The 55,730-nt window shown below is 68.1% G+C and carries 53 protein-coding genes (1 of these 53 running past the window's edge); 23 read left to right on the forward strand and 30 right to left on the reverse strand.

Annotation, left to right across the window (positions count from 1 at the left end; all coding sequences use genetic code 11):
- Positions 1–113 precede the first annotated feature (113 nt).
- The 3 genes from U5809_RS28675 to U5809_RS28685 all read right to left on the reverse strand — a co-directional run bounded on the left by U5809_RS28675 (position 114) and on the right by U5809_RS28685 (position 2,775).
- A complete protein-coding gene (locus U5809_RS28675) occupies positions 114–1,451 on the reverse strand; it encodes a glutamine synthetase family protein (protein WP_166962644.1) in 1,338 nt (445 codons plus the stop codon).
- 30 nt (positions 1,452–1,481) lie between these two features.
- Positions 1,482–2,267: a gamma-glutamyl-gamma-aminobutyrate hydrolase family protein gene (locus U5809_RS28680; RefSeq protein ID WP_282506125.1), complete on the reverse strand. Its 786-nt coding sequence runs from the start codon at positions 2,265–2,267 to the stop codon at positions 1,482–1,484.
- A 283-nt stretch (positions 2,268–2,550) separates the two neighbouring features.
- Positions 2,551–2,775 (reverse strand): hypothetical protein, encoded by a 225-nt coding sequence (locus tag U5809_RS28685; protein WP_415877967.1) that lies wholly within the window; start codon positions 2,773–2,775, stop codon positions 2,551–2,553.
- 413 nt (positions 2,776–3,188) lie between these two features.
- Between U5809_RS28685 and U5809_RS28690 the strand changes: the two genes are divergently transcribed.
- A complete protein-coding gene (locus tag U5809_RS28690; RefSeq protein WP_176049483.1) occupies positions 3,189–3,740 on the forward strand; it encodes a cupin domain-containing protein in 552 nt (183 codons plus the stop codon).
- An 88-nt stretch (positions 3,741–3,828) separates the two neighbouring features.
- On the forward strand, positions 3,829–5,319 hold the full coding sequence (locus U5809_RS28695) for an aldehyde dehydrogenase (RefSeq protein ID WP_322088995.1): 1,491 nt from the start codon (positions 3,829–3,831) through the stop codon (positions 5,317–5,319).
- A 60-nt stretch (positions 5,320–5,379) separates the two neighbouring features.
- Here the strand turns inward: U5809_RS28695 and U5809_RS28700 are convergent, their stop codons facing one another.
- Positions 5,380–5,580 carry a heavy-metal-associated domain-containing protein gene (locus U5809_RS28700; RefSeq protein ID WP_021162112.1) on the reverse strand — a complete coding sequence of 67 codons (201 nt, stop codon included), beginning with the start codon at positions 5,578–5,580 and terminating at the stop codon, positions 5,380–5,382.
- A 329-nt stretch (positions 5,581–5,909) separates the two neighbouring features.
- Here U5809_RS28700 and U5809_RS28705 point away from each other — a divergent pair, with 329 nt between their 5' ends.
- Together U5809_RS28705 and U5809_RS28710 are read left to right on the forward strand one after the other, a co-directional pair.
- Positions 5,910–6,242, forward strand: a complete 333-nt coding sequence (locus U5809_RS28705) for a cupredoxin domain-containing protein (protein WP_282506123.1) — start codon at positions 5,910–5,912, stop codon at positions 6,240–6,242.
- A 12-nt stretch (positions 6,243–6,254) separates the two neighbouring features.
- Positions 6,255–7,091 carry an FTR1 family iron permease gene (locus U5809_RS28710; protein WP_322088996.1) on the forward strand — a complete coding sequence of 279 codons (837 nt, stop codon included), beginning with the start codon at positions 6,255–6,257 and terminating at the stop codon, positions 7,089–7,091.
- A gap of 92 nt (positions 7,092–7,183) precedes the next feature.
- Here U5809_RS28710 and U5809_RS28715 read toward each other — a convergent pair whose 3' ends face one another.
- From U5809_RS28715 to U5809_RS28745, 7 genes are all read right to left on the reverse strand, one after another.
- Positions 7,184–7,402 carry a hypothetical protein gene (locus tag U5809_RS28715; protein ID WP_176049487.1) on the reverse strand — a complete coding sequence of 73 codons (219 nt, stop codon included), beginning with the start codon at positions 7,400–7,402 and terminating at the stop codon, positions 7,184–7,186.
- A complete protein-coding gene (locus U5809_RS28720; RefSeq protein ID WP_322088997.1) occupies positions 7,402–7,899 on the reverse strand; it encodes a hypothetical protein in 498 nt (165 codons plus the stop codon). Before U5809_RS28720 ends, U5809_RS28715 begins: the two co-directional genes overlap by 1 nt.
- Before the next feature lie 72 nt (positions 7,900–7,971).
- Positions 7,972–9,789, reverse strand: a complete 1,818-nt coding sequence (gene glmS / locus U5809_RS28725; protein ID WP_322088998.1) for a glutamine--fructose-6-phosphate transaminase (isomerizing) — start codon at positions 9,787–9,789, stop codon at positions 7,972–7,974.
- Positions 9,790–9,843: 54 nt separating this feature from the next.
- A complete protein-coding gene (gene glmU / locus U5809_RS28730) occupies positions 9,844–11,205 on the reverse strand; it encodes a bifunctional UDP-N-acetylglucosamine diphosphorylase/glucosamine-1-phosphate N-acetyltransferase GlmU (protein WP_322088999.1) in 1,362 nt (453 codons plus the stop codon).
- Positions 11,206–11,339: 134 nt separating this feature from the next.
- Complete coding sequence (ttcA, locus tag U5809_RS28735) at positions 11,340–12,332, reverse strand: tRNA 2-thiocytidine(32) synthetase TtcA (protein ID WP_322089000.1); 993 nt, start codon at positions 12,330–12,332, stop codon at positions 11,340–11,342.
- Positions 12,329–12,733 (reverse strand): dihydroneopterin aldolase, encoded by a 405-nt coding sequence (locus U5809_RS28740; protein ID WP_176049492.1) that lies wholly within the window; start codon positions 12,731–12,733, stop codon positions 12,329–12,331. The genes ttcA and U5809_RS28740 overlap by 4 nt, the downstream gene beginning before the upstream one ends.
- Positions 12,734–12,811: 78 nt before the next feature.
- Positions 12,812–13,555, reverse strand: coding sequence for an SDR family oxidoreductase (locus U5809_RS28745; RefSeq protein ID WP_322089001.1), 744 nt, complete (start codon positions 13,553–13,555; stop codon positions 12,812–12,814).
- Positions 13,556–13,568: 13 nt separating this feature from the next.
- On the opposite strand from U5809_RS28745, the gene U5809_RS28750 reads away from it, so the two are divergent.
- Positions 13,569–14,762: a class I SAM-dependent methyltransferase gene (locus U5809_RS28750; protein ID WP_322089002.1), complete on the forward strand. Its 1,194-nt coding sequence runs from the start codon at positions 13,569–13,571 to the stop codon at positions 14,760–14,762.
- Between the two features lie 12 nt (positions 14,763–14,774).
- Positions 14,775–14,969 carry a DUF2905 domain-containing protein gene (locus U5809_RS28755; protein ID WP_006477606.1) on the forward strand — a complete coding sequence of 65 codons (195 nt, stop codon included), beginning with the start codon at positions 14,775–14,777 and terminating at the stop codon, positions 14,967–14,969.
- Positions 14,970–14,991: 22 nt separating this feature from the next.
- Here the strand turns inward: U5809_RS28755 and U5809_RS28760 are convergent, their stop codons facing one another.
- The 6 genes from U5809_RS28760 to U5809_RS28785 form a co-directional block, all read right to left on the reverse strand.
- A complete protein-coding gene (locus U5809_RS28760; protein ID WP_011353424.1) occupies positions 14,992–15,213 on the reverse strand; it encodes a hypothetical protein in 222 nt (73 codons plus the stop codon).
- Positions 15,214–15,313: 100 nt separating this feature from the next.
- Positions 15,314–16,222, reverse strand: a complete 909-nt coding sequence (locus U5809_RS28765) for a carbohydrate kinase family protein (protein ID WP_282506114.1) — start codon at positions 16,220–16,222, stop codon at positions 15,314–15,316.
- Positions 16,219–17,499: an AGE family epimerase/isomerase gene (locus tag U5809_RS28770; protein WP_322089003.1), complete on the reverse strand. Its 1,281-nt coding sequence runs from the start codon at positions 17,497–17,499 to the stop codon at positions 16,219–16,221. Before U5809_RS28770 ends, U5809_RS28765 begins: the two co-directional genes overlap by 4 nt.
- Positions 17,496–18,515, reverse strand: coding sequence for a LacI family DNA-binding transcriptional regulator (locus tag U5809_RS28775; RefSeq protein ID WP_176049497.1), 1,020 nt, complete (start codon positions 18,513–18,515; stop codon positions 17,496–17,498). The genes U5809_RS28770 and U5809_RS28775 overlap by 4 nt, the downstream gene beginning before the upstream one ends.
- A gap of 373 nt (positions 18,516–18,888) precedes the next feature.
- Entirely contained in the window at positions 18,889–20,727 is a 1,839-nt protein-coding gene (locus U5809_RS28780; RefSeq protein WP_322089004.1) for a phosphodiesterase, read from the reverse strand.
- Between the two features lie 408 nt (positions 20,728–21,135).
- On the reverse strand, positions 21,136–22,167 hold the full coding sequence (locus U5809_RS28785) for a bile acid:sodium symporter family protein (RefSeq protein WP_322089005.1): 1,032 nt from the start codon (positions 22,165–22,167) through the stop codon (positions 21,136–21,138).
- 346 nt (positions 22,168–22,513) lie between these two features.
- On the opposite strand from U5809_RS28785, the gene U5809_RS28790 reads away from it, so the two are divergent.
- The 3 genes from U5809_RS28790 to U5809_RS28800 all read left to right on the forward strand — a co-directional run bounded on the left by U5809_RS28790 (position 22,514) and on the right by U5809_RS28800 (position 25,567).
- Positions 22,514–22,999, forward strand: coding sequence for a peptide-binding protein (locus U5809_RS28790; RefSeq protein WP_176049500.1), 486 nt, complete (start codon positions 22,514–22,516; stop codon positions 22,997–22,999).
- Positions 23,000–23,344: 345 nt separating this feature from the next.
- The gene (locus U5809_RS28795; protein ID WP_322089006.1) at positions 23,345–24,421 is read left to right on the forward strand and encodes a porin; all 1,077 of its coding nucleotides are present in this window, start codon (positions 23,345–23,347) and stop codon (positions 24,419–24,421) included.
- Between the two features lie 183 nt (positions 24,422–24,604).
- A complete protein-coding gene (locus U5809_RS28800) occupies positions 24,605–25,567 on the forward strand; it encodes a LysR family transcriptional regulator (protein WP_176049502.1) in 963 nt (320 codons plus the stop codon).
- A 115-nt stretch (positions 25,568–25,682) separates the two neighbouring features.
- Here the strand turns inward: U5809_RS28800 and U5809_RS28805 are convergent, their stop codons facing one another.
- Entirely contained in the window at positions 25,683–26,642 is a 960-nt protein-coding gene (locus U5809_RS28805) for an NAD(P)H-dependent flavin oxidoreductase (protein ID WP_176049503.1), read from the reverse strand.
- 290 nt (positions 26,643–26,932) lie between these two features.
- Here U5809_RS28805 and U5809_RS28810 point away from each other — a divergent pair, with 290 nt between their 5' ends.
- On the forward strand, positions 26,933–27,829 hold the full coding sequence (locus U5809_RS28810; RefSeq protein ID WP_322089007.1) for an alpha/beta hydrolase: 897 nt from the start codon (positions 26,933–26,935) through the stop codon (positions 27,827–27,829).
- 41 nt (positions 27,830–27,870) lie between these two features.
- On the opposite strand, the gene U5809_RS28815 is transcribed toward U5809_RS28810, so the two are convergent.
- A complete protein-coding gene (locus U5809_RS28815) occupies positions 27,871–28,362 on the reverse strand; it encodes an Lrp/AsnC family transcriptional regulator (protein WP_176049505.1) in 492 nt (163 codons plus the stop codon).
- Positions 28,363–28,474: 112 nt separating this feature from the next.
- Between U5809_RS28815 and U5809_RS28820 the strand changes: the two genes are divergently transcribed.
- A complete protein-coding gene (locus tag U5809_RS28820) occupies positions 28,475–29,377 on the forward strand; it encodes a DMT family transporter (protein ID WP_176049506.1) in 903 nt (300 codons plus the stop codon).
- Between the two features lie 243 nt (positions 29,378–29,620).
- On the opposite strand, the gene U5809_RS28825 is transcribed toward U5809_RS28820, so the two are convergent.
- Genes U5809_RS28825 through U5809_RS28840 form a run of 4 tightly spaced genes read right to left on the reverse strand, consistent with a single transcriptional unit; the run spans position 29,621 to position 32,263 of the window.
- A complete protein-coding gene (locus U5809_RS28825; protein ID WP_322089008.1) occupies positions 29,621–29,827 on the reverse strand; it encodes a DUF1289 domain-containing protein in 207 nt (68 codons plus the stop codon).
- Positions 29,824–30,330 (reverse strand): YbaK/EbsC family protein, encoded by a 507-nt coding sequence (locus U5809_RS28830; RefSeq protein WP_322089009.1) that lies wholly within the window; start codon positions 30,328–30,330, stop codon positions 29,824–29,826. The genes U5809_RS28825 and U5809_RS28830 overlap by 4 nt, the downstream gene beginning before the upstream one ends.
- Before the next feature lie 26 nt (positions 30,331–30,356).
- Positions 30,357–31,289, reverse strand: coding sequence for a hydroxymethylglutaryl-CoA lyase (locus tag U5809_RS28835; protein ID WP_282506104.1), 933 nt, complete (start codon positions 31,287–31,289; stop codon positions 30,357–30,359).
- A gap of 32 nt (positions 31,290–31,321) precedes the next feature.
- Complete coding sequence (locus U5809_RS28840; RefSeq protein WP_322089010.1) at positions 31,322–32,263, reverse strand: glyoxylate/hydroxypyruvate reductase A; 942 nt, start codon at positions 32,261–32,263, stop codon at positions 31,322–31,324.
- 369 nt (positions 32,264–32,632) lie between these two features.
- Between U5809_RS28840 and U5809_RS28845 the strand changes: the two genes are divergently transcribed.
- The gene (locus U5809_RS28845) at positions 32,633–33,256 is read left to right on the forward strand and encodes an alpha/beta hydrolase (protein WP_322089011.1); all 624 of its coding nucleotides are present in this window, start codon (positions 32,633–32,635) and stop codon (positions 33,254–33,256) included.
- 18 nt (positions 33,257–33,274) lie between these two features.
- Here U5809_RS28845 and U5809_RS28850 read toward each other — a convergent pair whose 3' ends face one another.
- The 3 genes from U5809_RS28850 to U5809_RS28860 all read right to left on the reverse strand — a co-directional run bounded on the left by U5809_RS28850 (position 33,275) and on the right by U5809_RS28860 (position 36,912).
- Positions 33,275–35,395, reverse strand: a complete 2,121-nt coding sequence (locus U5809_RS28850) for a phosphocholine-specific phospholipase C (protein WP_322089012.1) — start codon at positions 35,393–35,395, stop codon at positions 33,275–33,277.
- Positions 35,396–35,440: 45 nt separating this feature from the next.
- Positions 35,441–35,725 (reverse strand): hypothetical protein, encoded by a 285-nt coding sequence (locus tag U5809_RS28855; RefSeq protein ID WP_322089013.1) that lies wholly within the window; start codon positions 35,723–35,725, stop codon positions 35,441–35,443.
- 266 nt (positions 35,726–35,991) lie between these two features.
- Positions 35,992–36,912, reverse strand: coding sequence for a LysR substrate-binding domain-containing protein (locus U5809_RS28860; RefSeq protein WP_322089014.1), 921 nt, complete (start codon positions 36,910–36,912; stop codon positions 35,992–35,994).
- Positions 36,913–37,023: 111 nt separating this feature from the next.
- Between U5809_RS28860 and U5809_RS28865 the strand changes: the two genes are divergently transcribed.
- Positions 37,024–37,662 carry a glutathione S-transferase family protein gene (locus tag U5809_RS28865; protein WP_322089015.1) on the forward strand — a complete coding sequence of 213 codons (639 nt, stop codon included), beginning with the start codon at positions 37,024–37,026 and terminating at the stop codon, positions 37,660–37,662.
- Between the two features lie 55 nt (positions 37,663–37,717).
- Here U5809_RS28865 and U5809_RS28870 read toward each other — a convergent pair whose 3' ends face one another.
- Complete coding sequence (locus U5809_RS28870) at positions 37,718–38,989, reverse strand: MFS transporter (protein ID WP_322089016.1); 1,272 nt, start codon at positions 38,987–38,989, stop codon at positions 37,718–37,720.
- Between the two features lie 106 nt (positions 38,990–39,095).
- Here U5809_RS28870 and U5809_RS28875 point away from each other — a divergent pair, with 106 nt between their 5' ends.
- The 3 genes from U5809_RS28875 to U5809_RS28885 all read left to right on the forward strand — a co-directional run bounded on the left by U5809_RS28875 (position 39,096) and on the right by U5809_RS28885 (position 40,850).
- Positions 39,096–40,145 carry a LysR substrate-binding domain-containing protein gene (locus U5809_RS28875; RefSeq protein WP_322089017.1) on the forward strand — a complete coding sequence of 350 codons (1,050 nt, stop codon included), beginning with the start codon at positions 39,096–39,098 and terminating at the stop codon, positions 40,143–40,145.
- A 115-nt stretch (positions 40,146–40,260) separates the two neighbouring features.
- Positions 40,261–40,470 carry a hypothetical protein gene (locus U5809_RS28880; RefSeq protein WP_322089018.1) on the forward strand — a complete coding sequence of 70 codons (210 nt, stop codon included), beginning with the start codon at positions 40,261–40,263 and terminating at the stop codon, positions 40,468–40,470.
- Complete coding sequence (locus tag U5809_RS28885; protein ID WP_322089019.1) at positions 40,470–40,850, forward strand: type II toxin-antitoxin system VapC family toxin; 381 nt, start codon at positions 40,470–40,472, stop codon at positions 40,848–40,850. Before U5809_RS28880 ends, U5809_RS28885 begins: the two co-directional genes overlap by 1 nt.
- A gap of 56 nt (positions 40,851–40,906) precedes the next feature.
- Here the strand turns inward: U5809_RS28885 and dapA are convergent, their stop codons facing one another.
- On the reverse strand, positions 40,907–41,800 hold the full coding sequence (gene dapA / locus U5809_RS28890) for a 4-hydroxy-tetrahydrodipicolinate synthase (protein WP_322089020.1): 894 nt from the start codon (positions 41,798–41,800) through the stop codon (positions 40,907–40,909).
- A 451-nt stretch (positions 41,801–42,251) separates the two neighbouring features.
- Here dapA and U5809_RS28895 point away from each other — a divergent pair, with 451 nt between their 5' ends.
- Both U5809_RS28895 and U5809_RS28900 read left to right on the forward strand, forming a co-directional pair.
- Positions 42,252–43,271 (forward strand): sulfate ABC transporter substrate-binding protein, encoded by a 1,020-nt coding sequence (locus U5809_RS28895; protein WP_322089021.1) that lies wholly within the window; start codon positions 42,252–42,254, stop codon positions 43,269–43,271.
- A gap of 169 nt (positions 43,272–43,440) precedes the next feature.
- Positions 43,441–44,409, forward strand: a complete 969-nt coding sequence (locus tag U5809_RS28900; protein ID WP_322089022.1) for an ion channel — start codon at positions 43,441–43,443, stop codon at positions 44,407–44,409.
- Between the two features lie 23 nt (positions 44,410–44,432).
- Here the strand turns inward: U5809_RS28900 and U5809_RS28905 are convergent, their stop codons facing one another.
- Positions 44,433–45,047, reverse strand: coding sequence for a glutathione S-transferase family protein (locus tag U5809_RS28905; protein WP_322089023.1), 615 nt, complete (start codon positions 45,045–45,047; stop codon positions 44,433–44,435).
- Between the two features lie 377 nt (positions 45,048–45,424).
- Between U5809_RS28905 and U5809_RS28910 the strand changes: the two genes are divergently transcribed.
- Both U5809_RS28910 and U5809_RS28915 read left to right on the forward strand, forming a co-directional pair.
- Positions 45,425–45,982: a DapH/DapD/GlmU-related protein gene (locus U5809_RS28910; protein WP_322089024.1), complete on the forward strand. Its 558-nt coding sequence runs from the start codon at positions 45,425–45,427 to the stop codon at positions 45,980–45,982.
- A gap of 1,609 nt (positions 45,983–47,591) precedes the next feature.
- A complete protein-coding gene (locus U5809_RS28915; protein ID WP_322089025.1) occupies positions 47,592–51,164 on the forward strand; it encodes an indolepyruvate ferredoxin oxidoreductase family protein in 3,573 nt (1,190 codons plus the stop codon).
- 92 nt (positions 51,165–51,256) lie between these two features.
- Here U5809_RS28915 and U5809_RS28920 read toward each other — a convergent pair whose 3' ends face one another.
- On the reverse strand, positions 51,257–52,924 hold the full coding sequence (locus U5809_RS28920; protein ID WP_322089026.1) for a Na+/H+ antiporter: 1,668 nt from the start codon (positions 52,922–52,924) through the stop codon (positions 51,257–51,259).
- Positions 52,925–53,220: 296 nt separating this feature from the next.
- Between U5809_RS28920 and U5809_RS28925 the strand changes: the two genes are divergently transcribed.
- The 3 genes from U5809_RS28925 to U5809_RS28935 all read left to right on the forward strand — a co-directional run.
- Positions 53,221–54,507, forward strand: coding sequence for an EAL domain-containing protein (locus U5809_RS28925; protein WP_282506088.1), 1,287 nt, complete (start codon positions 53,221–53,223; stop codon positions 54,505–54,507).
- 131 nt (positions 54,508–54,638) lie between these two features.
- Entirely contained in the window at positions 54,639–55,364 is a 726-nt protein-coding gene (locus U5809_RS28930; RefSeq protein WP_176049527.1) for a copper homeostasis protein CutC, read from the forward strand.
- A gap of 74 nt (positions 55,365–55,438) precedes the next feature.
- A protein-coding gene (locus U5809_RS28935) for a suppressor of fused domain protein (protein ID WP_322089027.1) crosses the window boundary here: on the forward strand, positions 55,439–55,730 show its 5' portion. It continues 797 nt past the right edge of the window; the window shows 292 of its 1,089 coding nt (coding positions 1–292); it begins with the start codon at positions 55,439–55,441; its stop codon lies beyond the right edge, outside the window.

Genomic DNA, 55,730 nt, shown 5'->3' on the forward strand with positions numbered 1-55,730 from the left:
TGCGTGCCTGTGCTGCGCGCGGCGCGGCGGCCGGCGCGGCCGGCTGGATCCAGGCAGATTCGTTGCGGTAAGTCATGTTTCCTCCGTGATTCCGTATTCGGTTGTGCGCGCGCTTAAACGTGCAGCAGCAGATGGCGGCGTTCCCACGAGCTGATCACGCGGAAGAACGCTTCGTATTCGGTTTCCTTCAACGCGAAATACGCCTTCAGGAACTTGTGGCCGAGGATCTCGCCGAGCGGTTCGCACGCGGCCATCAGCGTCAGCCCTTCCTCGAGGTTGCGCGGCAACTGGTACGGCAGGTCGTAGCCGTCGCTGACGAGCGGCTCGGTCGGCTCCAGGCGCTGCGTCATACCGAGGTAGCCGGCCGCGAGCGTCGCGGCAAGCGCGAGGTACGGGTTGCAGTCGACGCCCGGGATGCGGTTCTCGATGCGGCGTGCCGACGGGCCCGAGTGCGGGATGCGGAAGCCGACCGTGCGGTTGTCGTAGCCCCACTGCACGTTGATCGGCGCCGCCATGAAGCGCGACAGCCGGCGGTACGAGTTGATGTACGGCGCGAAGATCGGCATCAGCGCCGGCGTGTACTTCTGCAGCCCCGCGAGGTAGTTGTAGAACATCGACGTCGCGCCGCCGGTTTCCTGCGACGTGAACAGGTTCTGGCCCGTCTCCTCGTCGACGATGCTCTGGTGCACGTGCATCGCCGAACCCGGTTCGTCTTCCATCGGCTTGGCCATGAACGTCGCGTACATGTTGTGACGCAGCGCGGCCTCGCGCACCGTGCGCTTGAACAGGAACACCTGGTCGGCCAGCGACAGCGCGTCGCCGTGCATGAAGTTGATCTCCATCTGCGCGGCGCCGACTTCGTGGATCAGCGTGTCGATGTCGAGGTTCTGTGCTTCGCAGTACTCGTAGATGTCCTCGAACAGCGGGTCGAACTCGTTGACGGCCTCGATCGAATACGACTGGCGGCCCGTTTCGGGGCGGCCCGTGCGGCCGACCGGCGGACGCAGCGGCAGGTCCGGGTCCTTGTTCATGTCGACGAGGTAGAACTCGAGTTCCGGCGCGACGACCGGCTTCCAGCCCTTCGCCTTGTACAGGTCGAGCACGCGGCGCAGCACGTAGCGCGGCGAGATCTCGACCGGCGAGCCGTCGAAGTGCACGCAGTCGTGAATCACCTGGGCGGTCGGGTCGATGGCCCACGGGATCAGGCGGATCGTCGATTCGTCGGGCACGCACACCATGTCGGGGTCGGTCACGCCGGTGAGCGAGCCGTCTTCCGGATATTCGCCGGTGACGGTCTGCACCATCACGGCTTGCGGCAGGCGCATCGATTCGCCGGAGGTGAATTTGTTGCGCGGCGTGATCTTGCCGCGCGCGATGCCGGCCATGTCGGGAATGATCGCCTCGACTTCGGTGATCCGGTGTTGTTTCAGAAAGCTTTCGATGTCTTGCATGTCTGTTCTCGTTGGTTTGGGTCGGCGCGCTCAGGCGAGCGCGGCGGCGGCCATGGCGCGCGTGCGGGCAGTGCGGCGGGCGCGGCAGGCCTCGCCGAAGGCGCGGAAGATCGCGCTCGACAGCGGGTCCTGCGCATGGCGCCATTCGGGGTGCCACTGCACGGCGAGTGCGAAAGCCGGTGCGTCGACGACGCTCACGGCCTCGATCAGGCCGTCCGGTGCGACGGCTTCGACGGCGAGGCCGGAGCCGAGCTGCGCGATGCCCTGTTTGTGCAGCGAGTTCACGAGCACTTCGTCGCGGCCGCCGGCGAGTGCGTGCAGCTTGCCGCCGGGCGTCAGGCGCACGACGTGCGCGGGGCCGTATTGCGTGTCCATCGGCGCATCGTCGTCCTCGCGGTGATCGGCGAGGCCCGGCACTTCATGCACGCGCTGGTGCAGCGTGCCGCCGCAGACGACGTTCAGCTCCTGGAAGCCGCGGCAGACGGCGAGCACGGGCACGCCCGCGGCGATCGCCGCGCGCAGCAGCGGCAACGTCGTCGCATCGCGTGCCGGGTCGTGCTTCGTGCCGGGCGCGCTCGGTTCGCCGCCATACAGGTGCGGCTCGACGTTCGAGTAGCTGCCGGTAAACAGCAGCCCGTCGACCGTGGCGAGCACGTCGTCGACCGACTGGCGCTCGCCGAGCGCGGGCAGCACCATCGCGAACGCGTGCGCGCCGTCGACGATCGCGGCGACGTATTTGTCGCCGATCGTGTGCGACGCGTGTGCGCCGATTTGCGTGAGGTCGGCGGTGAGGCCGACGAGGGGTTTCCTTTCCATGACGTCAATCAGTTATCCGGAGGGTTGTTGCGTGCCTCTCGCCGGACGGCGCGAAACGCAGGCGTGCAACAGCCCCGCAGCCTGGCGCAAAGCGCAAGGCCGCTGGTGAATGGGCGCAACGGGATGGCGTGGCGATCCGCGCTGCGCGCGACGATCAGGCCGTCGTTCGTTTCATTGCGACACGCGACGCGGCAACGAATGCGCGAACGCGTTCCGTCACCGCACGGACCATGCGGTTGGCGAATCGGCAGACGAAACGAACGACGTTAAGAAAGGAGAGGCGCTACGGCAGCAGCGACGCCACTTCGTCGGTATCGACGGCGACGAATGCGCGTGCGGAAACGGCGTTGTGGCGCCGAACGGAACGACGGGACAGGATGGTGTAGATCGACAGATGCTGCAGGCGAGGACTATGCCAGCCGCAACTGCCATCGGAAGGGGATGCCGCGCAGCGCGAACTTCGCGCCACGCTTCGATCCCACCTCACCAGAGGGCCACGGACTCTCACGATTACACTCGACTGGGTTGTTGAAAGTATTGAACACCCGATCTTCTCGACGCGCTGGGCGTTTAAAATAATCAAGGCGCCGGTTATGCGTCATTTACATTGATGGGCATCAATTTTTGCGTTGCAGTAACGCTTTTTGCTGCCTGTGAAAACTAAATGACGCTGACCTGAGAGCCAGCATATACGAGCCAAAAACGGCGTCAAATGTTTTTTAACGGTCCTGCATCAGGGGTTTCCCGAGCAGTGCGAACAAAAGATTCGCAAACGGAATAGTCGGCGAGGTGTTCATTATTTCGAACGCCTTTCAGGGTTTTCCCCGCTGATCTGCGGCATAAAGTGATTAGAATATTCAACGGCTGTCCACTGCGTCGTTTCACTTTGTCACCGCACTTATCGTGTCCGAAACCGAATCGATGTCCACCGAAGTCGCCGAGCGCCTGCGCTTCGTGCGCAACAAGCATGGCCTGTCGCAGCGCGAACTCGCGAAGCGGGCCGGCGTGACCAACGGCACGATCTCGCTGATCGAGCAGGGCCGCGTGAGCCCGTCGGTCGGCTCGCTGAAGAAGCTGCTCGAATGCATACCGATGAGTCTTGCGGAGTTCTTCACGTTCGAGCTCGTCGAGTCACGCTCGGTCGTCTCGCGTCGTGACGAGATGCCGAACCTCGGCAACGACACGCTCGCGTTTCATCTGGTGGGCGCGAGCGTGAAGGACCGCAACATGTGCATCCTGCGCGAGGTCTATCAGCCACACGCCGACACGGGGCCCGAGATGCTCGTGCACGCGGGGCACGAGGGCGGTGTCGTCGTGTCGGGCCGGCTCGAGCTGACCGTCGACGGCGCGACGTGGCTGCTCGACCCCGGAGACGGCTACTACTTCGAAAGCCGTTTGCCGCACCGTTTTCGCAATCCCAGCGCGGAACTGATCTGCGAGGTCGTCTCGGCCAATTCGCCGGCGACCTTCTGACCGCGCGTCACCCCATTCGCTGACGGCCGGCCGCGCGCCAGGCACGCGGCGTGCCGCATCGCGAATGTCACAACATTGAGGCATCCTGATGAACAAGTTGACTTTGGCTGACTGGCAGGACAAGGCGGCGTCGCTCAAGATCGATGGGCGCGCATTCATCGACGGCGCGTCGCGCGACGCGCATGGCGGCAAGACGTTCGACTGCGTGAGCCCGATCGACGGCCGCGTACTGGCGAAGGTCGCCGAGTGCGGCGAAGCCGACGTGAACGCAGCCGTCGCGGCTGCACGCCGCGCGTTCGACGCGGGCGTATGGGCCGGCCTGAACCCGCGCGCGCGCAAGGCCGTGCTGCTGCGCTGGGCCGCGCTGATGCGCGAGCATCTCGACGAACTGTCGTTGCTCGAGACGCTCGATGCGGGCAAGCCGATCGGCGACACGACGACGGTCGACGTGCCGGGCGCCGCGTACTGCGTCGAATGGTTCGCGGAAGCGATCGACAAGGTCGGCGGCGAGGTCGCGCCGGCCGATCATCATCTGGTCGGGCTCGTCACGCGCGAGCCGGTCGGCGTGGTCGCGGCCGTCGTGCCGTGGAACTTCCCGATCCTGATGGCCGCGTGGAAATTCGGCCCGGCGCTCGCGGCCGGCAACAGCGTCGTGCTGAAGCCGTCGGAGAAATCGCCGCTGACCGCGATCCGCGTCGCGCAGCTCGCGTTCGAAGCCGGCATCCCGGCCGGCGTGTTCAACGTCGTACCAGGCGCGGGCGAACCGGGCAAGCTGCTCGCGCTGCATCGCGACGTGGACTGCATCGCGTTCACGGGCTCGACGGCCGTCGGCAAACTGATCATGCAGTACGCCGCGCAGTCGAACCTGAAGCGCGCGTGGCTCGAACTCGGCGGCAAGTCGCCGAACATCGTGCTGCCCGATTGCCCCGATCTCGACCGTGCCGCGCAAACGGCGGCCGGCGCGATCTTCTACAACATGGGCGAGATGTGCACGGCCGGTTCGCGGCTGCTCGTGCATCGCGACATCAAGGACGCATTCATCGAGAAGCTCGTGGCGGCCGCGCGTGCGTACGTGCCGGGCAATCCGCTCGATCCGTCGGTGTCGATGGGCGCGATCGTCGACGGCGTCCAGCTCGAGCGCGTGCTCGGTTATATCGAGGCGGGGCGCAGGGAAGGCAGGCTCGTCACGGGCGGTGCGCGCGTGAAGGAGGAGACGGGCGGCTTCTACGTCGAGCCGACGGTGTTCGAGGTGAAACCCGATGCGAAGATCGCGCGCGAGGAGATCTTCGGGCCCGTGCTGTCGGTGATCGTGTTCGACGATGTCGACGAAGCGGTGCGGATCGCGAACGACACCGAATACGGGTTGGCCGCGGCCGTGTGGACGTCGAACCTGACGACCGCGCACGACGTGTCGCGCCGGTTGCGCGCGGGTACCGTGTGGGTGAACTGCTACGACGAGGGGGGCGACATGAACTTCCCGTTCGGCGGCTACAAGCAGTCGGGCAACGGCCGCGACAAGTCGCTGCACGCGCTCGAGAAATACACCGAGCTGAAGTCGACGCTGATCCGGCTGCGCTGACGCGCGGCCATGCACGGGCGCATCGCCGTTCGGCGGTGCGCCTGCCATCCCGGGCGCGCGTCAGGCGGTGCGCAGCGCGGGGTGGAAGCCGGCGGCTTCGATGATCGACTGCACGCGTTCGGCGCCTTGCGCCGATTCGACCTTGACGATCTTCGCCGCGACGTCGATGTCGAGCTTCGCGGCGGGATCGGCAGCCGTCACCGCGCGCGTGATTGCATTGGCGCAGCCGCCGCAGGTCATGTCCTGGACTTCGAATTCCATCGTGTTCTCCTGAGTTGACGATTGACGAACACCGTCAGCATGAAGTTTGCCATGGTGGGAAGGTCAAGCGTTGTGTGCAGGATACCGCGCGGCCGATGACGCGTCCGGCCGTGGTCGGACGAATCGGTGCGCCGTCGCGCATGCGGTCGGTGTTTGGCCCGATTGACCGTTGCCGTGCGGCGTCGCGCATCGGGAAAAGCCTTTCGGGACAACGTGCCGCGAAACGATGTGAAAGACTATTTCCATGGTGGCAACACGGGCATTCGATGTGGAAATGCGAATCGCTCTTACTATCGATTCCCCTCAAGATCCGTTCTCCGTTTCCGACCATGAATCGTTTTGCTTTCGGCTTCGCGCTGGCCCTGCTGGGCGCATCGGCAACGTCCGCATTCGCTGCCGACGACGTCGTCAACCTGACCCTGAAGGACCACAAGTTTTCGCCCGATGGCGTGACGATTCCCGCCGGCAAGAAGGTGAAATTCGTCGTGAAGAACCTCGACGCGACGCCCGCGGAATTCGAGAGCGACGACTTCAAGGCGGAGAAGGTCATTCCCGCCGGCAAGTCGGTCGAGATCCTGATCGGGCCGCTGAAGGCCGGGACCTACGAGTTCCACGACGAGTATCACGAAGCGCAGTCGAAGACGCACCTGACCGTCAAGTAAGCGGATACCGACATGCTGTCGACTGCCCTGATCGTTTTTCGTGAAGTGCTCGAGGCCGCGCTGGTGGTCTCGATCGTGATGGCCGCCACGAAGGGCGTGCCGCGACGCGGCTGGTGGGTGAGCGGCGGGCTGCTCGGCGGCGTGATCGGCGCCGGCCTGATCGCGGCGTTCGCCGACGTGATCTCGCAGTGGGCGTCCGGCATGGGGCAGGAAGTCTTCAACGCGGGCGTGATGTTCGTCGCGACGCTGATGCTCGCGTGGCACTGCATCTGGATGAGCCGGCACGGCCGCGAGATGGCGCTGCACATGGGCGAAGTCGGCCGGGCCGTTGCGGCCGGCAGCCGGCCGCTGACGGGCCTCGCCATCGTGGTCGGTGTCGCGGTGCTGCGCGAAGGCTCCGAGGCCGTGCTGTTCCTCTACGGGATCGCGGCCGGCGATCCGGGACAGACGCCGCAGATGATCGCCGGCGGGCTGCTTGGCGTGCTCGGCGGCGCCGGGCTCGGCTACGCGATGTATGCGGGCCTGCTGCAGATTCCGCTGAAGCGCCTGTTCTCCGTCACCAACGCGCTGATCGTGCTGCTCGCGGCAGGCATGGCGAGCCAGTGCGTCGGCTTCCTGCTGGCCGCGGGGCTCGTGCCGTCGTGGGGCGATGCGATCTGGGACACGTCGTGGCTGCTCAAGGAATCGAGCATCGTCGGCAAGGCACTGCATACGCTGATCGGCTATACCGCGCGTCCGGCGGGCATCCAGATCGCCGCGTATGTCGGGACGCTGGTGGCGATCGTCGGGCTGACGCGGCTCGTCGGCCGGCCGCAGGAGACGGTGAGGCCGCCACGGGCCACCGCCTGAATATCCGGGTTCGAATGCAAGAAGGGGCGTCGATGACGCCCCTTCTTGCATGTGCGATTCGCGATCGGTATGTGCGCGCTGGCGCGGCGGGATCAGCGGTGGTTATCGATCCAGGCGCGCGCCCATTCGAGCCCCGCATTGCGCGCGTCGTCTTCCGTATCGAATACGCCGAGCACACCGGACGCTTCGACGAGCCGGTTGTTCTGCGTGATCGTGCCGCTCGCCGCGAAGCGATCGGGCTGCATGATCTCGTCCTGCTGCAGGATCGCATGGCCCCAGATCTGGTAGCCGTGGTAGGTCTGCGCTTCCATTATCGAGTCACCTCCGCGGAACGGCCGTGCGTGCCGACCTGCAGCACGTTGCCGTCCGGCGTGTATTGACGCGGGATGTTGGAGAAGTTTAGCGCGTGCGTCTCGTCGGCGCCGGCAGGGTGCATCACCGTGAGGCGGCCCGGCGCAGGCTGCGCGACGGGGCGCGGTGCGGCCGGCGTTTCAGTCGCGGTTGCGGCCGGGTGATGCGAACCGGCTTTCACGGCTTGCGCGACACGGCGCTTGTGCGGCTTCGCGGCGGTTTTCGGCGTGACGCTCGCGTGTTTCTCCGCGCTCTTGCCGGTACGCGCATCGGCGCCCGTGCGCGCGGCCGGCATACGGGCGTCCGGCGTACGGGCATCCGGCGTACGGGCATCCGGCGTACGTGCCGCCGGATGTCGCGCCTCGGGCGGGTTCCAGACCTCGACGTAATGCTCGGCGGCCCAGCCCGTCGACGCGAACGTCAGCGCCAGCAAACCGCATCCAATCAGTCTTACCATTGTCTCTCCGTCTGTCTCAGCGGCGCGCCTGGCAGGCCGCGCCTGGCCGGCCGCGCCGATCGGCGGCCAGCCTTATTCCACCGTCACCGATTTCGCGAGGTTCCGCGGCTTGTCGACGTCGGTGCCGCGCGCGCATGCGGTGTGATACGCGAGCAGTTGCAGCGGCACGACGTGGAGGATCGGCGACAGTTGCCCGTAGTGCTCCGGCATCCGGATCACGTGAAGGCCGTCGTCGTTGACGATCTGCGTATCGGCATCGGCGAACACGTACAGCTCGCCGCCGCGCGCACGCACTTCCTGCATGTTCGACTTCAGCTTCTCGAGCAGCGTGTCGTTCGGCGCGACCGTGACGACCGGCATCGCTTCCGTGACGAGCGCGAGCGGCCCGTGCTTCAGTTCGCCGGCCGGATAGGCCTCGGCGTGGATGTACGAGATTTCCTTCAGCTTCAGCGCGCCTTCCAGCGCGATCGGGTAGTGCAGCCCGCGGCCGAGGAACAGCGCGTTTTCCTTGCGCGCGAATTCTTCCGACCACGCGATGATCTGCGGCTCGAGCGCAAGCACGCTGTTCAACGCGGCCGGCAGGTGGCGCAGCTGCTTCAGGAATTCGGCTTCCTGCGCGGCGTCGACGTGCCCGCGCAGCTTGCCGAGCGTCGCGGCCAGCACGAACAGCGCGACGAGCTGGGTCGTGAACGCCTTCGTCGACGCGACGCCGATCTCGGTGCCCGCATGCGTCAGGAACTGCATTTCGGTCAGGCGCACCATCGCGCTCGTCGCGACGTTGCAGACCGCGAGCGTATGCGCGTGGCCGAGCGACTGCGCATGCTTGAGCGCCGCGAGCGTATCGGCCGTCTCGCCCGACTGCGAGATCACGAGCACGAGCTGGCGCGGGTTCGGCACCGATTCGCGGTAGCGGTACTCGCTCGCGATCTCGACCTGGGTCGGGATCTTCGCGATCGATTCGAGCCAGTACTTCGCCGTGAGGCCCGAGTAGTAGCTCGTGCCGCACGCGAGGATCAGCAGGCTGTCGATCTCCGCGAACGCGGCGGGCGCGGCGTCGCCGAACAGCGTCGCGTCGAAGGCTTCCGTCTGCGGCACGGTATCGCTGATCGCGCGCGGCTGTTCGAAGATTTCCTTCTGCATGAAGTGGCGATACGGGCCGAGCTCGACCGCGCCGCCGTATGCGCTGACGACGCGGATCTCGCGCTGCACGGTGGCGCCGTGGCGATCGACGATCTTCACGCCGTCGAGCGACAGTTCGCACATGTCGCCTTCCTCGAGGAACGTGAAGCGGTCGGTGCTGCCCGCGAGCGCGAGCGCGTCGGACGCGAGGAAGTTCTCGCCGTCGCCATGACCGACGACGAGCGGCGAACCCTGGCGCGCGCCGACGACGGTGTGCGGCTGGTCCTTGTGCGTGACCGCGATCGCATACGCGCCATGCAACTGCTGCACGGCTTCGCGCACGGCGTCGAACAGGTTGCCGCGATACAGGCTGTGCACGAGGTGGGCAATCACCTCGGTGTCGGTCTGCGACACGAATTCGTAGCCCTTCGCGCGCAGCGCTTCGCGCAGCGTCTCGAAGTTCTCGATGATGCCGTTATGGACGAGCGCGAGCGCGTTCGACGAGAAGATCGGGTGCGCGTTATGCGTGACGGGCGCGCCGTGCGTGGCCCAGCGCGTGTGCGCGATGCCCGTCGTGCCTTCGAGGTGCGACTCGCGCACCTGCGTGTCGAGATCGGCGACGCGCGCGACGCTGCGCGCGCGCTTCGGTGCGCCCGGCTCGAGCACGGCGACGCCGCACGAGTCGTAGCCACGGTATTCGAGGCGCCGCAATCCTTCGATCAGCACCGGAACGATATTACGCTGCGCAACTGCGCCGACAATGCCGCACATGAATGGTCAATCCTGTAAGTCGACGCGGGCGCCGCCGGGGCGCCCGCAAAAGGTTCAGCTCTTCTTCTTGACCGGGCGAACGTAGCCGCTCTTTGCGGTCTGGGTCTTCTCGTTCAAGGCGAGCATGCCGTCGGCGACGTCCTTCCAGACCGTCGTGCCGGCGGCGATCGTCACGCCGCGGCCGACGCGTACGGGCGCGACGAGCTGCGTGTCGGAGCCGACGAACACGTCGTCCTCGATCACGGTGCGGAACTTGTTCGCGCCGTCGTAGTTGCAGGTGATCGTGCCGGCGCCGATGTTCACGCGCGCGCCGATGTCGGCGTCGCCGATGTACGTGAGGTGGTTCGCCTTCGAGCCGTGGCCGATCACCGCGTTCTTCACCTCGACGAAGTTGCCGACGTGCGCTTCGTCCGCGAGCTGCGCGCCGGGGCGCAGCCGCGCGTACGGGCCGATCACGGTGTGCGCGCCGAGCTCGGCGCCGTCGATGTGCGTGAACGCGTCGATGCGCGTGCCCGCGCCGACCGACGCGTTGCGGATCACGCAGTTCGCGCCGATCGTCACGTTGTCGGCGAGCGTCACGTTGCCTTCGAACACGCAGTTCACGTCGATCGACACGTCGCGGCCGCAGCGCAGCGTGCCGCGCACGTCGAGGCGCGCCGGATCGGCGAGCGTGACGCCGTCGACGAGCAGCGCGTCGGCGATATTGCGCTGGTGGATGCGCTCGAGTTCGGCGAGCTGCGCCTTGCTGTTCACGCCGAGCGTTTCCCATTCCTCGTCGGGCTGCGCGGTGACGACCTCGAAACCGGCCTCGATCGCGAGTTCGACGACGTCGGTCAGGTAGTACTCGCCCTGCGCGTTCTCGTTCTTCAGCGCGCCGAGCCACATCGACAGCTGGGCCGTCGGCGTGACGATGATGCCCGTGTTGATCTCGGCGATCTTCAGCTCGTCCGGCGATGCATCCTTTTGCTCGACGATGCGCGTGACGAAGCCCGATGCATCGCGCACGATGCGACCGTAGCCGGTCGGATCGTCGAGCGTGACGGTCAGAATCCCGTAGCGGCCCTCGCGCGCGGCATCGACGAGACGCTGCAGCGTCGACGCGCGGGTGAGCGGCACGTCGCCGTACAGCACGAGCGTCGGTTGCGCGGGATCGAGGAGCGGCAGCGCCTGGCGCACCGCGTGGCCGGTGCCGAGCTGCTCGGCCTGTACCGCGAACTGGACATCGGGCGCGGCGACGGCGGCCTCGACCTGCTCGGCGCCGTGACCGACGACGACGACCAGCCGGGACGGCTGCAGCGTGCGCGCGGTGTCGATGACGTGGGAGAGGAGCGGCCTGCCGGCCAGGGGGTGAAGCACTTTCGGCAGCGCGGAACGCATGCGCTTGCCGGTGCCTGCCGCCAAAATCACGATATTCATGGCGCCAGCTTGTCAGAGGAGTTCGAAGCCGTCCATTTTAGCATGCGGCCCCCGTCGTTCCGGGCCTGCTGCGGCGCGGCAGCAACGCCGGAACGGGCGGCTGGCGCGCCGTTCCGGCGGGGTTCGGGCCCTGCTTACAGGTCGTCGAACTGGACGATCGAGATCGGTTGGGCGCCGCCCGGCGCGGCGGTGTCGTCGCCCGATGCGCACGGTTCCTCGTCGAACGCGATGTCGCCTTGCGGATCGGCTTCGCCCGTCGCGCGCAGCGACTGGAACGGGTACAGCGTGGTGTCCATCAGGTGCGACGGAACGACCTTCGCGAGCGCGTTGAACATGTTCTCGACGCGGCCCGGGAAGCGCTTGTCCCAGTCGCGGATCAGCGCCTTCATTTCCGCACGCTTCAGGTTCGGCTGGCTGCCGCACAGGTTGCACGGGATGATCGGGAATTCGCGCAGCTCCGCGTATTTCTCGAGGTCGGTTTCCTTTACGTACGCGAGCGGGCGGATCACGATGTTCTTGCCGTCGTCCGACTGCAGCTTCGGCGGCATGCCCTTCAGCTTGCCGCCGTAGAACATGTTGAGCAGCAGCGTCTGCACGATGTCGTCGCGGTGGTGGCCGAGCGCGATCTTGGTCGCGCCGAGCTCGCCAGCCACGCGGTACAGGATCCCGCGGCGCAGCCGCGAGCACAGCGAGCAGGTCGTCTTGCCTTCGGGCACGAGCCGCTTGACGATGCTGTAGGTGTCCTGGTTCTCGATGTGGAACGGCACGCCGACCTGCTTCAGGTACTCGGGCAGCACGTGCTCGGGGAAGCCCGGCTGCTTCTGGTCGAGGTTCACCGCGACGATGTCGAAATCGATCGGCGCGCGCTCGCGCAGGCGCAGCAGCACGTCGAGCATCGCGTAGCTGTCCTTGCCGCCCGACAGGCACACCATCACCTTGTCGCCCTGCTCGATCATGTTGTAGTCGCCGATCGCCTGGCCGACCTGGCGCACGATCCGCTTGTACAGCTTGTTGTTCTCGTACGCTTCCTTCTGCTCGCGGCGCGTCAGCGCCTGGCGGCCGGCCGGGGCGGCGTCGTCGAGGGTGGCGGCATCGGCCGCCGTGTCATTCATGTGGGGGGCGTTCATGCGCGCTCCTCGTCCTTGATGCGAAAGACTTCGACGCCGACGGCGTCGCAGTCCGGATAGGCGTCCGGTTTCTCGGTACAGACGCGTACCGCGCGCACGGCAGCGTGCGCCAGCAGGTGCGCGGCGATCGCGTCGCACAGCGTTTCCTGCAGATGGATGTGGCCGCGCGCCACGCACTGCGCGACGCTCTGCTTCATCAGGTCGTAGTCGACGACTTCATGCAGCCGGTCGTCGACGGGGGTGGACAGCGCGAGCGGCACGAACAGGTCGACGTTGATGACGACGCGCTGCTCGCCGCGCTTCTCGTGTTCGAAGGCCCCGATGTTGATGTGCACCTCGTAGTCGCGCAGGTAGAGCCTGCGGCAATCCGCGAGGCGGGGGTGCAGGAGAGCGGAAAACATGGTCGTCCCAGTCAAATTGGCGTGCGCGCACGCAAAGCGGCGCGGGCGGCGGCAGTCAGGCCGCGCGATCCGCGCAGTTCATTCATTCGGGCCGGCGGCGGGCGGCACGAGGTGCTCGCCGCCGTCGACGGTCAGCGTCGCGCCCGTGACGCCGGGCGCGCTCGCGAGATAGCAGGCGGCCGCCGCGATGTCGTCCGCGTGCGGCGCGTGGCCGCGCACGAGCGCCGCGACCCGCACCTTGGGCGCAAGCGCCACCGCCAGCGCGGACGTCGCGCGGTTCAGCGCGGCCTGCATCAGCGCGTGAGACAGCTGCGCCGGTGCCGGGTGAAACAGGGCCTGATCCAGCACGTGGATCGCGCACGCGCGCAGCGCTTCACGCTCGCGCGCGGCGTCGGGTGTTGCATCGGCGAGCGCGCGGGCCAGTGCGAGCGGCGCCGTCACGTTGCGCGCGAGTGCGCCGGCGAGCGACGCGGCGTCCACCGTCTGCGCGTCGTCGTTGCCTGCGCTGGCGCTGACGAACACCGCGCACGCGGGCCGGCCCAGCGCTTCGCCGCACGCGGCGACGAGCGCGGCCGCGTCGGCTTCAAGGGCCAGATCGGCGTCGAGCACGGCCGCGCGGCGGCCGAGCGCCGCGACTTCGGCGACGAGCGCATCGGCGGCCGCGCGCGGCGCGCCTTGGCTGCGCTGCAGCGCGACGTCCCAGCCGCGACGAGCGAAACCGGTCGCGAGCGCACGGCCGATCGACGCGGCGTCGGCCGCGCTGCCCAGGGCGCCCGTGACGAGCACCACGCGCGGGGTCGACGTATCGGCTGAAACGGTCATTTACAATGCCGGGATGAACCCGAAAGCTCACGAACCCGCTAGTTTACCTGCTCCCGGCCCTGACGCGCTCGCGCAGTCCGAAACCCTTGCCGCGCAACTGCGCGACGAGATCGCGGCGGCCGGCGGCTGGCTGCCGTTCGACCGCTTCATGGAGCGCGCGCTGTATGCGCCGGGCCTCGGCTATTACAGCGGCGGCGCACGCAAGTTCGGGCGCCGCGCCGACGACGGCAGCGACTTCGTCACCGCGCCCGAGCTGTCGCCGTTGTTCGCGCAGACGCTCGCGCAACCGGTCGCGGAAGCGCTCGCGGCGAGCGATACGCGCCGCGTGATGGAATTCGGCGCCGGCACGGGCAAGCTCGCGGCCGGGCTGCTCGCCGCGCTCGACGCGCAGGGCGTCGAACTCGACGAATACCTGATCGTCGACCTGTCCGGCGAGCTGCGCGAACGGCAGCGCGACACGATCGAGGCCGCCGCGCCGGCGCTGGCCGCGAAGGTGCGCTGGCTCGACGCGCTGCCCGAACGGTTCGACGGCGTCGTGGTCGGCAACGAGGTGCTCGATGCGATGCCCGTGCGGCTGTTCGCGAAGGCGGGCGGCGCATGGCAAGAGCGTGGTGTCGCGCTCGACGCGCGCCAGGCGTTCGTGTTCGAGGACCGACCCGCCGCGCCGGCCGGCCTGCCGCCGGTGCTCGCGGGTCTCGACGATGCGCACGACGGTTACGTGACCGAGACGCACGAGGCCGCGCTGGCGTTCACGCGCACCGTCTGCACGATGCTCGGGCGCGGCGCGGTGCTGCTGGTCGACTACGGCTTTCCGGCGCACGAGTACTACCATCCGCAGCGCGATCGCGGCACGCTGATGTGCCACTACCGCCACCATGCTCACGACGACCCGTTCCTGTACCCGGGGCTGCAGGACATCACCGCGCACGTCGAATTCACCGGCATCTACGACGCGGCTGTCGCGACCGGCGCCGACCTGCTCGGCTACACGTCGCAGGCGCGCTTCCTGCTGAACGCGGGCATCACCGACGCGCTGGCCGCGATCGATCCGTCCGACATCCACGCGTTCCTGCCGGCCGCGAACGCGGTGCAGAAGCTGATCTCGGAAGCCGAGATGGGCGAACTGTTCAAGGTGATCGCGTTCTCGCGCGGCATCGACGGCACGCTCGACGCGTTTGCGCGCGGCGACCGCTCGCACGTACTCTGACGGGAGCCCCGCATGCTGCGCTGGCTGTTGACGACGTTCATCGCGGTGATGATCCTGACGCGCTGCTGGCCGTGGCTCGGCAAGCTCGGCATCGGGCGGATGCCGGGCGACGTCACGCTGACGCTCGGCGGGCGGCGCTACCCGTTCCCGTTCATGTCGACGCTGGTGCTGACGATGCTGCTATCGATGGTGGCGCGGCTGCTCTGAGCCGCGCCGAAAGGGGGGCGCGTTACAGCTCGATCTCGCCGAGGATCCGGTGCGCGAGCGCCTTCGCCTCGTCGAACGCCTCTTCCTCGCTGGGGCTCGTCGAGTGGACGTCGTAACGCGTGTTCTCGGTGTCGTCCCCGTCGTCGCGCGCGAGGATCACGTAACCCTGGAACTGCCCGTTGCCCGCATGCTGGGTATGCGCCTTGGCCGTGTAGATGCCTTTCGTGAACGTGTTCGTGTCCATCGTGCTCTCCCGCAAAAGGACACTTCATCGTAGCACTGCGGCGCAACATGTACAGCGTCGCTTATCGGTGACCGAACAGTGTCCGGCCATCGTCTTTCCCTCAGCGTTCGATCAGCGCGACGACCTCGTCGAGCGTCGGCGCATGCGCGCCCGTATGCCGGCACGCGGCGGCGCCGGCCGCCAGCGCGAACACGAGATGCTCGCGCCACGTGCGCTGCGGCGCGGCCATCAGGCTGAACAGCATGCCGCCGATCGACGCATCGCCCGCGCCGACGGTGTCGGCCACCTCGACGCGCGGCGGGCTGGCCTCGTGCACGTCGCCGTCCGCGTAGAGCGTCGCGGCCTGCGCGCCGCGCGTGACGAGCACGGCCGCGCGCGGGTTCAGCGCACGCACCGCCGCGATCGCGTCGGGACCGTCGCCGCCGAACAGGTGCCGCAGGTCTTCGTCGGACACCTTGATCAGGTCGGCGAGCGCCGCCATTTTCTCCAGCGTCGGCCGGTACGCGGCCGTCATCAGGTTCCGCACGTTCGGATCGAAGCTGATCTTCACGCCGCGCGCGTGCAGGTCGGCCGCGAGCGCGGCCAGCGTGCCCGCGAGCGGCTCGCGCACGAGGCTGATGCAGCCGAAATGCGCCCATTTCACGTGGCCGGTCCAGCCGGCCGGCAGCCGCGCGGGATCGAACGCGAGATCGGCGCTCGCTTCGCCGATGAAGAAGTATGCGGGCGGGCGCGTCTCGTGGACGATCGCGAGCAGCGGCGGCCGTGCGACGCGCTGCAGGAAACGCAGGTCGAGCCCGGCTGCTTCGCTCGTGCGCCACAGTTCGTCGGAGAAGCAGTCTTCGCCGATCGAACCCGCGAGCGCGCTCGGCACGCCGAGCCGCGCGACCGCGCGCGCGACGTTCCAGCCGGCGCCGCCCGGCACCGAGGTCCATTGCGCATCGCCCGCGCGCACCATGTCGGTCAGAATGTCGCCCGCCGACACGAAAGCCGGAAACGTGCCGCCGCTCATTGCGTCGGCTCGCTACGTGCGGTGCGCGCGAGGGTCGCGAGCACGTCGTAGCACGCGCCCATCGTGTGATAGTCGGTCTTGCCGGCCGGGCTCTTCTCGTCGCTGTACTTGCGGTTGTCGCAGGTGAGTATCCGGTACCACGCGCCGTAGCGGTGATCGACGAAATGCGCCCAGCTGTAGCGCCAGATCTCGTCGTACCAGTCCCAGAAGCGCTCGCTGCCGGTGCGCGCGCCGAGCATCGCGGCCGCCGCGAAGGTTTCCGCCTGCACCCAGAAGTACTTGTTGTGGTCGCAGATCGTGAAGTCGGGGCCGAAGCCGTAGTACAGGCCGCCGTGATCGGCGTCCCATGCATGCGTGAGCGCCGCGTCGAACAGCTCGGCCGCGCGCGGCACGAGCCAGTCGAGCGGGCGGTGCCGCTCGAGGATCAGCAGCAGCTTCGCCCATTCGGTCTGGTGCCCGGGCTGGAAGCCCCACGGGCGAAAGATGTTCGAGCTGTCTTCCTTGTTGTAGTCCCAGTCGACCGACCAGTCCGCATGGTAGTGCTCCCACACGAGCCCGCCCGACAGCGCGGCCTGGCGCTGCGTGACGTGGGACGCGAGCTTTTCCGCGCGATCGAGGTACGTCAGGTGGCCGGTCGCCTCGTAGGCGGCGAGCAGCGCCTCGGTCATGTGCATGTTCGCGTTCTGGCCGCGGTACGACGACACGATCCAGTTCGGCGTCGCGTCGTCCGCATACAGGCCTGCGGCCGCATCCCAGAAGCGGTGCTCGGCCAGCTCGTAGGTCGCCGCGATCAGCGGACGTGCCTCGTCGATGCCGGCCATCGTCGCGTGCGAGGCCGCGAGCAGCACGAACGCGAGCCCGTAGCAGTGGCGCGTGCCGTCAAGCGTCTCGCGCTTCGCACCGTCGCGCCAGTCGAGTTCCCAGTCGTAACCCTGCAGTTCGGCGTCCCAGTGCGCGTCGCGCAGGAAGCGCAGCCCGTGGCGCGCGTATTCCAGGTGACGCGGATCGCCGAAATGCCGGTATGCCATCGCGTAGTTGAAGACGAACCGGCAGCTGCTGACGAGGTGGCGCGACGTGCGGTTGTAGATGCTGCCGTCGTCGCGGAAGTAATGGTAGAAGCCGCCGGTCGGATCGAACGCGTTGGTTGCGTAGAAGCGCAGCGTGTCCTCGATGTGCGACAGCAGGAACGACGGATCGCGGAAGCTCGCGACGAACGGTGCGGCTTGCGTGTGGGCGGCCGGCGCGGCCGTGCAGGGTTGGACCGGGGGCATGTTCATGATTCGTTGGCCATTGCGGTATCGAGTGCCGGGGAGGCGGCGGGCTGGCTGCTGGCCCGCACGATCAGCTCGACGGGCAGGGATATCTCGGTGCGCTCGGGCGAGTCGGCGAGCAGCAACTCGACGCCGCGGCGGCCGAGCGCTTCCTTGTCGACCGCGAGCGTCGTGAGCGGCGGGCTCGCGTGCGCGGCGGCCGGGATGTTGTCGAAGCCGACGATCGCGATGTCGTCCGGAATCCGCAGGCCGCGCGCGGTGCACACGCGCTGCGCGGCGAGCGCAGCCGCGTCGTTGTACGCGAACACGGCTTCGGGGCGCGGGCCCGGTGCGTCGAGCAGTTGCTCCATCGCACGCGCGGCGCCCGTGTCGGGGTCGAGCCCCGCGTCGATCGTCACTTCGTAGGCGGGATCGAACAGTCGCCCGGCTTCGAAGAACGCGCGCCGGTAGCCGATCGCGCGCTGCGCGATGCTGTAGTGCGCGGGCGAGCCGCCGATGAACGCGATCCGCGTGCGGCCGGTGGCGAGCAGGTGGCGCATCGCGAGCGCGGCGCCCGTCGCGTTGTCGATGTTGACCGAACGCAGCCCGGGCGCCCACAGGTCGATCAGCACGAGCGGCCGGCCGGTCGCGGCCAGCGCCTCGATCGTCTCCGGCTCGATGAAGCCGGCGACCGCGATCGCGTCGGGTGCGTGTGGGCGCATCTGGCGCAGCACGTCGTCGTTCGGGCCGACCGTCAGCAGCGTCGGCACGATGCCGCGCTCGCGGCACGCGTCCTCGACGCCGTGCAGCACGTGCGAAAAGAACGGGCTGGCCGGAAAGCGGTTGTGCTGGCGGTGCAGCAGGAAGGTGAGCCGGCGGATGCGCGGCCGCAACTGGGCGGGATCGTAGCCGAGCTGCTGCGCGATCTCGACGATGCGCGCACGCGTGGCTTCGGACAGGCCCGGCTGGTTTTTCAACGCACGGGAGACGGTGCCGATCGAGACCTCGGCCGCCCGCGCCACATCGCGAATGGTCGTACCCATCGTTGGTTCGGGGTCCGGTTTGTTTAGGGTGAAAGCGATTGTATAGTAAAACACATCGCGGAATTCGGGCCGGATAGCCGGGGAATACCCGCGAATAACGGGTTTTTAAGCGCTAATCTGCGAAAACACCGTTACTAAAAATACTAAACAAAACACGAAAAAGGCAAGGTGAGTGTGCGGGTGCCGGGCGGCGCGCCGCGGGCGGAAGGTGGGCGGAACGCGAGTGTGCTTCGCGTGTCCGGGCGGTGTGCGCGGCGGCCTGCGCGGGCAGGCCGGAAGCCGGTGCACAACGATCCCCCTGTCCGGCCGGTGAGCCTCGGCCGCCATTGCACGGCGCGCTGCAGTGTCCCCGCGAACGCCGGCCGGGTGCCGTTCAGCCCACTGCGGCGGCGGGCGGTTCGCCGCGATGGCGCAGCGCGGCGCGGCCGGCGTCGAGATCGACGACCGCCAGCCCGTCCGGCTGCTGTTTCGCGCGCCGTTTCGCGAGCGCCGCGACCGACGCGATCTCGTCGCTGCCGTAGCGTTGGGTGCCGTGCGCGCCGGCCGGCACGCCGACCGCGCCGATCGCCATCGTCACGAAGCCGAAGAACGCCGGGTTGCCGTGGCGGTCCTCGCCGTGCAGCCCGCCCGCTTGCCGGTCGGCCTGCGTGTAGAAGAGCTGCGCGCCGTCGTTGAAGCGCGCGATCGCGTCGGCGGCGCGTTCACGCCAGTCGTCGCGCTGGAACAGCACGAGGAAATCGTCGCCGCCGACGTGGCCGAGAAAGTCGCGTTGCGGATCGCACACGCCGGCCAGCACCGTCGCGGCGAACTTCAGCACCTCGTCGCCCTGCCAGTAGCCGTACTGGTCGTTGAACGGCTTGAACTGGTTCAGGTCGACGTAGCACGCATGAAAGCCTGCGTCGCGCTGCAGCAGGCGGTCGATGTGCGCGGTGATCGGGATGTTGCCGGGCAGGAACGTCAACGGATTCGCGTAGCGCGCGGCCTCGATGCGCATCTCGGTCACCGTGCGCACCAGGCTTTCTCCGGTGCCGAGCCCGACGTAGCGGCCGTGTTCGGTGATCACGAAGCCATCCGCGAGATAGCGCTGGTCGTGGCTCGCGAGCAGCATCGCGAGCTGCTCGAACGTCGTCGCGTTGTCGATCATCAGCGGCGCGTCGTTCGCGAACTGCAGGCACGGCTTCTTTCCGAACACCTCGCGGTGATACGGCAGCGCGAAGCGGTCCATGAAGCCGCGGCGATTCACGAGCGCGACGGGCCGGCCGCGTTCGACGAGCGCGACCGCGTGCAGGTCGGGCATCCGGTTGAACAGGTCGAGCACGTCGTTGCTGGTCGCGTCGCGCGACAGGGCCGGCGCGGGAACCAGCATCTTCCCGGCGATCGTGCCGGCCGGCCGCACCGAGCGCGTCGCGCCGGGAAAAACCGCGATGTGCGGTGCGCGGATCGCATCGCGCGCGGCTGGCGCGACGACGCGCGACGGCTGCGCGTTCGGCCGGCCGAGCAGGAAGCCCTGCACGCAGCAGATGCCCATGTCGCGCACGACGATCAGGTCGCATTCGTTCTCGATGCCTTCCGCGATCAGTTGCGCGCCGCTGGCCTGCGCGAAGTGCTGCATCGCCTTCACGGCCTCGAACTTGAGCGGGTCGCGCGCGATGTCGTGGATGAAGAAGCGGTCGATCTTCACGACGTCCGGATGCAGGCGCAGCCACAGGTTCATGCTCGCGTTCGCGGTGCCGTAGTCGTCGAGCGCGAACTGGATGCCGGCGTCGCGCAGCGAGGCGACTGCCGGGCCGATGTGCGCGACATCGGGAATCGTGTTCTGCTCGGTGAGCTCGATCACGATGCGCTCGGCGCCGACCCGCGCGCGGCCGAGGAACTGGCGTGCGCGCTCGCGTTCGCTGGCGAGCTTGAGGATCGTTCCGGCGCTGAAATTGAGGAACAGCTTGCCGTCGCAGCCGAGCGCCGCGAACGCATCGAGGCAGGTGAGCGCGGCAGCCTGCTCGAGTGCGATGGTCTCGCCTTCGCGCGCGGCCTGCGCGAACAGCGCGGCGGGCGGCTCGAGGTCCGTGCCGCGCGGGCCGCGGATCAGCCCTTCGTAACCGACGACCGTCCCCGACCCGAGGTCGACGATCGGCTGGAAGACGGCCGCGAGCGCGCGATCCGCGATCAGGCGCGTGGTGCGGGCGGCAGCGGAGTCGGGGTGGGGCGCGGGCATGGGCGAGGGCAGCCGAATCGACGGGACGCCCGGCTTAACGGCACCGCTCGCGGGGAATTGAATGAAGATTTCGTGACGCGATGGGCGCTGATGGTGCATCGCGCCCGAGGGGCGTGTCGGTGCGCGGTTGGACGAGTGGTACGACGGTATGGCGGGAAGGCGGTATGGCGGGAAGGCGGGAAGGCGGGAAGGCGGGAAGGCGGGAAGGCGGGAAGGCGGGAAGGCGGGAAGGCGGGAAGGCGGGAAGGCGGGAAGGCGGGAAGGCGGGAAGGCGGAAGGCGGGAAGGCGGAAGGCGGGAAGGCGGAAGGCGGAAGGCGGGAAGGCGGAAGGCGGAAGGCGGAAGGCGGAAGGCGGAGGGCGGAACGCCGGGACGGCGCCACCCGATGGCCGTCCCGCCGCCCCGATCGTCAGCGCTTGCCCGCGCTCAGCGCGCCTGGCGCGGACGTCGCGTCGCCCTCGTCGTGCTCGCCGCTCATGTCGCGCGCCCCCCAGCGCTGCGCGAGCGCCGCGCACGCCATCAGCTGGATCTGGTGGAACAGCATCAGCGGCAGCACGACCGCGCCGACCGCGTTCGCCGAGAAGATCACCTTCGCCATCGGGACGCCGGCCGCGAGGCTCTTCTTCGATCCGCAGAAGATGATCGTGATCTGGTCGGCGCGGTTGAAGCCGAGCCGCTTGCTGACGAATGCGGTCAGCAGCAGCGCGATCACGAGCAGCACGACGTTGACGACGAGCAGGCCGCCGAGCGCGCGCGGCGGGATCTGGTGCCACAGGCCCTCGTTGACGGCTTCGCTGAATGCGACGTAGACGACCAGCAGGATCGAGCCCTGGTCGACGAAGCGCAGCACGCCGCGATTGCGGTCGATCCAGCCGCCGATCACGGGCCGCAGCAACTGGCCGGCGATGAACGGCACGAGCAATTGCATGACGATGCTGCCGACCGTGCTCCACGGCGACGCCGCGCCGGCCGACTGCGACGTGATCATCAGCCCGACGAGTGCCGGCGTGACGAAGATCCCGAGCAGGCTCGACGCGGAGGCCGCGCACACGGCGGCCGGCACGTTGCCCTTCGCGATCGACGTGAACGCGATCGACGACTGGACCGTCGACGGCAGTGTGCACAGGAACAGCACGCCCGCATACAGCGTGGGTGTGACGAGCGGCTGCAGCACGGGTTTCAGCGCGAGGCCGAGCAGCGGGAACAGCGCGAACGTGCTGAGCAGCACGACCGCGTGCAGCCGCCAGTGGGTTGCACCCGCGACGACGGCTTCGCGCGACAGCTTTGCGCCGTGCAGGAAGAACAGCAGGCCGACGGCGATGTTGGTCGCCCAGTTGAACGCGTGGGCGGCCGGGCCGCGGCAGGGCAGGAGGCTCGCGAGCACGACGGTGCCGACGAGCGCGAGCGTGAAGTTGTCGGGAAGAAAACGGGGACGGGCCATCGGGAACTCGATTCGGAAACGACAAAGGCGCGCGTCGCGCGCGCGGATGGCGTTATTGTCCCGGTTGACGATTCACTACACAAATTCATTGTGGGAATCGATTGATGAATCGATTTCATGCGACAGCGGCCGCCACACCGGCCCGGCGATGCGCAAAACGGCAGAAAAATGTTCTGTCGCGATCGCGCCCTGAAGTGAAAAAACCTAGCAGTAACATGGTGTTACACCGATGCCCGCGACATAACACTTTTTGGCTCGACACGGTTTCGGGCCGCTCATAAATTACTGCTGAAAGCCTTGGGTCGACCGAAAGGAGCCGGCGGCGGGCGTGGACAGGCACGGAACGATGACGGAACGGGTGAAACGGAAGATCGGACGATGGTTGGCAGGCGTGCTCGGCGCGTTGCTGATGCCGCTCGCGCTCGCCCAACCACCCCACGGTGGCGGTCATGGGTTCGGCGGCCATGGTTTCGGTGGCGGCGACATGCGTGCATACGGTCAGCCCAATGGCGGCGGGCCGGTCTGGCGCCGCGTTCCACCCCCTGCAGGCGTGCGTCCCGGCGGCGTGAGCAGCTACGGTTCCCGCTGGGGGCTGCGGCCGACGCCGTCGTACGGCCATTACGCCGCGCAAAGCCCGTATCGTCCGATCAGTGCCGACGCGCGCCAGATGCCGCGGCCTCCGGGCGGCGGCAACGTGCCGCTGCGTGCCGGTTCGATCCGCGCCGACGTGGCGCGCTACAACGAGGAGCGCGGCGGCCGTCCGATGCCGCCGCCCCGCTCGCAGGAAGAGCCTGCGCACTCGCCGTTTTTCTCCCCGTTCTACCGAAACTGAGCGCCCCGGCGTTCGTCCCCCCGCCGGCTGATGCGAATTCGCCACAGTCGCGCACAGATTTCCGCTGATTTTCCCGCCACATTGCGCTATCTTTCGCGCCCGGCACGCGCATGCCACGCGGCCGCCCCGCCGCGCGACCGCGTTCGCGCCGGGCCGCTGCCGTGCATCCGGCCATGTATCAAATCCGCGAAGTTAATGCTGCCGCTATACCAGCAATAAGTGTGCGCAATTTTGACCGGACGAATGATCCGTAAAGATGGCTGCGCCCCATACGACGCAAGCACTCGGCTCCAAAAAACAACGCTCGCGCCACTTATCGACTATTCGACAAAATCTGGAGATCCCATGAAAGCATTTGCTCGCCGTGCGTCGCGCACGTCCGTCAAGCTGATCGCCGCGGCCGCCTGCGTGGCGGCCACTGCGCCCGTCCACGCACAGTCGAGCGTGTCGCTCTACGGTCAGGTCGACGAATGGGTCGGCGCAACCAAGTTCCCGGGCGGCAATCGCGCATGGAACGTGAGCGGCGGCGGCATGTCGACGTCGTACTGGGGCCTGCACGGCGCCGAGGATCTCGGCGGCGGCTACAAGGCGATCTTCACGATGGAGAGCTTCTTCCGCGCGCAGAACGGCCAGTTCGGCCGCTTCCAGGGCGACACGTTCTTCGCGCGCAACGCGTACGTGGGCATCAGCTCCCCGTACGGCACGGTGACGGCGGGCCGCCTGACGACGCACCTGTTCCTGTCGACGATCCTGTTCAATCCGTTCTACGATTCGTACACCTTCTCGCCGATGGTGTACCACGTGTTCCTCGGCCTCGGTACGTTCCCGACCTATCCGAGCGACCAGGGCGCGGTGGGGGACTCGGGCTGGAACAACGCACTGTCGTACACGTCGCCTTCGTTCGGTGGCCTGAACTTCGGCGCGATGTACGCGCTGGGCAACCAGGCTGGCGACAACCGTTCGAAGAAGTGGAGCGCGCAGTTCAACTACGCGAACGGCCCGTTCGCGGCGACCGCCGTGTACCAGTACGTGAACTTCAACAACGGCCCGCAGGATCTGAGCGCGCTCGTCACCGGCATGAAGAGCCAGGGCGTCGCGCTGGTCGGCGCGACCTACGACCTGAAGCTCGTGAAGCTGTTCGGCCAGTACATGTATACGAAGAATGACCAGGTCGCGGGCAGCTGGCACGTGAACACCGCGCAGGGCGGCGTGTCGGTGCCGCTCGGCGTGGGCAACGCGATGGCGTCGTACGCATACTCGCGCGACGCGGGCGGCCTCGACCAGACGCGCCAGACCTGGGCAGTCGGCTACGACTATCCGCTGTCCAAGCGCACGGACGTCTACGCCGCGTACATGAACGACCACATCAGCGGCCTGTCGTCCGGCAATACGTTCGGCGCAGGCATTCGCGCGAAGTTCTGACGCGTACGCGCGAACGGTGCGCCGGACGCGCACGTAAATCGCGCGTTCCGGCTGCATGTTTTCCCGCCAGAAACGGCGCCGCCACACGCGGCGCCGTTTTGCCTTTCTTGACCTTTCTGTTTCCTCGCCTTTGTTACCCTATCTCGTAATTGGACCATTCCCCCGTCATTACGAGCTAGTTCGATGGATACCCTCGTCAGCATGAATGTGTTTCGCTACGTCGTCGAAGTGGGCAGCTTCGTCGGCGCGGCCGAACGCATGCAGATGTCGGCTGCGATGGCGAGCAAGCACGTGATGCATCTCGAGCAACAGCTCGGCGCGCGGCTGCTGCATCGCACGACACGACGCGTTGCGCCTACCGAGGCGGGACGCGAATACTATGAGCGCCTCGTGCAGGCGCTGTCGGAACTCGACGAAGCCGGGCAGGCTGTCGGCGCCGCGAGCGTGGTGCCGCAAGGCAGGCTGCGCGTGACGTCGCTATCCGCGTTCGGGTTGCGGCACGTGATGCAGGCCGTCACCGATTACGCGGGCCGGTTCCCGGACGTGACCGTCGACATGACGCTGTCCGATCGCGTGGTCGACCTGATCGAGGAAGGCTACGACGTCGCGGTACGCGCGGCGCCGAACGGATTGAAATCGTCGTCGCTGGTCGCGCGGCAGATCGCGACCGCGCACATCCTGCTGGTCGCGTCGCCCGAGTATCTCGAGAAGCACGGCACGCCGCAGACGATCGCCGATCTCGCGCACCACAACTACCTGCGGCGCGATTCGAATTCGACGATGCTCGATTCGCTGGTGATCGATGCGGCCGCTGCGTCGCGCGTGAACCTGAACGGTAACCTGATCGTGAATCATCTCGAAGGGCTGCGCGCAGCCGTGCTCGCCGGCGCGGGCATCGCGCTGCTCGGCACCGAGGTGGTCGGCGACGACATCGAATCGGGCCGGCTCGTGCCGGTGCTGCTCGATTCCGTGCCGCCGCACGAAGCGCCGATCTATGCGGTGTACGCGAGCCGTCGCCACGTGTCGGCGAAGGTGCGTTCGTTCGTCGACTTCCTGGCGGCGCGTTTCGAAGGGCAGTCGCTGTGCCCGTCGATCGAATCGCGCCTGCGCGTGCTGCCGATCACGCGGATGAAGCGCGCGGTCTGAGCGATGCTTCCCGCTGCGGCGGGGCAATAAAAAAGCGCGAACCGCTGCGGTTCGCGCTTTTTGTTTGGTCCGACGGCTGGCGTGTCGATGGCGGCCGCGAGGGCCGCCGCTTCCTTCAGCGCGGAATGCCGAGCCGCGCCTTCGCGTCGTCGTACTCGCGCTTCAGCCGCTCGACGAGCGCACCCACGCTCGGCAGGTCGTCCATCAGGCCAACGCCCTGGCCGGCACCCCAGATGTCCTTCCACGCCTTCGTCTTGTCGCTGCCGAAATTCATCTTCGTCTTGTCCGATTCCGGCAGCGCGTCCGGATCGAGGCCGGCCTTCTCGATGCTCTCGCGGATGTAGTTGCCGTGCACGCCGGTGAAGAGGTTCGTGTAGATGATGTCTGACGATTTCGCGTTCACGATCGCGTGCTTGTAGTCGTCGATCGCGTGCGCTTCCTGCGTCGCGATGAAGCGCGTGCCCATGTAGGCGAAGTCGGCGCCCATCGCCTGCGCGGCGAGGATCGAGCCGCCGTTCGCGATCGAGCCGGACAGCACGATCGGGCCGTCGAAGATCTTGCGGACCTCGCCGACCAGCGCGAACGGCGAGGTCGTGCCTGCGTGGCCGCCGGCGCCGGCCGCGACGAGGATCAGCCCGTCGACGCCGGCTTCGAGCGCCTTCTGCGCATGGCGCAGGTTGATCACGTCGTGCAGCACGATGCCGCCGTAGCTGTGCACCGCGTCGACGATCTCGCGCGCCGGCGCGCGCAGGCTCGTGATGAAGATCGGCACCTTGTGCTCGACGCATACGCGCACGTCGTGTTCGAGCCGCGCGTTCGACTGGTGGACGATCTGGTTGACCGCGATCGGGCCGATCACCGCGTCGGGGTGTTTCGCCTTGTGGTCGGCCAGCTCCGACTGGATCTGCGTGAGCCACTCGTCGAGCAGTTCGGCCGGACGCGCATTGAGCGCGGGGAACGAACCGACGATGCCCGCCTTGCATTGCGCGAGCACGAGTTCGGGATAGCTGACGATGAACATCGGCGACGCGATGACGGGCAGCGTCAGGTTCTGCAGGACAGCGGGCAATGCCATGTGATGTCTCCAGTCTCCAGGGGGCGCCGGCGCCCGCGCGCATCGCGCGGATGCCGACACCATGCTTTGCATTCGAACGGTGATTCGAGTGTAGCTGCGAACCGGACGCGTTCGAGGACGTTCATATTAATACGAACGGTCGTGCGATTCTACGCGAGCTTAACAAAATGCGCGGTGTGGCGGCAATCGAGTGAGTGTTCTCTTTCTAGGGTTTCTGGCTGTTGCCACGCTGTGTAGATGCACGAGCGATCCTAAAATAACCGCCATAACAAACCAACGAGAAACAAACCATGTCGTTTGAGGCGTTTGCACCGTTTCGCGTGACGGTGCAGGACACCGACATCTTCGGTGTCAAAGGAGGCGCGGGTCCGCCGCTGCTGTTGCTGCACGGACATCCGCAAACCCACATGATCTGGCATCGCGTTGCCGCGACGCTCGCGAATCATTTCACGGTGATCGCCACCGACCTGCGCGGCTACGGCGCGTCGGGCAAGCCGCCGAGCGACGCGCAGCACACGCCGTATTCGAAACGAGCGATGGCGGCCGATCAGGTTGCCGTGATGCGGCATTTCGGCTTCGAGCACTTCCACGTATGCGCGCACGATCGCGGCGCGCGGGTCGCGCACCGGCTCGCGCTCGATCACGCGGACGCCGTCGAGCGGATGATGCTGCTCGATATCGCGCCGACGCTCGCGATGTACGAGAAAACCGACCGCGCATTCGCGACCGCGTATTTCCACTGGTTCTTCCTGATCCAGCCGGCGCCGCTGCCCGAGACGCTGGTCGGCGCGCATACCGATGCATACATCGAGCGCGTGATGGGCAACCGGTCGGCCGGGCTCGCGCCGTTCGCGCCCGAAGCGCTCGACGCGTATCGCGCCGCGCTCGCGCAGCCGGGCGCCGTGCATGCGATGTGCGAGGACTACCGCGCGTCGGCGACGATCGACCTCGAGCACGATCGTGCGGATCTCGAGCGCGGCAACAAGGTCGCGTGCCCGCTGCGCGTGCTGTGGGGCGAGCACGGGATCGTCGGCCGCTGTTTCGATCCGCTCGACGAATGGCGTCGCGTTGCCCGCGACGTCAGCGGCCGCGCGCTCGACTGCGGGCACTACATTCCGGAAGAGGCGCCGGTCGCGCTGATCGACGAACTGCTCGCGTTCTTCGAGGCGCGCGACCCGGCTGCATAAGCAGGCTGGCGGGCGGACGGGCGGCGAGTGCCGCCCGCTGCTCAGCGATGCGCGTGGTCGTCTTCGACGAGCGGCGGCAGGCGGCGCGGCACCGGCGTCGATTTCACGATCGCGGTGCTCGTCTCCGCGCGCTCCGTTACCTTCGACAGGATGTCGTCGAGGTGCTCGATCGTGCGCAGGTAGAGCCGGCAGATGAAGCAGTCTTCGCCGGTGACCTTGTCGCATTCGACGAATTCGGGAATGCGCCGCAGCAACTCCTCGACCAGGTGCAACTGGCCCGGCAGCGGCTTCACGCGGACGATCGCCTGCAGCGTGTAGCCGAGCGCGCGCGGGTCGAGCTCGACGGTGAACGCGGCGATCACGCCCTGCGCTTCGAGTCGCCGCACGCGGTCGGCGGTCGCGGGCGCCGACAGTCCGATCTGCCGCGCGAGTTCGCTGGTTGCGATGCGTGCGTCGTCGGCGAGCGCCGCGAGGATCGCGCGGTCGGTCGCGTCGAGCGACGCGATGGCGGGCGGGGAAAGGCGTTTCGGCATGATCGCTTTGCTTTCGAAGGTCAATCGGCTGATTCACTTCAGTTTAGCCGTGGTTGTAGCGAAAGCAAGTTTCTAGAATCGAAGTCATCCACTCTCTTCAACGGAGTTCATGATGGCCTCGAATGAAATTCGCCGCGGCGCCGCCGAGATGATCGTCGCGATGCTGATGTCCGGCACGATCGGCTGGCTCGTGATGTCGTCGCAGCAGCCGCTGACGAATGTCGTGTTCTTCCGCTGCCTGTTCGGCGCCGCGACGCTCGCGATCGTCTGCGCGGCGTTCGGCTTCCTGCGCCGCTCGCTGTTCTCGCCGCGGATGCTCGCGCTCGCGACGCTCGGCAGCGTCGCGATCGTCGCGAACTGGCTGCTGCTGTTCGCCGCCTATTCGCGTGCGTCGATCTCGATGGCGACCGCCGTCTACAACACGCAGCCGTTCATGCTCGTCGCGCTCGGCGCCATCGTGTTCCGCGAACGGATCACCGCGTCGACGGTCGCGTGGCTCGCGCTCGCGTTCGCCGGGCTCGTGTTCGTGGTGCGCGTCGAGCCGTCCGTGCTCGCCGTGCCCGGCGAGTATCTCGAGGGCGTTGCGCTGTCGCTCGGCGCGGCATTCCTGTATGCGATCTCGTCGATCGTCACGAAGCACCTGAAGGGCACGCCGCCGCATCTGCTCGCGCTGCTGCAGGCCGGCCTCGGCGTCGTGCTGCTCGCGCCGTTCGCGCACTTCGGCACGCTGCCCGCGACGGCCGCGCAATGGCTCGACCTGATCGTGCTCGGCGTCGTCAACACGGGCCTGATGTATGTGCTGCTGTACGGCGCGATCCAGAAGTTGCCGACCGCGATGACGGGCGCGCTGTCGTTCGTCTATCCGGTCGTCGCGATCGTCGTCGATCACGTCGCGTTCGGGCAGACGCTCGCGTGGACGCAGGTGTTCGGCGCGCTGCTGATCCTGCTCGCGGCGGCCGGCGTGAACCTCGGCTGGCGCATCGTGCCCGCGCGTCGCGCGGCGGTCGGCAACTGAAACGGTCGTACGCTTCGGCGCCGCTGCGCGATGCCGCCGCGGCTCGCCGATCGCGAAATCGAGGCACGATGATTGCGCACGAAAGCGGCTCGCGCGCAGGTGTGAAAGACGCTGTAAGAAGTTGTAGGGAAACACCCGATGCGAGCGGTGCGCGTCGCTCGTATGATGCGGGCTGTGACGTTGATCACGTTCACAGGATTCCGATCTCGACGCCGTTCGCCCGTGAGGCTGAACGGCTTTTTTTTATGCTTCGCTTCCGGCGAGCAGGCGCCGCCGCGCATCGAGCCGCGCGAGCAGCACGCGCCTCGCGTCGTCGTCCGACGCCCGCCATCCCTTGATCTCGTCGCGCGTGCGCAGGCAGCCCGCGCACCAGTCGGTGCGCGGATCGATCCGGCATACGTCGGTGCACGGCGACGCGACCGTGCCGACCGGCAGCGGCATGTCGCTCATGCCGGGTCCCGCAACGCGACGTCCGCGACCGGCGCGCCCGTCAGCGCCACGAGTTCGTGCGGCGACAGGTTGAACACCGCGTGCGGATGGCCGGCCGCGGCCCACAGGCTGTCGAGCGTGAGCAGGTCGGCGTCGATCAGCGTGACGGGTTCGACGAGATGGCCGATCGGGCAGACGCCGCCGATCGCGTAGCCGGTGTTGTCGCGCACGAATTTCGCGTCGGCGCGGCCGACCGCACCGACCTGTGCGGCCACCTTCTTCTCGTCGACGCGATTGACGCCGCTCGCGACCACCAGCACGGGCGCGCCGTCGGACTGACGGCGAAACAGGATCGACTTCGCGATCTGCGCGACCGAGCAGCCGAGCCCGGCTGCGGCCTCGGCCGACGTCTTGCCGGTTTCGGCGAGCATCACGATGCCGTTGGCATGGCCGCGCTCGCGCAGCAGCAGCGCGACGCGTCGCGCGGAATCGGGGAGGGAATCGAATGAAGCAGGTGTCGTCATGTCGAGGAATCCGTGAAGTGCCGCGGTTACACGCAGGTCGCGTCGTCGGCCGCGCTTTGTGCCTTGGCGATGAGTGCGCGACCGGCGCGCGAGACGTTCGCGCGGCCGATCGCGTTCGAGATGAAGTCGCCGGCGGCGACGACCTGCGCGAGATCGATGCCGGTGTCGATGCCGAGGCCGTGCATCAGGTACAGCACGTCCTCGGTCGCGACGTTGCCGGTCGCGCCCTTCGCGTACGGGCAGCCGCCGAGGCCCGCGACCGACGCGTGGAAGATCTCGATCCCTTCGAACAGCGCCGCGTAGATGTTCGCGAGCGCCTGGCCGTAGGTGTCGTGGAAGTGGCCCGACAGGCGTTCACGCGGGAACACGCGCGTGACGGCCGCGAGCACTTCGCGCGTGCGCTTCGGCGTGCCGACGCCGATCGTGTCGGCGATGTCGATCTCGTCGCAGCCGAGCGCCGCGAAGCGTTCGACGACGTCGACGACCGATGCGACCGGCACTTCACCCTGGTACGGGCAGCCGAGCGTGCACGACACGCTGCCGCGCAGCCGCAGGCCAGCGTCCTTCGCGGCCTTCGCGACGGGCTCGAAGCGCGCGATGCTCTCGGCGATGCTGCAATTGATGTTCCGCTGCGAGAATGCCTCGCTCGCCGCGCCGAAGATCACGACTTCGTCCGCGCGTGCGGCGACCGCGTTCTCGAAGCCCTTCAGGTTCGGCGTGAGGACCGAGTACACGGTGCCCGCGCGACGCTCGATGCCGGCCATCACGTCGGCACCGTCGGCCATCTGCGGCACCCATTTCGGCGACACGAACGACGCGGCCTCGATATTGCGGAAGCCGGCGCGCGACAGCCGGTCGACGAGCGCGATCTTCACGTCGGTGGGCACGAAGGTCTTCTCGTTCTGCAGCCCGTCGCGCGGGCCGACTTCGACGATCTTGACGGCGGTGGGGAATGTCATGGTTGTCTCCTGATTTTTCGGTAGGGCGGAATTCAGTAGCCGCGCGCGTAGTCGACGATGCCGCCGACGCGCTCGCCGCGCTCGAACGCACGGATCTTTCCGGCGATCTGTTCGACGGCCTCCGCGCGCAATGTTTCGGCCGAGCTGTGCGGCGTGATGGTGATACGCGGCGCGTGCCAGAACGGATGGTCTTCCGGCAGCGGTTCGTGCTGGAACACGTCGAGCGTGGCCGCGGCGATTCGGCCGCTCGCGAGCGCGTCGAGCAGGTCGGCCTCGACGAGATGCGCGCCGCGCGCGACGTTGACGACATACGCGCCGGGCGCAAGCCGCGCGAACGCGCGCGCGGACAGGATGCCGTCGGTGTCGGGCGTGCTCGGCAGCAGGTTGACGAGCACCTTCGCGCCGTCGATGCACGCGTCGAATGCGCCGTCGCCGGCGAAGGTCGTGACGCCGTCGAGCTGCTTCGCGCTGCGGCTGTAGCCGCGCACGGGCAGGCCGAGCGCGGCGAGTGCGCGCGCGACCTGCGTGCCGAGCACGCCGAGGCCGAGCAAGGCGACGGTAAAGCTCGCGCGCGGATGCGGTTCGAGCGCCTGCCAGCGGCGCGCGCGCTGCAGCGCGTCGTATTCGTCGAAGCGGCGCAGGTAGCGCAGCACCGCGTGCGTCACGTATTCGACCATCTGCTGCGCCATGCCCGAATCTTCCAGCCGCACCAGCGGCACGTGCGCGGGCAGCGTGCCCGGATGCGCACGATCGAGCGCAAGCAGCGCGTCGACGCCCGCGCCGAGGTTGAAGATCGCGCGCAGGCCGTCGCGCGGGGCGAAGAATTCGCGCGGCGCGCGCCACACGAGCGCGTAGTCGGCGGCGGCCGTGTCGCCCGGCTGCCACGCGCGCAGTTCGGCTTCCGGCAGCGCGCGCGCGATCTCGTCGCGCCATGCGCCGGCTTCCTGATGCGGGGAGTAGAACAGGATCTTCATGGCGTGATGACGGGCGCGCCAGCGGGGCGCGTCACGGGCAAGGCGAGCGGGGCCGGGCACAGCGCGCCGGCGGGCGTAGCGGACATCGGGCGTCTCCTGACGACCGGGCCCGGCGCATCGGCGCCCGGCCCGGCTCGGTGTGAAGCTGACGGGAAGCCCACATTCTACGGTTTCGCGGCATGTTGCGCCGTCGCGCGGTCCGGCCGGCCGCGGGTCGCCGTCCGGACGGCCGCCCCCCGGATGGCCGGCCCACGGATGGCCGCCCCCCGGATGGCCGGCCCACGCAAAAGCAAAGCACAAAATATTGGTTCGGCCGCCGGGAGCGCCGCGCCACAATCGAACCTCGTCTTCAAGCACGCGAGGGCAATCATGAGCGCATGCAGCAAATCGGCGTGGCCGCCGCGGCTAGTCACCGTTCCGGGCCTGCACGGCAGCGAAGGCGCTCACTGGCAGACCTGGCTCGAGCGGCAGTTTCCGCGTTCGTTGCGCGTCGAGCAGGACGACTGGGACGCGCCCGACCTCGCGGGCTGGGCGCATTCGGTGCGCACGCTGCTCAATTGCGAGCGCGGGCCGTTCGTGCTCGCCGCGCACAGCTTCGGCTGCCTCGCGGCCGCGCATGCGCTCGCGCAGGGGCCGCATACGGGCGATGTCGCGGGCGTGCTGTTCGTCGCGCCCGCCAGCCCGAAGAAATTCACGTTCGCCGGGCCGTTCGACGCGCGCCGGCTCGCGGTGCCGTCGATCGTGATCGGCAGCGAGACCGATCCGTGGATGCCGCTCGCCGATGCGCGCACGCTCGCGCAGCGGCTCGGCAGCGCGTTCGTGAACCTCGGCGACGCCGGGCACGTCAACACGGCGGCCGGCTTCGGGCCGTGGCCGCGCGCGAAATACTTCATCGACACGCTGGTGCATTGCGCGGCGCCGCTGCGCTTTCGCGACGCGGACGACGGTTTCGAAACCGCGCTCGTCGACCGCGCGCTCGCGCACGCGGTCTGACGGCGCGGGCCGTCGCGCTTACGACGCGGCGACGGGTTTGACGGCGGCCGGATCCGAATAGCTCGGCCGGCCGTTCTCGACGTGGCCCGCGAAGCGGCGCGAGAACGTGCCGTTGGCGCCGTCGCTCACCGTCACGTCATACCATTGGTGGCTCGACGCGAGCGCCCACTGCTCGACATGCTCGTCGCCGCCGTGCAGCGTCACCTGCCGCGACGGCGCGCCGTACGCGTTGTCGGCCAGCGTCAGCGTGACGTGCGCGCCACCGTGGTTGTGCAGCTTCAGGTACAGGTTCCCGTTCGCGATGTCGTAGCCGGCCTTGACCTCCGGCTGCGCCGGGTTGCGGTGCGGCGCGGCCGAGGCCGACACGTTGCCGGAGAACACGCGCACGAAGCCGTTCGGCCCGTACACCGAGAACGCATACGCACCGTTCGTCACCGTCAGGTCGAAGTCCGCATGCAGCACGCGGCGCGCGCCGACCGTATAGCGCCACGGGCCGTCGGTGCGGTTCGTCGCATACACGTGGAAGTGCGCGCCCTGGTTGCCGCGGTTCGCGAATTCGATGCGCAGCTTCGTCCCGGCGTAGAGGCTCGCGTTCACGTGCAGCTCGTACGGCAGGGCGCGCGCGGGCCGCACGCCGGGCTCCTGCGGGTCGACAGGCGACGGCGTCGCGGGGACGGTCGGCGCGGGCTGCGACGTGCACTGCTGGTCCGCGATCGAGCGGTACTGGCTCGTGTCGGGCAGCGGCGGGAACGACGCATCCGACGAACGGAAGTCGAATGCGGCGGTGAGGTCGCCGCACACGGTGCGGCGCCACGGCGTGATGTTCGGTTCGTCGATGCCGAAGCGTTCGCCGATGAAGCGGATCACCGACGTGTGGTCGAACACCTGCGAGCACACGTAGCCGCCCTTGGTCCACGGCGACACGACCGTCATCGGCACGCGCGGCCCGAGGCCGTATGGCAGGCCGTCGGCCGTGTAGCTGCCGCCGCGCCCCGGGTTCACGACCGTATGCAGCTCGCCGTCGGTCGTCACGGTCGACGCGCCCTGCGCGGCCGACGTCGGCGGTTGCGGCGGCACGATGTGGTCGAAGAAACCGTCGTTCTCGTCGTACATGATGAACAGCACGGTCTTGCGCCACACGTCCGGGTTCGACGTGAGTGCATCGAGGATCTGCGACGTGTAGTTCGCGCCGTACGCGGGCGTGTATTTCGGATGCTCGGAGAACGCGGCCGGCGGGCACAGCCACGATACCTGCGGCAGCCGGTCGTTGATCACGTCGTCCTTCAGGTCGTCGAGCGTGCGCACGGTCTGCGCGCGCTGGTACAGCGACGAACCGGGCTTCGCGTTGATGAAGTTCGCGAAATTCTGCAGCACGTTCGTGCCGTAGTTGCCGTTGTACGGATCGTTGCCCGTCGTCCCTTGCTGATAGATCTGCCACGACACGCCGTGCGCTTCGAGGCGTTCGGGAAAGGTCGTCCACGACAGCAACTGGTACGCGGGCGGCCCGTCGCCGTCGACGTAGTCGCTGTTGTCGAGCAGCGGGCCGCCGAACTTGCCGGTCGGGTCGACCGTGCCCGTCATCAGGTACGAGCGGTTCGGGTGCGTCGGCCCCGGCAGCGAGCAGAAGTAGTTGTCGCACACGGTGAACGCATCGGCGAGCGCGTAGTGGAACGGGATGTCCTCGCGCACGTGATAGCCCATCGTCATGTCGGTCTTGTTCGCGGGCCACTGGTCGTAGCGGCCGCCGTCGATCGCCGCGTGCGTCTTGTACCACGAGTGGTCGAGATCGCCGACACACTGCGCGCTCGTCGTCAGCGTGTTCAGTCGGAACGGCAGCACGGGCTTGCCCGGATCGGCCTTCGATGGCTGGTACCACACCGGCTTGCCGTTCGGCAGCGGGATCGGGAAGCGGTCGTTGTAGCCGCGCACGCCACGCAGGTGTCCGAAGTAATGATCGAAGGAGCGGTTTTCCTGCATGAACACGACGATGTGCTCGACATCGCGGATCGTGCCGGTGCCGCGCGCGGCGGGAATCGCGAGCGCGCGGCGGATCGATTCGGGAAAGGCGTTGAGCGCAACGGCGGCGCCCGCGGATTGTGCGACGGTATGCAGGAAACGGCGGCGGCTCGATGACGTCATGTTATTTCACCTCGGTTCTGCGGTCGGGGGACGGAAGCGGCGGGATCAGCCCGGCGACGACGCCGCGGCACTCGATGCGGCCGCGTTCGTCGCAGGCTTCGCGTCGTCGTCGTCATCGGGCGGGTAGTGCACGACGGGCGGCGCGAGCGGTGCGGCATCGGACGCGGCGGTATTCGCGGAGGCATCGTTGTTGAACGCACTGGCGGAGCCGGCCGATGCGCCGGCCGGTTGCGACGCGTCGGTCGTTTGGGCGTCGTGCGGCGCGTCGTCGCTGCAGGCGGCGACGAAAACGGCGGCACAAAGAACGACGACGACGGAAACGCGACGCATGACTTCTCTCCTGGCAGGCTGATCGGGAAACGTTTTCGAGTATGCCGATCCGATGCGACGTTTCGGTGAATCGTTTGCGTCCGGGGTGTGATCGCGGAATGCTTTCGATATCCTGACCATTCGCTTGCGCGAGGTGGCGGGTGTGCAATATTTCCCGGCCGACGATGCGGGCCGGGCACTTTTACCCGGGCGCGCGATGCGACGTGCGAAGGCGTCCACGGCAGCCCGGCCGTTCATGATGGTCGCGTGCGGGCGATCGCGTTGCGTCAGCGTCGCGGTGTGCGTCGCCGCACCTCGCTGCGCAGCCAGTCGAGCCAGGTGCGGATCGCCGTTTCGTGCGGATGGCCGGGGCGCCAGACGACGTAGTGCGCATACACGTCGGTCACGCGCACCGTCGATACGCGCACGAGCGTGCCGTCCGCGAGCTCGGGTTCGATCAGCGAGCGGCGCGCGAGCGCGACGCCGCGCCCTTTCAGCGTCGCGTCGATCAGCGCGTTCGCATCGGTGAAGCGCGGCGCGCGCGCGGATTCGGTGAGGTCGAGCCGCGCGGCCTGGAGCCATGGCTCCCACGGCTGCGCGGGATGGCGCAGCAGCGTCGCGCGCACGAGATCGGCCGGCACGCGTGGCGCAACGCCGTCGCGATTGCGGTACGCGGGGCTCGCGACGGGAAAGATCGTTTCGTTCATCAGCTTTTCGGCGACGACGCCGGGCCACGTGCCGGGCCCGTAGCGCAGCGCGACGTCGATGCGGTCGCGCTTGCGCAGCGGCGCGAGCGCCACGTCCGGGTGCAGCGCGATCGCGATGTGCGGATGCGCGGCCGCGAAGCGCGGCAGGCGCGGCGCGAGCCAGCGCTCGGCGACACTCGGCAGCACGCTGACGTTCAGCGTCACGTCGCAGGTACGCGGGCGGCTGCGTAAGGCGAGTGCCGGCTCGAACGCGCGTTCGAGCACGCTCAGGCCCTGGCGCACCTGGAGCGCGAGCGCGTGCGCGGCATGCGTCGGCGTCGCGCCGTTGCGTTCGCGCGTGAAGAGCGGGTAACCGAGCTGCGCCTCGAGCGCGCGGATGTGCTGGCTGACCGCGCCTTGCGTGAGCGCGAGGGCGTCGGCCGCGCGCGTGAAGCTCTGCAGCCGCACGGCGGTCTCGAACGCGCGCAGCGTCTGCAGCGGAGGGAGGTGGATGCGTCGCATGCGGGTATTAGTAACACTAATGTCCGAGCACGACAATTCATCGTTTGCCGCGCATCGGTACGCGTTCCTACACTCGGTTCCGTCTTCCACAGCCCCGTCGGGCCCCACACCATGAACGCATATCGTCTCTATCTTTCGCCGGGCGCCTGCTCGCTTGCCGCTCACATCGCGCTGGAGGAAACCGGCGCGCCGTTCGACGTCGAGATCGTCTCGGTGCAGAAGCAGCAGAACCTCGCGGCACCCTATCTGGCGATCAACGCGAAGGCGCGCGTGCCCGTGCTCGCGATTCCTGGCGAGCCGCGCGTGCTGACCGAAACGCCGGCGATCCTCACGTATCTCGCGCGCCGCTATCCGGATGCGCAATTGCTGCCGCTCGGCGATCCGCTGCGTGAGGCACGATGCCACGAATGGCTCGCCTGGCTGGTCGGCTGGGTGCACGGCGTCGGCTACGGCGCATTGTGGCGGCCGGGCCGCTTCGTCGGCGATCCGGCACTGCACGGTGCGGTCAGCGCACATGGGCGCGGCACGATCGAGGCCGCGAATGCTTCGATCGAAGCCGCGCTCGCCGATGGCCGCACGTGGGCCGAACCGGGTGCGCATTCGATCGTCGATCCGTTCCTGTTCGTGCTGTATCGCTGGGGCGTCGCGATCGGACTCGACATGACGCAGCATGCGGCGTGGACAGCGCACGCGCAGCGCGAGGCCGAGCGGCCGGCCGCGCGGCGCGCGCTGGCGCGCGAGGCGGCCTGACGGATGCGCGGGCGTCGTGGTGTGTGCCGCGCCGCCCGCGTGTGACGAGCCGCTGCTATTTCACGGAGAACAGCGGATAGGTCGCGCCGGCGACCAGCGCGGCCGCGAGCCACACCACGCTCCATGAACTGACGGCGAGCAGCGGCGGAATCGCGAGCGGTGTCGCGAACAGTCCGAGGTAGACGATCGTGTTGGCCATCCCGAGCGCGGTGCCTGCGTGGTTCGCGCCCGCGAGCGTTGCGAGCTCCGTGTACGCGACGCCGTGCCACGCCGATACGCAGATGCCGGCGAACACGAGAATCGCGACGATCGCCGCGAGCGGCACGTGCGCGCCGCCGGCCGTCGCGGCCGCGAGCAGCGTGAACGACCCGGCCGCGACGAGCACCGAGCCGCGCAGATACGCGCGCCGGTTGCCGTGCCGGTCGGTATGACGGCCGCTCCACACGCGCATCACCATCGCGCCGAGCTGCAGCACGACCATCGCCGCGCTGATGCCGGCGAGGCCGAGCCGGCCGAAGTCGTGCAGGAATACCGTCGAGAACGTGAGCACCGCGAACTGCGGCGCGCACAGCAGGCCGATGCCGAGCACGATGCGCCACACGGTGCCGCTCGCGAGCGGGTTGCGCGTGTGCTGCGCGTCCGGTTGCCGCGCGACGGGGCGATGCGTGGCGAGGTGCGCCACGGCCGGCTCGGCGGGCGGCTCGTGCAGCCAGCGCCAGGTGAGCGCGGCCGAACCGGCGCACAGCAGCATCAGCGCACCGAACACCGCGGCGAAGCCGAGATGCGACGCGAGCGACGGCAGCAGCGCCGCACCGACGCCGCCGCCGAGCGGCACGGCCGTCTGGCGGATGCTCATCGCGAGCCCGCGTTCGCGCTCGCCGAACCAGCGCATCACCGCGCGTCCGCTCGACCCGTTCACGCTGCCGCCGAGCAGGCCGACGCAGCACATCGCCGCGACGACACGCGCAAGCGGCGGCACCGCGTGCGCGCTCGGGACGATCGTGCACACCATCAGCGCGAGCATCGCGGCCGTCGCGACGAGCCCGGTCAGCAGCACGCGGCGATCGCCGAAGCGGTCGGCGGCCATCCCCCACGGCAGCTCGGACAGCGCGACGCCGAAGCCGAGCGCGCCGAGCACGAGGCCGAGCGCGCCGTTATCGAGGTGGTAGGCCGAGCGCATCCAGACAGCCGTGGTCGGAATGCCGGCCGCGGCGGCCGAAAAGCTCATGTTCGCGGCGACGCCGGCCGCCAGCACGCGCCAGCGATGGGCAGGGCCGCGCACGTCGCGCTCGGGTGAGGAGGGGGAAGCGATGCACGAGGTATCCATGACGGCAGGCCCGGTTGGAAATTGACATCCACAGTCTGGCGGCCTACATTCATCCTGAAAATCGGAAAGTTCTTGATGAATCGTTCGATAAAACAGGATGGTTGATATGCCCGGACATGACATTCCGCGTGGCGACGGCGAATCGCTCGCGCTGGCCGATGCCGCGCTGGCCCGGCCCAACTTCGACGTGGCGGCGCTGCGCAGCCTCGTCGCGGGCGTGGATCTCGGCAGTTTTGCGAAGGCGGCCGACCGCGTCGCACGCTCGTCGTCGGCGGTGAGCGCGCAGATCCGCAAGCTCGAGGAGCAGGCCGGCACGCCATTGTTCGTGAAAGCCGGGCGCGGGCTCGCATTGACCGATGCCGGCGACGCGATGCTGCGCTATGCGCGGCGGATGATCGAACTGAACGACGAGGCGGCTGCGGCCGTGCGCGGCGTGAATCTCGACGGCTGGGTACGTGTCGGGCTGCAGGAGGATTTCGGCGAGGCGATTCTGCCCGACGTGCTCGGGCGGTTCGCGCGCGCGCATCCGAAGGTGAGGATCGAGGCGCGCGTGGCGCGCAATGCCGACCTGCTCGATCGGCTCGACGCGAACCAGCTCGACCTTGCGCTGGTATGGGGCGATCCGGTGTCGGCCGCGCTGCTGTCGCGGCCGGGTATCGACAGCGAAGTGATCGCACAGGTGCCGATGCAGTGGATCGGGGCAACGGGGGCGGGCGGGTTCGGCATGCCGGGTGGGGCCGACGAGGGTGCGGAGGGCGGGGCGGCCGCCGCGCACGCCGCGGCGGGTGGCCGTGCGGCGGGCGAGGCGCTGCCGCTCGTCGTGTTCGACCGGCCGTGCCGGTTCTTCGGCGCCGCGACCGATGCGCTCGATCGCGCGGGCGTGCCGTGGCGCATCGCGTTCACGACGCCGAGTCTCGCCGGGTTGTGGGCCGCGGCGGCGGCCGGCCTCGGGCTGACGGTGCGTTCGCACTACGGGCTGCCCGCGTCGGTGCGCGTGCTCGATGCGGCTTCGCTCGGATTGCCGGTGCTGCCGAGCCTGCCGCTGATCCTGCTGCGGCGCGCGTCGTCGGCGACGCCGACCGTCGACCGGCTCGCGCGGATCGTGACGCAGGCGGTGCGAGAGGCGACGGAGGGGGAAGTGGCGTTGGCGGCATGATGGCACCTTCCGTTGCCGTCGCGGGCCGCGATCCATTCGTCCCTCTGCCGATCGGCCGAATGGATCGATCGAGCGAACCTGACTACAGTGATGGTCACCTGATACGGAGGTCATCATGCACAAAACGAACGTTCCCGGTGCCGGCGCCATCGAGCCGTCGCAACGGGCGGATGTGTCGATCCGCAATGGCGGGGAATCCGTCGATCAGCGCGCGCCTGCTTCGCTACCCATTCGATTCGGAGTCCTACAGGGACAAGTCCGAATCGCAGACGACTTCGATGCGCCGCTGCCTGATTACCTGCTGGATGCATTCGAAGGGCGGTGATGCGGCTGTTGCTCGATACGCACATCTTCTTGTGGATCGTGACCAACGATCCTAGGCTCAGCACACGGGCGCGCAGGCTGATCTCGGCTGCCGACGAGCGTTTCGTCAGCAGCGCGAGTATCTGGGAGGCCGCCATCAAGGCCGGCCTGGGGAAGCTCGATATCGACGTGGGCAAGCTGATCCGGGCAATCGGAGCAAGCGGGATTCGCGAGCTGCCGGTTCGGGCCGTGCATGGGGCTGCGGTGCGTGATTTGCCTCACCACCATCGCGATCCGTTCGATCGACTGCTGGTCGCGCAGGCCCGGCTCGAGCCGCTTCAGCTCATGACGGCCGATACCCTTCTTGCACGGTACGGCCGCTCTCTCGTTCTGACAGTCTGAAGCAATTTGTCGGCACGAAATCCATCGGTCGCCCGCGCGTCATGGGGTGTCGCGGGTTACGCCACGGCGACGTCCGGCTCGATTTCGTCGAGCGCCGCACAGATCGTTGCCAGCCGCTCCCGCAACCCTTCGCTCGCCGGCACGAACGGTAGCCGCAACCCGTCCTCGCACCACCCTTGCGCGGCGAGCACGGCCTTCACCGGCGCCGGGTTCGGCTCCGCGAACAGCGCCGCGACGAGCGGTTGCAGTGCGACCGACAGGCGCCGCGCGTCGGCGAGCCGTCCGTCGCGCAGCAGCGCATGGATGCGCACATGCCATTCGGGCAGCACGTGCGCGCTGCTCGCGATCGCGCCGTGCGCACCGGAGCACATCGCCGCGAAGTTCTGGTTGTCGTCGCCGGACAGGATCGCGAGCGGCGTGTCGTGCACGAGCCGGCTCATCCGGTCGAGCGTGCCGCCGCATTCCTTGATGCCGGCGACGCGCGAGTCGCGCGCGAGCGCCTGCAGCGTGTCCAGTTCGACGTTCACGCCCGTGCGGTACGGGATGTTGTAGACGAGCACTGGCAGGTCGGCCGCCTCGACGATCGCCTCGACATGGCGGCGGATACCGTCCTGCGTCGGCCGCACGTACACGGGCGGCGTGACGAGCAGCCCGTCCGGCCGCGATGCCGCGAGTTCGCGCGCACGCGCGGCCGCGAAATGCGTCGCGCTCGCGGTCAGCCCGACGACGATCGGCAGCTCGGGCGTTGCGTCGCGCAGCGTCGCGAACACCGCATCCTGTTCGCGTGCATCGAGCAGTACGCCTTCACCGGTCGTCGCGCCCGCGACGAAGCCCGCGATGCCCGCGCCCGCATAGTGACGCGCAAGCCGTGCGAGCGCCGCATGGTCGACTTCGCCGTGGTGGAACGGCGTAATGATCGGCAGCCAGATACCTTCGAAACGTGTGTTCATGCAAAGCCTCATGGTGGAAACGGAGTGGGAAGGAACCGTTCCGCCGGCGGAGGGCCGGAGCGAGGCATGCGTGCAAGGAGAATGAAACGACCTGCGGGCATCCCGTCCGGCATTCGCCTGACGGGACGCGACGTCCCCGTCAGTCGAGGAGTCGTTTTTTCTGTTTCAGCCCGGCCGCGCGCGTACCTGCCGCGACGGCGGCGAGGATCGGAAGCGAGCGCAGGGTAGCGGACATGGATGAACCGTGAGTGGGCTGAGCGGCGATCTTAACACCGGATCGGCGGCGCGCGCGAGCGTCCGCCGCGGTTTAGCAGGATTCGAGATTTGCTTTCCACGACTGATTGGAAAGCGCGCCGCGCCCGGCCGCTAGAATGCCTGCTTACGTTTCGATGACAGCGCGTACGCGTGCCGTCACGCACATTCACCACCACTGGAAACGGGGCATATCACGATGGCAAGCATCAAGGGGATCGGCCGCTGGCTGCACACGGGCGCGGCGGCGGCGCTGGTCGTGGCGGCGACGGCTGCACACGCGGATACGTCGATCCTGAACGTGTCGTACGACGTGACGCGCGAGCTGTACAAGGACATCAACACGAGCTTCGCCGCTGCGTACAAGCAGAAGACCGGCGAGACCGTCACGATCAAACAGTCGCACGGCGCGTCGAGCGCGCAGGCGCTGTCGGTGCTGCAGGGGCTGCAGGCCGACGTCGTGACGATGAACCAGCCGAACGACATCGACCTGCTCGCCGAGCGCGGCCAACTGCTGTCGAAGGACTGGCGCACACGCTTCGCGGACAACAGCTCGCCGTACTCGACCACGATGGTGTTCCTTGTGCGCAAGGGCAATCCGAAGGCGATCAAGGACTGGAGCGATCTCGCGAAGCCGGGTGTCCAGGTGATCATCGCGAACCCGAAGACGTCGGGTAACGGTCGTTATGCGTATCTCGCCGCGTGGGGTTTCCAGAAGCAGAAGGGCGCGACCGACCAGCAGGCGCTCGACTTCGAGAAGGCGATCTTCCGCAACGTGCCGGTGCTCGACTCGGGCGGCCGCGGTGCGACGACGACGTTCACGCAGCGCGGCATTGGCGACGTGCTCGTCACGTTCGAGAACGAAGTCGCGCTGATGGACACCGGCGCATCGGGCGCACAGTTCGACGCCGTGTATCCGTCGGCGAGCATTCTGGCGGAACCGCCCGTCGCCGTCGTCGACAAGGTCGTCGACAAGAAGGGCACCCGTAAGGTCGCGCAGGCGTATCTCGACTACCTGTACACGCCCGAAGCGCAGGAGATCATCGCGCAACACCACCTGCGCCCGCGCGATGCGAACGTCCTGAAAAAGCATGCGGCCGAGTTCAAGGCGCTGAAGACGTTCAGCGTCGAGCAGGTTTTCGGCAGCTGGGCGAACGCGCAGAAGACCCATTTCGCCGACGGCGGCACGTTCGACCAGGTGATCGTCGACCGGAAGTGACCGCGGCGCGCATCGCGCGCGGGTCCGCATGATGATGACGCAGCCGGCCGCATACGCGGCCGGTTTTTTTTCGGCATCGCGCGGCGGATTGCCGTTGCGCGCCGGCACGCATTCCCGGCCGCCGCCGCGCGTGCTACGCTCATCGCCTTCCTGCAACCGGCGCCGCGCGATGAACGTCGATTCGTCCTCCCCAGCCCCCCGCGGCCGTGGCCGCAAGATCTGGTCGGGCACCCGCCCGGTGATCGCGTACGGGATGCCGCCGCTCGGCTGGCGCGATTTCTACCATCGCGCGCTGACGGTGAGCTGGCCCGTATTCTTCCTGTCGCTCGCGGTGCTGTTCCTGCTGCTCAACGGTGGCTTCGCGACGCTCTACATGCTCGGCAACACGCCGATCGCGAACCAGTCGCCGGCCGGCTTCGGCGGCGCGTTCTTCTTCAGCGTCGAGACGCTCGCGACCGTCGGCTACGGCGACATGCATCCGCAGACCATTTACGCGCACCTCGTCGCGACGTTCGAGATCTTCGTCGGGATGTCGAGCATCGCATTGGCCACGGGGCTCGTGTTCGCGCGCTTTTCGCGGCCGCAGGCGAAGATCCTGTTCGCGCGCAACGCGATCATACGGCCGCTGAACGGCCGGATGACGCTGATGGTGCGCGCCGCGAATGCGCGCCAGAACGTGATTGCCGAGGCGCAGGCGAAGTTGCGGCTGATGCGCGTCGAAGGCACGCACGAGGGTTACTCGCTGCGCAAGATCCATGACCTGGCGCTCGTGCGCAGCGAGCACCCGATCTTCCTGCTCGGCTGGAACCTGATGCACGTGATCGACGAATCGAGCGCGCTGTTCGGCGAGACGCCCGAATCGCTCGCCGCGCGCGACGCATCGTTGCTGATCACGATCGAGGGCTCGGACGAAACGACCGCGCAGGTCATGCAGGCGCGTCACTCATGGGCGCATGGCGAGATCCGCTGGCGTCACCGCTATGTCGACCTGATGCACGACGAAGACGGCATCACGCACATCGACTACACGCATTTTCACGAAGTCGTGCCGATCGACGTCGACACCGACGAGCGCGGCTCGCCGGGCGTGGTGGTCGAAGCGGGCGCGTCGGCGCAGGGGCCGGGCGCACCGTCGTGATCGCGGGGCCCGCCCCGCAAGCGTCACGCGTGCAGCAATCGTGCGGCTTCACGCTGTTCGATCGCAACGGCGCGGCGGAACGCGTCGCGATCCTCGGCGCGTGCGACGTAGTCGCCGAGCACGCCTTCGTGCGGCAGCAAATGTGCGTCGAACGCGATTTTCAACGTACTGGCGAGCAGCAGATCGGCCGCGGTGAACCGGTCGCCGACGAGCCAGGGGTTGTGGGAGAGCGCTTGCGCGAGTGCGCGCTGCACGCGCGTGATGTTGCCCCAGCCGAATGCGACCGGATTGCCCGACGCGCCGGTGAATTTCTCGGCCATCGCCGGTTCGAGGCAGGTCGGCGTGAAGAACATCCACTGGAGGAAACGGCCGCGCAGCGGATCGTCGGGCGCGATGCCGAGCCCGGCGCTCGGGCAGCAGTCGGCGAGGTAGAGCAGCACGGCGCCCGATTCGGCGAACGGCGCGCTGCCGTCGTCGAGCGCGGGCAGCTTGGCCATCGGATTGACCTGCACGAATGCGTCGCTGCCCTGTTCGTGCGAGCGCAGGTCGATCGGCACGAGTTCGTACACCACGCCGATTTCCTCGAGCATCCACAACGCCCGGAATGCCCGGGTCTTCGGCCAGTAGTAGAGCTTCATCGCGCCTCCGCGTTTGGGTGCAGGTGTCGGTCCGGTCGATGCTCAAGCGTACCCGAGCGCAGGAGGTTCGGACAGGGGCGCCCGGCTAGGGGCGCCCGGCCAGGGGCGGTTCGGCTGAGCAGGACCGTTTGAGGCGTTGTATGTCGAGCGTGAGTCGGGCAGAAAATCGGGCAAAACCTGATGGCACAACGAGGTTAAATCATGACTAGTTATATAGAAACTAGTTATGAAATTTCGCAAAAATCCCGGCTGACTGCGGCATCACTACCCCCATGGGCGCCACCGATCCTGCAGCATCCTCGCACATGACCTCGCAGGCATTCGACCACGACCGCCGACGCATCGCGAACACGGAAATCACCGGAGGCAAGTCACGCATGGCAAACGACGATCGCACCACGATCATTCCGCGAAGAACGCCCGAATCGGCGGCCATGGTGGCCGAGGTCAGGCGAGCGATGGCGATCACCGCGCGGCTCAACCGTCTGACGTTCGACGATGCAGCGGAAGTGCGCGCATTGCTCGGCGAACTGATCGGCACGCAGGTGGACGACGGCTTCGTGCTGATCCCGCCGTTTCATGCGACGGGCGGCACCGGCATGAAGCTCGGGCGCAACGTGTTCGTCAACCAGAACTGCACGTTCTACGATCTGGGCGGACTCGAGATCGGCGACGACGTGATGATCGGCCCGAACGTCAGCCTGATCACGTCCGGTCATCCGGTCGAGCCTTCGCGGCGGCGCGACTGCGTCGTCGCGAAGCCGATCGTGATCGAACGGAATGTGTGGATCGGCGCGGGCGCGACGATCATCGGCGGCGTGACGGTCGGCGAGAATTCGGTCGTCGCGGCTGCTGCGGTCGTCACGCGTGACGTTCCGCCGAATACGCTGGTCGGCGGCAATCCTGCGACGGTCATCCGGTCGATTGCGGAATAGCGTCCGCTCGGGAGCACCTGTCGGCGCGACGGGCATCGTCGGACGGATGTGGACAACCGGCCCCGCAGCGACTCGAAACGCTGTGCATTTGAATGGTGAGGGTGCCGCCGAGGCCGTCTGGACAAGCCTTTCCGGCTTTCCCCGGTTACGGTGCGCCGAGGCGTTTGCCGATGTGGACATCGCGATCTCGTCGCGCAACCGGTTGTGGATATCCTCGCCCCGAAGCGACTCGGCGCGCTGTGGATTTCACCGGTGAGGATCGCCGGATGTCGCGCAATACGTGAAGAGGGGTGTGGACAACTCGCCACGAGACGAAGCGAAATGCTGTGAAATTCAACGGTGAGCGTCGCCCCCGATCGCGCGCTGCGCCAGTTCCAGCAAGGCTCGCCGGTCTTTGCCGTGATTCGGGGCGCCGCGCATTCTAACGGAACGCGCGAATGCGTGAGCGAGCCATGCGTGCGTCGCGACGTCGACATCCGGGTCCGGATCCCGATCGAAGGGTCGTGCATTCTAACGGTGAGCGCGAGCACGTGGTCCGAAACGTGCGAATTTCATCGCGCATTCGCGATCTCTCAAGCGACTCGACACGCTGTGGAATTCAATGGTGAGAATGAGCATCCGATTGGCCGGAGGCCCGTCCGGACGCGGCTGTCCGGCCGACGATGTCGTCCGGGACACGTGCCCGATCAGGAGCGCCGTGCGCATTTCAGTGTGGATATCAGGCCGCCGAAACGACTCGTGGCACTGTGTATTTCGACGGTGAGCGTCGGTGGCCGATCGGATGACAAGCCGCTGGGGGCAGGCATTTCCGCCCGCCGGTGCGGGTTGAAACGCGCTTCTAGTTCGATCGGCCGATTCTCTCCGATGTGGATATCCGGTTCCACCGTCCACTCGAAGTCCTGTGTATTTCAACGGTGAGTGCGAAGCGGTAGCCAGGCAGCGTGCATATCCCGGCGTGGATATCCGCGCGACAAACCCACTCCCGACCCTGTGTATTCGAGAGGTGAGGCGCGCAGCGGATCGACGAGATGAGCTGGCCAGGACGTGGATATCCACCGCCAGGACCCACTCGCCGCGCTGTGAATTCCAACGGTGAGCATCGGCGCCCGGGCGAACCGCATGCCGGTTCCGGGTGTGGACATCCCGGCTCCGACGCTACTCGAAACGCTGTGCAATCGAACGGTGAGTACGCGAACCCGGTCGGCAGAGGGGCGCGGCGTTGTGGACATCCGGCGCACCCGACCAATCGGAAGACTGTGCAATTCAACGGTGAGAGTGACCGCCCGAAGTGCCCGAAACCCTTGGCACACGGGGCTTGAGCACCCGCGGCGCGGCCGCGGTGGCGCGATCGACCGCACACCGGTTTCCCCGGCGAGCCACCCGGCCGCCGCGACACCCGCCAACCGGCCCCACGCCACCGCGCGCGAAAACTCTCTCAAATCCCGGCAAAAACCTGCGCAGTTTTTCTCGCTACCGCCCCGACCGAGCAAGAAGAGAAAAAACATTCTCGGCTGCGCACGAAAAAATAGAGCCATTCGCTGCCGCCGGTCACGCGTCGTCCGACGCCCCGCCGCGCAGCCCAGAACAGCACAATCCGGAGACATCCCCCATGACCGCCCGCCTGCCCGTCGACGGCACGCCTGCCCTGTCCGACTACCGACTGACCGACAACCTGACCGCGACGCGCGGCCGGATCTTCCTGACCGGCACGCAGGCGCTGGTCCGCCTGCTGCTGATGCAGCGCGTGGCCGACGCCGAACAGGGGCTCAACACGGCCGGCTTCGTCAGCGGCTATCGCGGCTCGCCGCTCGGCATGGTCGACCAGCAGCTGTGGAAGGCGAAGAAACTGCTCGACACCGGCGGCGTGCGCTTCCTGCCCGCGATCAACGAGGAACTCGGCGGCACGGCCGTACTCGGCACGCAGCGCGTCGAGGCCGATCCCGAGCGCACGGTCGAGGGCGTGTATGCGATGTGGTACGGCAAGGGCCCGGGCGTCGATCGCGCCGGCGATGCGCTGAAGCACGGCAACGCGTACGGTTCGTCGCCGCACGGCGGCGTGCTGGTGGTGGCGGGCGACGATCACGGCTGCGTGTCGTCGTCGATGCCGCACCAGAGCGACTTCGCGATGATCGCGTGGCACATGCCGGTCGTGAACCCGGCGAATATCGCCGACATGCTCGAATTCGGCCTGTACGGCTGGGCGCTGTCGCGCTACTCGGGCGCATGGGTCGGCTTCAAGGCGATCTCGGAAACGGTCGAGTCGGGCTCGACCGTCGACCTCGACGCGCTGCAGACGCAGTGGCCGGCGCCGGAAGGCTTCACGCCGCCGTCGGGCGGCCTGCACAATCGCTGGCCCGATCTGCCGAGCCTGACGATCGAAGCGCGCCTCGCCGCGAAGCTCGATGCGGTGCGCCATTTCGCGCGCACCAACAGCATCGACAAGTGGATCGCGCCGAGCGCGCAGGCGAACGTCGGCATCGTGACCTGCGGCAAGGCGCACCTCGACCTGATGGAAGCGCTGCGCCGTCTCGACCTGACGGTGGCCGATCTCGATGCGGCGGGCGTGCGGATCTACAAGGTCGGCCTGTCGTATCCGCTCGAGATGACGCGCATCGAGACCTTCGTCGACGGCCTCGCCGAAGTGCTCGTGATCGAGGAGAAGGGCCCGGTCATCGAGCAGCAGATCAAGGACTACCTGTACAACCGCACCGAAGGCGCACGCCCGCGCGTGCTCGGCAAGCATGACGCCGCCGGCGCATGCCTGCTGTCCGAACTCGGTGAACTGCGCCCGTCGCGCATCCTGCCGGTGTTCGCCGACTGGCTCGCGCGCCACAAGCCGGCGCTCGACCGCCGCGAACGCGTCGTCGATCTCGTCGCGCCGCAGATCCTGTCGAACGAGGCCGACGCGGTGAAGCGCACGCCGTACTTCTGCTCGGGCTGCCCGCACAACACGTCGACGAAGGTGCCGGAAGGCTCGATCGCGCAGGCCGGCATCGGCTGCCACTTCATGGCGTCGTGGATGGAGCGCGACACGACGGGGCTGATCCAGATGGGCGGCGAGGGCGTCGACTGGGCCGCGCACGCGATGTTCACCAACACGAAGCACGTGTTCCAGAACCTCGGCGACGGCACCTACTTCCACTCGGGCATCCTCGCGATCCGCCAGGCCGTGGCCGCGAAAGCGAACATCACGTACAAGATCCTCTACAACGACGCGGTCGCGATGACGGGCGGCCAGCCGGTCGACGGCAGCATCTCGGTGCCGCAGATCGCGCGGCAGGTCGAGGCGGAAGGCGTGTCGCGCTTCGTCGTCGTGTCCGACGAGCCGGAGAAGTACGACGGCCATCACGGGCTGTTCCCGAAAGGCACGACGTTCCATCACCGCAGCGAACTCGACACGGTGCAGCGCGAGTTGCGCGAGACGCCGGGCGTCACCGTGCTGATCTACGACCAGACCTGCGCGGCCGAGAAGCGCCGCCGCCGCAAGAAAGGCGAATTCCCCGACCCGGACAAGCGCCTGTTCATCAACGATGCGGTGTGCGAAGGCTGCGGCGACTGCGGCGTGCAGTCGAACTGCCTGTCGGTCGAGCCGCTCGAAACACCGCTCGGCCGCAAGCGCCGTATCGACCAGTCGTCGTGCAACAAGGACTATTCGTGCGTGAACGGCTTCTGCCCGAGCTTCGTGACGGTCGAAGGCGCGGCGCTGAAGAAGGCCGCCGGCGCCGCGTTCGACGAAGCGGCGCTCGCCGCGCGCGTCGACGGGCTGCCGGTGCCGGCGACGCATCTCGACGCCGCGCCGTTCGACATGCTCGTGACGGGCGTCGGCGGCACGGGCGTCGTGACGGTCGGCGCGCTGATCAGCATGGCCGCGCACCTCGAAGGCAAGAGCGCATCGGTGCTCGACTTCATGGGCTTCGCGCAGAAGGGCGGCTCGGTGCTGTCGTTCGTGCGGATCGCGTCGAGCGACCGGTGGCTGAACCAGGTGCGCATCGACACCCAGCAGGCCGACGTGCTGCTCGCGTGCGACATGGTCGTCGGCGCGAGCGCGGAAGCGCTGCAGACGGTGCGTCACGAGCGCACGCGGATCGTCGTCAACACGCACCGGATCCCGAACGCGTCGTTCGTGCAGAACCCCGACGCGAACCTGCATGCGGACGCGCTGCTCGAGAAGATGCACCACGCGGCCGGCGACGGCTACCTGTCGAGCTGCGACGCGCAGGCGCTCGCCGCGAAGTTCCTCGGCGATTCGATCGGCGCGAACATCCTGATGCTCGGCTATGCGTGGCAGCTCGGCCTCGTGCCGGTGTCGCTCGCCGCGATGATGCGCGCGATCGAGCTGAACAACGTCGCGGTGCCGATGAACAAGCTCGCGTTCTCGATCGGCCGGATGGCGGCCGGCGACGCGGCGGGCCTCGACGCGTTGTGGAATGCACGCCACGCAGTGGCCACGCACGCCGCGCCGGAGACGCTCGCCGAACTGATCGCCGATCGCGAAGCGCGACTCGACGCCTACGGCGGTGTGCGTTACGTCGAGCGCTACCGTGCGCTCGTGAACGCCGCACGCGCGAAAGGCGACGAAGCGCTGACGCGCGCGGTCGCGACGACGTTCTACCGGCTGCTCGCGGTCAAGGACGAATACGAAGTCGCGCGGCTGTACACGGACGACGCATTCCGCACGGCGCTCGAAGCGCAGTTCGAAGGCGTGCCGGGGCACGCGTACCGCGTGAAGTTCAACCTCGCGCCGCCGACGGTCGCGAAAGCCGGCAGCGACGGCAGCGCGCCGAAAAAGCGTGTGTTCGGCCAGTGGGTGTGGCCGGTGTTCGGCGTGCTGGCGCGCGTGCGCAGCCTGCGCGGCACGTGGCTCGATCCGTTCGGCCGCACCGTCGAGCGCAAGATGGAGCGCGCGCTCGCCGACGACTACGAAACGACGCTCGCGCGTGCGTTCGCCGCGATGACGGCCGGCAATGCGGCGCAGGTCGCGCAACTGGCCGATCTGCACGCGCGGGTGCGCGGCTTCGGTCACGTGAAGGTGCGCAACCTGGCCGGCGTGAAGCGCGCGGAGCGTGAGCTCGCGCTGGCACTCGGCATCGATGCAGCGACCAGCGCGGCGGTGCAGCACGCGCTCGACGAGATGAAGGGCTCGGGCATGCTGAAGGGAATTCCGGTCGTCGTCGCGAAATAACGCGAACGCGAGTGGATATGAAAACGGCGACGCTCGTGCGTCGCCGTTTTTTTACGCGTCTCGGCTGCCGCGCGCCGGCAGCCGCCCGCGCGTCAAAGAATGCCTTTCTTGCGCGTCGACAGCGCGGTTTCCGACAGGTCGATCTCGCGGAGCAGCTTCGTCAGCGTCTCGTCGGAAATCTTGCTGTCGCTGCGCAGCCGGTACAGCGCGGAGCGTTCCGCGCGCACGGCCGCGATCCGCATCTGCAGCTCCATCGTTTCGGCCTGCTTCGCTTCCGCGCGCGGCGTGGGGCCGTCCTCGGCCAGCGCGGAGAGCCGGCGGCGATACTGGTCCATCACGCGCGCGGAGATGTCCGCGCAGCGCGCCGCGCCCGATTCGTCGAGATCGGCCGAGATCGCGTCGTGCGACGAGTCGATCGCGCGGATCGCGGCCTGCGCGGCGGCCGAGCGTGCGACGCGCTCTTCGTCGCCGAGCGGGTTGCGCGTCGAGCGCACGCCGCGCAACAGCAGCGGCAGCCCGATCACCGCGACGATCAGCGAGCCGAGGATCACGGCCGACGCGACGAAGATCGCGGTGTCGCGCCCCGGCAGCGGCGCGCCGTCCGACAGCGCGACGGGAATCGACAGCACGCCGGCGAGCGTGACCGCGCCGCGCACGCCGCCGACCGTCATCACCGCGATCGTGCGCACGCCGGCCATCGTGCCCGCGAGGCCCTGGCGCGCGGCGCGGCGGCTCGCGAACCACCGCAGCAGCCACACCCACGTGAAGCGGATCGCATACAGCGCGAGCATCATCGCGCACACGTTGAAGATCATCCGGCCGACCAGCGCGTCGCTCGTATGGTGCGCGTCGACGAGCGCGCGGCCGATGATGTGCGGCAACTGCAGCCCGAGCATGATGAACACCATGCCGTTGAACACGAACTCGATCATCGCCCACGTGCTTTCGGCGCGTACGCGCGACGCGACGGTGCTTTTGCGCGAGAAGCTCGTGTAATTCATCATCATCCCGGCCGATACGGCCGCGAGTACGCCCGACAGGTCGAGATGCTCGGCGAACAGGTAGGCCGCGAACGGCACGAGCAGCGTCATCACGATGCCGGGCGCCGGGTCGCCTTCCTGCTCGGCGTTCAGGAAGCGCGTCGACAGCGCACTGAACACCCACGACACGATCGCACCCGTCGCGAGCCCGCCGGCGGCGACGATCACGAACGTGACCGACGCGGCGCGCAGCGAAAACACGCCCGTCAGCGCGGCCGCGATCGCGAACTTCAGCGCGACGAGGCCCGACGCGTCGTTCATCAGCGCCTCGCCTTCGAGGATGTGCATCAGTTGCGGCGGGATCCGGCCCTTGCCCGCGATGCCGGACAGCGCGACCGCGTCGGTCGGCGACAGCACGGCCGCGAGCGCGAACGCGATCGGCAGCGGCAACTCGGGAATCAGCCAATGCGCGAAGTAGCCCACTGCGAGTACCGTCATGAACACGAGCCCGAACGCGAGCATCAGGATCGCGCGGCGCTGCAGGTACAGCTCGCGTTTCGGAATCCGCCAGCCGTCCGCGAACAGCAGCGGCGGAATGAACAGCAGCATGAAGATTTCGGGGTCGAACGTGACGTGCAGGTTCAGCTTCGGCCACGCGAGCATCGCGCCGAATGCGATCTGCATCAGCGGCAACGGCAATTGCAAAGGCAGGATGCGCGTGACGGCGCCGGACAGCGCGACGGTCAGCAGCAGGATCAGGACTGTGAAGACGATTTCCATCGATACGGCGAATACGGGGAATGAAACGATCGTACGGAGTGTAGCGTGCCGACGTGACGGCTGCGCTCGAGTGGCCGGTGCGCGCGCACGAAGATGGTGCATCTGGCGTGCGCCACGGTGGTGCGGTGGCCCGGTGCAGCCACATGGCGTACGGGTTGTCGGCACCTTGCACGGAGCTTGCTTGAAGGTGGGCAGCCGCCCGGCATCGACCGGGCAACCGAGGGTCCAACCATGACATTGCACGCACCGTCCGCTGCGCCGGGCGGTACGTGCGAAGGCATCACCAGGAGGAAGGCATGACGATCGTTCAACAGGAGCGTCCGTCCGCCGCGTCGCCGTATCGGTTCGAGCGGGAGATGAGTTCCGGCTTCGAACGTCTGGCCACGCAGCATCACGACCTGACGCTGACGACCGTATTCCAGCCGATATTCAGCCTGTCGCACCAGCGTGCGGTCGGCTACGAGGCGCTGTTGCGCGCGCACGATGCGCTCGACCGCGCGGTGTCGCCGCTCGACGTGTTCGGCGAAGCCGCGCGCCAGGGCGAACTGCTGCAACTCGACCGGCTCGCGCAGGCGCTGCATCTCGAGAACTTCGCACTGCTCGGCGCCGAGCGCGAGTGGCTGTTCCTCAACGTCCATCCGGGCGTGCTGACCGACCCGTTCCAGGCCGCCGCGCTGCTCGCGAACCTGAAGCGGATCGGCATGCCGCCGCGCCGCGTCGTGCTCGAAGTGCTCGAACAGCGCGCGGAAGACGTCGAGCGGCTCGCGGAGGCCGTGCGCGAATTCCGCACGCACGGCTTCCTGATCGCGCTCGACGATTTCGGCGCCGGTCATTCGAACCTCGAACGGATCTGGCAGTTGAACCCGGACATCGTGAAGCTCGACCGGATCATGCTCTCGCACGCGGCGCACCGCACGGGGCTCACCGCGATCCTGCACGGGCTCGTCACGCTGCTGCACGAGGCCGGCAAGCTCGTGCTCGTCGAAGGGATCGAGACCGAGCACGAGGCGCAGATCGCGCTGTCGTGCGAGGCCGATTTCGTGCAGGGCTACTACTTCGGACGCCCGGCGCCGGGGCTGCCCGACAGCGCGACCGCGACGGGCTGCATCGGCGAGCTGACCGAGCGCTTTCGCCAACAGACCGAAGCGCGCGAGCGGCGCGACGCGCAGCGGCTCGCGCCGTACCTGCGCGCGTTCGAGCGGGCGGCCGAGCGTCTCGCGGCCGGCGAGCCGCTCGACGAGGTGTGCTGGAACTTCCTCGCGCTCGACGCGGCCGCGCGCTGCTTCCTGCTCGACGCGCACGGCCGCCAGTCGGGCCGCAACGTCGTGCTGCGCGCCGATCGCGCGCTCGCCGAGGCGCGCTTCTCGCCGCTCGCGGACGCGCAGGGCGCGAACTGGCTGCGCCGGCCGTATTTCCGTTCGGCAATCGCCGAGCCGGGGCGCGTGCAGGTCACGCGGCCGTACCTGTCGATCAACGAGGCGCAGCCGTGCGTGACGCTGTCGGTGGCCGTGCGCGTCGGCGATGCGCAGCGCGTGCTGTGTGGCGATATCGACTGGGTCGACGACGAAGCGGACGCCGCCTAGCGCCGCACGGATCGCATGCAGCCACCGGGGGCGCGGCGGCGCGGCTGACGTACGCGCCGGCCCGCACGCTGGCGCCTGTCGCGCAGCTCGGCTAGGATGCGCGAATTGTCCTGACGATTCGCGGGCCGCCCATGAACCGAAACGCCGCTTCTTCCGTCCTCCTCGAAGTGATCGCCACGACCGTCGGCGATGCGAAGGCCGCCGCCCGCGCGGGCGCCGACCGCCTCGAGCTCGTGACCGCGATCACCGAAGGCGGGCTGACGCCGAGCGTCGGCCTGATCGAGGCCGTCGTGGCCGCCGTGCCGATTCCCGTCAACGTGATCGTGCGCCCGCATAGCCGGTCGTTCGTCTATGACGCCGACGACCTGCGCGTGATCGAGCGCGATGTGCGCGCGGCCGTCGCGGCCGGCGCGAACGGTGTCGTGTTCGGCGCGCTCGACGCGCGCGGCGACGTCGATCTCGGCGCGCTGGCCCGCGTCGCGGCCGCCGCCGACGGCCGTTCGCTCACGTTCCACCGCGCGTTCGACGTCGCGCGCGATCTCAACGCCGCGTTCGACGCATTGCTGCGCGTGCCGGCCGTCACGTCGGTGCTGACGTCGGGCGGCCATCCGTCGGTGCTCGACGCGGTCGCGACGATCACGCGGCTCGTGCGGCAGGCGGCCGGCTCGACCTGCACGGTGCTGGCGGGCTCGGGGCTCACGATCGACGCGGTCGGCGATTTCGTCCGTGCGACCGGCGTGCGCGCAGTGCATTTCGGCTCGGGCGTGCGGCCGCGCGGCGAGGTGCTGGCGCCCGTCGACGAGCAGCGCGTCGAGCGCGTGCGCGCGGCGCTCGACGGCGCGGCGGCGCACGTGTGACGTGCCCCGGGCGGCGGCCGCTGCCGCACGCGCCGGCGCCACGCAACAGAACATGAATCGCGAGAGAGGGCCACATGACCGACGCAACACACGACGAGCAGGACGGCGCGGACGATGACGCCGCGCCCGGCTGGGACGCGATCGACGGCGCACTCGCCCGCCTCTATCCGGGCCAGGAGCCGAAGCACTACGGCACGCTGGTCAAGTGGCGGCTCGGCGGTCCCGATCCGCTCGACGGGATCAGCGTGTGGAAGCGCGCGGAGCCCGTCTCGCACTGGCATTTCGTTACGTACGGGTTGAGCGAGCTGTATGCGAAGGAGTCCGACGATCCGGCCGTCAGCGGATTCGGGTTCGAGCTGACGATGC

This window comes from Burkholderia sp. BCC1999, assembly GCF_905339975.1.
In the GTDB taxonomy this organism is placed as follows: Bacteria; Pseudomonadota; Gammaproteobacteria; order Burkholderiales; family Burkholderiaceae; genus Burkholderia.

Coding starts and splice junctions, on each gene's coding strand:
- U5809_RS28675 (WP_166962644.1), bottom strand. CDS start 1,451: ATGCAAGACATCGAAAGCTTTCTGAAACAACACCGGATCACCGAAGTC.
- U5809_RS28680 (WP_282506125.1), bottom strand. CDS start 2,267: ATGGAAAGGAAACCCCTCGTCGGCCTCACCGCCGACCTCACGCAAATC.
- U5809_RS28690 (WP_176049483.1), top strand. CDS start 3,189: ATGTCCACCGAAGTCGCCGAGCGCCTGCGCTTCGTGCGCAACAAGCAT.
- U5809_RS28695 (WP_322088995.1), top strand. CDS start 3,829: ATGAACAAGTTGACTTTGGCTGACTGGCAGGACAAGGCGGCGTCGCTC.
- U5809_RS28700 (WP_021162112.1), bottom strand. CDS start 5,580: ATGGAATTCGAAGTCCAGGACATGACCTGCGGCGGCTGCGCCAATGCA.
- U5809_RS28705 (WP_282506123.1), top strand. CDS start 5,910: ATGAATCGTTTTGCTTTCGGCTTCGCGCTGGCCCTGCTGGGCGCATCG.
- U5809_RS28710 (WP_322088996.1), top strand. CDS start 6,255: ATGCTGTCGACTGCCCTGATCGTTTTTCGTGAAGTGCTCGAGGCCGCG.
- U5809_RS28715 (WP_176049487.1), bottom strand. CDS start 7,402: ATGGAAGCGCAGACCTACCACGGCTACCAGATCTGGGGCCATGCGATC.
- U5809_RS28720 (WP_322088997.1), bottom strand. CDS start 7,899: ATGGTAAGACTGATTGGATGCGGTTTGCTGGCGCTGACGTTCGCGTCG.
- glmS (WP_322088998.1), bottom strand. CDS start 9,789: ATGTGCGGCATTGTCGGCGCAGTTGCGCAGCGTAATATCGTTCCGGTG.
- glmU (WP_322088999.1), bottom strand. CDS start 11,205: ATGAATATCGTGATTTTGGCGGCAGGCACCGGCAAGCGCATGCGTTCC.
- ttcA (WP_322089000.1), bottom strand. CDS start 12,332: ATGAACGCCCCCCACATGAATGACACGGCGGCCGATGCCGCCACCCTC.
- U5809_RS28740 (WP_176049492.1), bottom strand. CDS start 12,733: ATGTTTTCCGCTCTCCTGCACCCCCGCCTCGCGGATTGCCGCAGGCTC.
- U5809_RS28745 (WP_322089001.1), bottom strand. CDS start 13,555: ATGACCGTTTCAGCCGATACGTCGACCCCGCGCGTGGTGCTCGTCACG.
- U5809_RS28750 (WP_322089002.1), top strand. CDS start 13,569: ATGAACCCGAAAGCTCACGAACCCGCTAGTTTACCTGCTCCCGGCCCT.
- U5809_RS28755 (WP_006477606.1), top strand. CDS start 14,775: ATGCTGCGCTGGCTGTTGACGACGTTCATCGCGGTGATGATCCTGACG.
- U5809_RS28760 (WP_011353424.1), bottom strand. CDS start 15,213: ATGGACACGAACACGTTCACGAAAGGCATCTACACGGCCAAGGCGCAT.
- U5809_RS28765 (WP_282506114.1), bottom strand. CDS start 16,222: ATGAGCGGCGGCACGTTTCCGGCTTTCGTGTCGGCGGGCGACATTCTG.
- U5809_RS28770 (WP_322089003.1), bottom strand. CDS start 17,499: ATGAACATGCCCCCGGTCCAACCCTGCACGGCCGCGCCGGCCGCCCAC.
- U5809_RS28775 (WP_176049497.1), bottom strand. CDS start 18,515: ATGGGTACGACCATTCGCGATGTGGCGCGGGCGGCCGAGGTCTCGATC.
- U5809_RS28780 (WP_322089004.1), bottom strand. CDS start 20,727: ATGCCCGCGCCCCACCCCGACTCCGCTGCCGCCCGCACCACGCGCCTG.
- U5809_RS28785 (WP_322089005.1), bottom strand. CDS start 22,167: ATGGCCCGTCCCCGTTTTCTTCCCGACAACTTCACGCTCGCGCTCGTC.
- U5809_RS28790 (WP_176049500.1), top strand. CDS start 22,514: ATGACGGAACGGGTGAAACGGAAGATCGGACGATGGTTGGCAGGCGTG.
- U5809_RS28795 (WP_322089006.1), top strand. CDS start 23,345: ATGAAAGCATTTGCTCGCCGTGCGTCGCGCACGTCCGTCAAGCTGATC.
- U5809_RS28800 (WP_176049502.1), top strand. CDS start 24,605: ATGGATACCCTCGTCAGCATGAATGTGTTTCGCTACGTCGTCGAAGTG.
- U5809_RS28805 (WP_176049503.1), bottom strand. CDS start 26,642: ATGGCATTGCCCGCTGTCCTGCAGAACCTGACGCTGCCCGTCATCGCG.
- U5809_RS28810 (WP_322089007.1), top strand. CDS start 26,933: ATGTCGTTTGAGGCGTTTGCACCGTTTCGCGTGACGGTGCAGGACACC.
- U5809_RS28815 (WP_176049505.1), bottom strand. CDS start 28,362: ATGCCGAAACGCCTTTCCCCGCCCGCCATCGCGTCGCTCGACGCGACC.
- U5809_RS28820 (WP_176049506.1), top strand. CDS start 28,475: ATGGCCTCGAATGAAATTCGCCGCGGCGCCGCCGAGATGATCGTCGCG.
- U5809_RS28825 (WP_322089008.1), bottom strand. CDS start 29,827: ATGAGCGACATGCCGCTGCCGGTCGGCACGGTCGCGTCGCCGTGCACC.
- U5809_RS28830 (WP_322089009.1), bottom strand. CDS start 30,330: ATGACGACACCTGCTTCATTCGATTCCCTCCCCGATTCCGCGCGACGC.
- U5809_RS28835 (WP_282506104.1), bottom strand. CDS start 31,289: ATGACATTCCCCACCGCCGTCAAGATCGTCGAAGTCGGCCCGCGCGAC.
- U5809_RS28840 (WP_322089010.1), bottom strand. CDS start 32,263: ATGAAGATCCTGTTCTACTCCCCGCATCAGGAAGCCGGCGCATGGCGC.
- U5809_RS28845 (WP_322089011.1), top strand. CDS start 32,633: ATGAGCGCATGCAGCAAATCGGCGTGGCCGCCGCGGCTAGTCACCGTT.
- U5809_RS28850 (WP_322089012.1), bottom strand. CDS start 35,395: ATGACGTCATCGAGCCGCCGCCGTTTCCTGCATACCGTCGCACAATCC.
- U5809_RS28855 (WP_322089013.1), bottom strand. CDS start 35,725: ATGCGTCGCGTTTCCGTCGTCGTCGTTCTTTGTGCCGCCGTTTTCGTC.
- U5809_RS28860 (WP_322089014.1), bottom strand. CDS start 36,912: ATGCGACGCATCCACCTCCCTCCGCTGCAGACGCTGCGCGCGTTCGAG.
- U5809_RS28865 (WP_322089015.1), top strand. CDS start 37,024: ATGAACGCATATCGTCTCTATCTTTCGCCGGGCGCCTGCTCGCTTGCC.
- U5809_RS28870 (WP_322089016.1), bottom strand. CDS start 38,989: ATGGATACCTCGTGCATCGCTTCCCCCTCCTCACCCGAGCGCGACGTG.
- U5809_RS28875 (WP_322089017.1), top strand. CDS start 39,096: ATGCCCGGACATGACATTCCGCGTGGCGACGGCGAATCGCTCGCGCTG.
- U5809_RS28880 (WP_322089018.1), top strand. CDS start 40,261: ATGCACAAAACGAACGTTCCCGGTGCCGGCGCCATCGAGCCGTCGCAA.
- U5809_RS28885 (WP_322089019.1), top strand. CDS start 40,470: ATGCGGCTGTTGCTCGATACGCACATCTTCTTGTGGATCGTGACCAAC.
- dapA (WP_322089020.1), bottom strand. CDS start 41,800: ATGAACACACGTTTCGAAGGTATCTGGCTGCCGATCATTACGCCGTTC.
- U5809_RS28895 (WP_322089021.1), top strand. CDS start 42,252: ATGGCAAGCATCAAGGGGATCGGCCGCTGGCTGCACACGGGCGCGGCG.
- U5809_RS28900 (WP_322089022.1), top strand. CDS start 43,441: ATGAACGTCGATTCGTCCTCCCCAGCCCCCCGCGGCCGTGGCCGCAAG.
- U5809_RS28905 (WP_322089023.1), bottom strand. CDS start 45,047: ATGAAGCTCTACTACTGGCCGAAGACCCGGGCATTCCGGGCGTTGTGG.
- U5809_RS28910 (WP_322089024.1), top strand. CDS start 45,425: ATGGCAAACGACGATCGCACCACGATCATTCCGCGAAGAACGCCCGAA.
- U5809_RS28915 (WP_322089025.1), top strand. CDS start 47,592: ATGACCGCCCGCCTGCCCGTCGACGGCACGCCTGCCCTGTCCGACTAC.
- U5809_RS28920 (WP_322089026.1), bottom strand. CDS start 52,924: ATGGAAATCGTCTTCACAGTCCTGATCCTGCTGCTGACCGTCGCGCTG.
- U5809_RS28925 (WP_282506088.1), top strand. CDS start 53,221: ATGACGATCGTTCAACAGGAGCGTCCGTCCGCCGCGTCGCCGTATCGG.
- U5809_RS28930 (WP_176049527.1), top strand. CDS start 54,639: ATGAACCGAAACGCCGCTTCTTCCGTCCTCCTCGAAGTGATCGCCACG.